The following is a 57,671-nucleotide window of genomic DNA, read 5'->3' as shown; positions in this document are numbered from 1 at the left end:
CTATTCAATCTATGGGTTCCAGAGAAAAACAAGTTTGTAATGGAACGCTCAGTGTAAGTAATCGAATTTTTTGTCAACGGCTCCAATGCACCTCCTGTACCATCTTGAGAAATAATCTGGTCAAAGAAACCTGCTGTGGATTCACCATTCTGAATATGTAATATGTTAGCTTTATACTTTGCTTTTTCAGTTTTGTACGTTAAGCCCAACATACCATTTAAAATGACATTATTAATGCCTTCTGACCCTTGAGAATCTAAGGAAGCGATAAGTTCATTTTGTGAGCGGTCTTGAGGATTAACGATATACGCTCCATCGACACGATTTTCATAAAATATAGTCTCATTCTTATAAGAAAAAGAGGTCTGGTAGCCGAGTTTATCATCACCTACATCATACTGATTTCCTAAAGTAAAGCCAAAATCATAGTTCATACCACTTACCTCTTGCTTTGCTCTTAATTCCTTTTGAAATCTATTGGTCAAAGTCGTTAAGAGTAGTCTGCCTTCTGAAGTGTCAGGAATAGGCTGATATCTATTGATAGGTCTATCTCTAGTGCCATCATCATAACCAAAGAAATCTGTTTCACTGCCTGTTGACGTTAAATAATTATCATTAAAATGCATATCAGCATTATAGCCGGCTCCCAATGATAAAGTATATTCAGCTTTTGTCGGAAAATCTTTAGTGACAATATCTACGATACCTCCAGTGAAATCCGCAGGGTATTCTGCCGAAGCTGATTTAAGTACAATAACATTGTCTAAAATATTAGTAGGGAATAAATCCATTTGAATCGTGTTTCTATCCGGATCTAATCCAGGAATATCAATACCATTTAAAATAGACTTGGTATATCTGTCTCCCAATCCACGAACATAGACATATTTTCCACCTTCAATTGAAACTCCAGGGACACTTTTTACAGCACTTGCCAGATTGCTTGCACCAGTACTTTTTATAGCTTGAGCTGAAAGCCCATCCAATACAACAACTGATTTTTTCTGAAGATTAAGTACTGCACTTTCCGTATTTCGTTTTGTGGTCGTCGTAATAATGACAGTATCTAAAGAGTTAGTTTCTAAAACAACATCAAGCGTTGTTACTTCATTATTTGTTATTACCACTTCAGAAATCTCTTTGGTAGTATAACCTACGAATGAAAAAACCAACGTATAGGTGCCCTCCTCTAATTCCAGTTCATATTTACCATCAAAATCCGATGTTGTTCCTTTTGTAGTTCCCTTAACCAAGACATTGGCAAATGCCATAGGTTCATTAAACTCACCATCAATTAATGTTCCGGCAACTGTTCCTTGCGAAAACATAATAGAAGTCATAAAAATGAAAACAAAAGTTAAAACGTTTTGTATATTTTTCATGTATATATTAATATAACCCATCACTTAAAAAAGTAAGTGATGGGCCTATGTGATAAAAAGTATTTTAGAAGCCTAATCCGCCAGCTATATTTGCGTACGTCCAGCTTAACATAGATGTATTTGCACCAACAGTTTGGTTGCCAGCAGTTACTGCAGATGCAGTAGAGCCAAAACCTGTAACCGTTACTGTTTCTGCATTGTTTTTAAAGATTGAATTAACATCTGTAACACCTTCAGGCAATACAATCTCCCATGTGCCAAACGTTAAATCACCATTGTTGTAATTAGTAGCTACACCATCATTATCTAACTCAACATCCGAAGAATCTTTAAAGCCAAAAGCATAAATGTTACTTGTTGTACCTTGGGCATTACTTCTATAATCAGCATATTCACCATTTGACGTAACTGTATTACCAATGATAGTCACATTTTGTAAAGTAAATAAGCCTGTACCAGTTCCTTCTGGACCATCAATTTCGAAAGCGTGGTCAGAAATGTCACCTAATACGACTACTGCATTATCTACAGTTCCTGAATACGCCTGATCAATATCTATAGCGTCATCTCCTTGAGACCATATTAATAAGTTTGAAGCGTTTACTGTACCTCCGAAAAACTCGATGCCATCATCAACATTGGCAACTACTTCTATGTTACTGATGGTTGTGCCCGAACCAACACCACCTAAAGTAAGGCCATTGATTTCGTTTCCTTCACCAATTAGAGCTCCGCCATGACGGATAGAGATATATTGTAAATTACCAGAACTGTCAGCAGCATCTGTTCCGCCGTAAAGACCGAATGTATCATCAGCAGGAATTCCCTCTATCTGAGCCTCAGCAATATCACCTGAGAAAGAACAAGGTGCATAACCTAAAACAATCAATCCGCCCCAGCGACCTTTGTCATTTTCATCTAGGTTTGTACCTGCGGTTTGACCAACAGTAATATTATCTTCAGTCGATGTAAATATGATTGGTTGATCAGCAGTTCCCTGTGCATTTAAAGTACCACCTCTAGCAACGATTAAAGCAGATGCTAAAGACCCAGTACCAGGAGAACCCTTAATAATTGTACCAGGGTTAATAGTTAAGGTTGCACCATCTGATACAACAACTTTTTGGTTTAGTTGATAAATTTTGTCAGATGTCCAAGTAGTGTTTCCAGTTAGTAAGCCTGTAACAGCAACAGTCTCAACGCTACCGTTACCTCCTCCATCTGGATTGTTGTTGTTAATTATTGTGGTTTCCTCAATAATGATAGGAGTGTCATCATCTTTAAAACAACCAGTAAAAACTAGTGATGAAGCTATTAATGCGATTAAAAGTAATTTTTTCATGAGTAAAAATTTAGTAAGACTATTTAAGTTTTAAATTCTGCTGCAAAGAAACATCAGAGCTAAAGTTTTTAGGTTAATTAAAAATTATTGATTGGTGATGAAAAGGTTATGCTAAGGTTAGAGAATCATTAATAGAAAAAGACGATTAGAAACGTTTTCTTAACATTGGTTGTTTCTTAATTTTTCATCTCTATTACTGCATGATTATTTCCATTGGAATCGTCACTCGTAATACCTTATATTTGTGTATGACTAAACCATTGACCATGAAATACACTTTTATTCTTCCGTTCGTATTATTCAGTTTTTTCACTTTTGCTCAAAAGAAAATATTAGACCATAAGGATTTTGAAATATGGAACTCTATAGAGAATAGCTCTATTTCTTCCAATGGGGATTATGTGATGTACAGTTTGGAGAAAGGGGAAAAAGACAGCCACTTAAAAATAAAATCTCCAAAAGGCAATCTTGTTTTTGAACACGAACGGTCAGGACAAGGCAAGTTTACTTACGACGGTAACTTTGCAGTGTTTTCAGTAAAACCATGGAAGGATAGTATTGTAGAATTAAAACGTATAAAAACAAAGAAAGAAGAACTACCTAAAGATAGCTTAGGTATTTATAACCTGAATTCTAAGTCCTTGACTAAAATACCGAATGTAAAGTCTTATAAAATTCCAGAAAAGTTGTCTTCGCATATCGCTTACACGCTAGAGGAAATAAAAGTAAAAGCAAAAAAAACAGATAGCACTTCAGGTTCCGAAAAGGATAAAAAAGATAAAAAGAAAACCAAAAAAGTAAGCAAGGATAATGGTTACCACCTTGTGATAAGAGCATTGGCATCAGGCAGGGAAGATACCATTAAGTTTGTTACTGATTACAAATTTGCAGAAGAGGGTAAAAAACTAACCTATGTTACGACTGGTATTGATACAGATACTGATGGAGGAGTTTATGTTTTAGATTTGGATTCAAACATAATAACGTCGGTGTACAATTCAAAGAAGGCAAAATATCATAACTTAAGTATCAGTGAAAGTGGAGAAAAACTGGCTTTTGTGGTCGATACAGATACGACTAAAGTTCAAATACGCCCTAACGAATTATATTTTTGGAATCAAGGTAATGCGTCTGCCAACAAGCAATTAGACAATCCTTCTGCTCCCGATGGTTATATGGTATCTTCAAACGGAAGTATTGCCTTTTCAAAGGATGAATCAAAACTTTACTTCGGTTTATCAGCAAACCCTATAATAAAGGACACCACCTTAATTGACGAAGAGATTGTTAATGTTGAGGTCTGGACCTACGACGAACCGACCTTATACACGGTGCAAGAGTTGCAATTAGAAGATGATCGAAAGAAAACCTATCTCACGGCACTTGACCTTAATTCAAATGAGCTTACCCAAGTTGGAACAACTGAATTTCCTGATGCAAGACTTGGAGACGAAGGCAATGGAAAGTACGCACTCGTCAACACCAGTTTACCTTATGAAATTGAAGTGCAGTGGGAAGGTGGTAGCCGCCAGGATTATGCGTCAGTTGATGTTAGTTCAGGAGAAATAAAGCCTCTTCTCAAAGGTTTTAGAGGAAATTTAAGATTAAGCCCAAAAGGCAAATACGCATACGGATATAACTTTAAAGACAGTACTTGGGTTACGGTAAACTTAGCAACTTCAAAGTTAACCAACCTCACTAAAGGGAAAGTGTTTTATAATGAATTAAATGATTCACCAAGAGATCCTGGATCGTATGGGTCTGCTGGCTGGACCGAAGATGATGATGCCTTAATCCTTTATGACAGATACGATTTATGGAGCTTTAATCCTGATACGGGAACATCAAAAAAACTGACTAATGGAAGGGCTTCAAAAACAGAATACCGATACATACAATTAGATGATGAAGAACGATTTTTAAATCCAGAAGGAAAATGGATGCTATCTGTATTTAATGAAGATTCAAAAGATTCTGGTTTTGCAGAATTGAATATGAAGAATGGACAATTAAAATCATTGGTTTCTGGGCCATATCGTTATGCTCGACTTCAAAAAGCTCAAGATGATGATGCTATTATTTTTACTCGCGAATCATTCACTGAATTTCCAGATATAAGATATTCAGACTTAAGTTTTAAAAATCCTACTGTGCTATCAAATGCCAATCCGCAACAAAGTGAGTACAACTGGGGGACTTCAGAATTGGTAAACTGGACATCGCTTGATGGGATTGAATTAACAGGCATGCTCATTAAGCCTGAGAATTTTGACCCTAACAAAAAGTATCCGATGATTGTAAATTTCTACGAACGTAGTTCTGATGGTTTGCACCGTCATCGCGCTCCAAACCCAGGTCGTTCTACCATTAATTACAGTTTTTATACTAGTAGAGGCTATGTAATTTTTAATCCCGATGTACAGTACCGTATTGGTTATCCTGGTGAGAGTGCTTATAATTGTGTTATCCCAGGTGTAACTTCTTTAATTGAAAAAGGCTTTATTGATAAGGATAATATCGGAGTGCAAGGACATAGTTGGGGTGGTTATCAAATCGCTTATTTGGTCACGAAGACCGATATTTTTAAAGCAGCTGAAGCAGGAGCACCTGTACCGAATATGATAAGTGCTTATGGAGGTATTCGCTGGTGGACAGGTTTAAGCAGACAGTTTCAATACGAACATACTCAAAGTAGAATTGGTGGTACGCCATGGGAATATCCTCAGCGCTATATCGAAAACTCACCAATTTTTAATATTGACAAAATAAACACACCGCTCTTAGTTATGCATAACGATGCCGATGGACACGTGCCATGGTATCAAGGCATAGAATTTTTTATGGCGCTTCGACGTCTTCAAAAACCGTCTTGGTTTTTAAACTATAACGATGAGCCACATTGGCCATTAAAATTACAGAACCGTAAAGATTTTAATATCCGAATGGCTCAGTTTTTTGACTATTATTTAAAAGGGGAACCCATGCCAGTTTGGATGAAAAGAGGTGTGCCAGCGATTGAAAAAGGGATCAATCAAGGCTATGAATTAACTTCAGGCAAACAGGATTAGAGGGTAAATTCTTAAGGATTTTCAAGCACTTATACTGACATTTTTTAGTCAGAATACCTATCTTCGTGCTTTATCAAAAACGCATGAACTGGGAGCAATTATTATCTTTAAAAAGACACGGGGATACCAATAAAAGGTTAAGAAAAGAACAGGACGAAACCCGCTTGGGTTTTGAAGTAGACTACGACCGAATTATTTTTTCGACTGAGTTTAGAAGTCTTCAAGATAAAACTCAAGTTGTACCATTATCTAAAACAGATTTTGTTCACACTCGGTTGACCCATAGCCTCGAAGTGAGTGTTGTAGGTCGTTCTTTAGGAAGGCAAGTCGGAAAACGAATTTTAGAGAAGCATCCTCACCTTAAAAATATTCACGGGTATCAAATGAACGATTTTGGGGCTATTGTTGCAGCAGCAGCTTTGGCACATGATATTGGTAATCCACCGTTTGGTCATTCTGGTGAAAAGGCGATTGGTGCTTTTTTTAAAGATGGTGACGGCAAACAATTTAAATCGCAATTAACGGATAAAGAATATCAAGACTTATGTGATTTTGAAGGCAATGCCAATGGCTTTAAAATCTTAACAGAAAGTCGGGTTGGTAGAGAAGGGGGACTGCGATTAAGTTATGCCACGCTTGGTGCATTTATGAAATACCCCAAAGAGTCTCTTCCAAAGAAACCGACAAAACACATTGTTGATAAAAAATATGGCTTTTTTCAAAGCGAAAAATCAACCTTTGATGCCATTGCCAAAGAACTTGGTCTGATGTCCCGTGATACTAATTCAGTGCGTTATTGCCGACACCCTTTAGCCTATTTAGTAGAGGCAGCTGATGATATCTGTTATACTATAATCGATTTTGAAGACGGGATAAACCTCGGTCTCATAGATGAAGATTATGCTTTAGAATATTTAATAAAATTGGTTAAAAATTCAATCAATACCAGTAAATACCATGAATTAAAAACCACTCAGGATCGTGTAAGTTATCTCAGAGCACTGGCTATAAATACACTCATCAATGAAGCCGTAGAACAGTTTATGACACATGAAGATGAGATTCTAAAAGGTGATTTTCAATATGCTTTACTAGACGTTAGCAGTTATAAAGCACAAATCAGTGATATTATTGCCATAAGTATAAAGAACGTATATCAATCCAAGGAAGTTATTCATAAAGAAATTGCTGGCTACGAAGTGCTAAATGGGTTGCTTAAAGTGATGACTAAATTGGCATCTTCAAAATATAATGGACAATTATCAAGTTATGACAAGTTGATTCTACAAACACTACCTGAAACCGTAACACTTTCAGACCAATCGCTTTATAACAATTTGTTGTCCATTTGTTTATTCATTTCAAAGTTATCTGACTCTAATGCTATGTTGCTGTTTCACAGGCTAAAAGGGAATACGATTTAGTCTAATAAATGTTAAAATAATGCATTTCATCGATTAAATTTGTTTTTTAACGATATATTGTGTTAGTTTAGCGTCCCATTAACCCCAAATCTATGGACTATGAAGAATAATATACTCGGAGCACTAGTCATTTTCTTTGCTGTTGTGGCCTGCTTATTAATTATTGACGATCTGTCTTATAAGGGACAAGCACAATTAGAATATCCTTTAGAACAGGAGATTACTAAATCGGGGACCAACGAATCTTTTGCAACAACTGACTTAGAGACTGAGGAGTAACTCGTTGAATTTGTCTTTTAAAGATTTTGAATCAATTTTACAGATGGCATGTAGTTGCTCAACTGTACCATGTTCAATAAATTCATCTTTTACTCCGCACACTTTAATCGGTTGCTGATACCCATTCTCGTTAGCAAATTCGGTAATGGCACTCCCTAACCCGCCAATAATAGTCCCATCTTCAACAGTGACTATCCCTTTATAGCTTTTAAAAATTGCATGTAATAAGTCAGTGTCCAAAGGTTTTAAAAAACCTATGTCGTAATGCGAAATCAGCTCCATATTTTCAGAGTTTAGAATTGCATCTTCTACATTATTTGCCATCGTTCCTATTGAAATGACAGCAACTTTAGACCCTTTTTTCAAACAAGTTCCTTTGCCGATTGTAATATTTTCAAAAGGTAATTTCCAATCCATAAGACGACCTCGACCACGAGGGTAACGAATCGCGATAGGAAAATCAAAACCTTTTTGCATCGTGTACATAATATTACGAAGGGCAATGGCATCCTTCGGTGCTGCAATAACCATATTAGGGATACAACGTAAATAGGCCAAATCAAAAACACCGTGGTGTGTTGGACCATCTTGTCCTACCAATCCGGCACGATCCAAACAAAAAATAACGGGTAACTTTTGTAAGGCTACATCATGTATGACCTGATCGTAAGCTCGTTGTAAAAATGTTGAATAAATATTACAGAAGGGAATTAGGCCTTGTGTGGCCATACCAGCAGCCATGGTTACAGCATGCTGTTCTGCAATACCTACATCAAAAGCACGATCTGGTATGACTTCCATCATATATTTTAAAGAGCTTCCTGTAGGCATCGCTGGAGTAATCGCCACAATCTTTTCATTGTTTTTTGCCAGCTCTACAATGGTTTCTCCAAAAACATCTTGAAATTTTGGCGGCAGCTTTATGTCTGATTTGGCAACAAGTTCACCTGTGGTTGCATTGAATTTGCCTGGTGCGTGGTATTTCACTTGATCCTTTTCAGCCTGTTTTAAGCCTTTGCCTTTTATGGTGATGACGTGTAAAAACTTTGGCCCTTGGACAGTCTTTAAGCGTTCAAGTTCTGAAATAAGCCTAGGTAAATCATGCCCATCAATTGGTCCTGAGTAGTCAAAATTTAAAGCTTCAAAAATATTATCCTGCTTTTGTGTCCCCTTTTTTACATTGGTTAAATATTGCTTTAAAGCACCGACACTTGGGTCAATGCCAATAGCATTATCATTAAGAATAATTAGAATATTGGTATCAGTGACGCCTGCATGGTTAAGACCTTCAAATGCTATTCCGCTTGCTATAGAAGCATCACCTATTACTGCGATATGTTGTCGGTTTTCACCTTTAAGTTTTGAAGCAATAGCCATACCCAATATGGCCGAAATTGAAGTTGACGAGTGGCCGACTCCAAAAGTGTCATATTCACTTTCACTGCGTTTAGGAAAACCACTGAGTCCACCAAGCTGTCTATTGGTGTCAAAATTATGTTTCCGACCAGTTAAAATTTTATGACCATAGGCTTGGTGGCCAACATCCCAAATTAACAAGTCATCTGGGGTGTTAAACACATAATGTAAGGCAATAGTTAATTCCACAACACCAAGACTCGCGCCTAAATGACCTTCTTTTGTGGCCACAATGTTGATAATAAACTCTCGTAATTCTTTGGCAAGTCGAGGTAAGTCATTTGGACTTAACTGTCTTAAATCCTTAGGGATATTTATATGTTGAAGTAACAGTTTTTTCACGTTGTAAAAGTACAAGATTAATTGGGTATTATGAACGAACAAATGAACTGTACCAAATATGATTCAACTATTAAAGATGTTAAATAAAGGATTGAATAAATTTTTATACATTCGACAAATTCAAAATTTTTGTCTAAAAAGATAGGATTAGTAATTAAATTAGACGAATTAAAAAAAACATGTGTTCTCTATGAATAATTTTAAATTTAAGATGGTATTAATTACGTTGTTATCGTCTTTCTATTGTATTGGTCAAAAACCGATCGAAGAATCTAAATTTGCAAAGGTTGTTACAGATTATTTGGAAACGAATATTCAAAACTATAACTATAAAGCTGAAGATATTCAAAGTTTATATATAACCAATGAATTTTATTCTAAAGGCTCTGGTATAAATTATTTATACCTTAATCAGGCTTACAATGGGATTTTAATATATAACGCTGTTTCTACTATTGCTATTAAAGATGATAAAGTCATTCACTTCTCAAATAGATTTTTAAGTAATATTTTTCAAAAGGCATTAACATCAAATACAAATATTACAGCAATCAGTGCCATAAATAAAGTTGCTTCTGAGCTTGGAATTGGACAGGTTAGTGACCTAATAATCCTAGAAGATACAACGCATAAAAAGCTTTTTTCTACCGGAAATATTTCAGTAAGAGAAATCCCAGTTAAAAAAGTATATTATAATGATAACGGTCTTTTAAGATTATCATGGGACATTACAATCTATACTTTAGATGGCATACACTGGTGGAATGTTAGGATAGATGCAAACACTTCAGACATTTTAGATATTAAAGATTACATACTCAATTGTAGTTTTGAAAAAGGTACTAATAGTGAAAATTCTTCACATAGCGATTATGATCATTTAAATGGAAAAGAAAACAATCTATTCTTTGGCGATGGTGCAGCTTATAATGTTTTTACTCTTCCAATAGAAAGCCCTAATCATGGAGAGAGGGAAATAGTGTCTAATCCAGCAAGTACTGTTGCTTCTCCTTTTGGATGGCACGATACAAACGGATCTAATGGGCCAGAGTTTACAATTACAAGAGGGAACAATGTTTGGGCCCAAGAGGATTCTGATGGCAACAACGGTATAGGTTTTTCGCCAGATGGAACTGCTGCCTTAAACTTTAATTTTCCGTTAGAAATCGATCAAGAGCCTTCAGCATATCAAAGTGCCGCCATAACTAATTTATTTTATATTAATAACATGATGCACGATATATGGTATCATCATGGTTTTGATGAAGAAAGTGGAAATTTTCAAGAGAACAATTACGGAAATGGGGGGCTTGGCAGTGATTTTGTTTTTGCAGACGCACAAGATGGTAGTGGTCTAAATAATGCAACTTTTGGAACTCCACCCGAAGGTAATAATCCTGTAATGACAATGTTTCTTTGGTCAGGTCCTCCAGGTGAGCGCCTTATTATAAATAACAGTTCTGTTGCTGGAAATTACATTGGTGTAGAAGCACAATTTGGACCCGAGCTAACGACTAACCCAATAACCGCTGATTTAGTTATCGTAGAAGATGCAGCAGTCGATGGGGATAGTGCTGATGCTTGTGACTCGATTGTGAATGCTACTGAAATATCAGGAAATATAGCTGTAATTAATAGAGGTTCTTGTGAGTTTGGGTTTAAAGTTTTGAGTGCTGAAAATGCTGGGGCGATTGCCGTTATTGTAATAAATAATGTTGGTGGTGAGCCATTTAGTATGGCACCAGGCTCTGATGGGGAAAATGTTTCCATTCCTTCTATTATGATTTCTCAGGCAGATGGAGAGGATATTGTTAGAGCAATAGAAAAAGGAGGTCAAAATGTAAGCGCATCCCTAGTTAATGACGGGACAGGTCCGTTTGAAATTGATAGTGATTTTGACAATGGGATAATAGCACATGAATACGGTCATGGCATATCTACAAGACTAACAGGAGGATCCAATAATTCAGGATGCTTGCAAAATGACGAGCAGATGGGCGAAGGATGGTCCGACTGGTTTGGGTTGATGGTGACAATGAATGCCTTTGATATATCTACTGAAGGAAGAGGAATTGGAACATATTCGGCAAATCAAAACAGCGATGGTCCAGGAATTAGACCAGCACGATATAGTACCGACTTTGCTGTTAATCCATTTACTTATGCTGACACCAACAATGAAAGTTTAAGTCAACCTCATGGCGTTGGTTTTGTATGGGCAACAACACTTTGGGATTTGACGTGGGCATATATAGATAAATACGGTTTTGATTCAGATCTATATGAAGGTAATGGAGGCAATAATAAGGTGATGAAAATTGTCATAGAGGCTCTAAAGCTTCAGCCTTGTAGTCCAGGATTTGTAGATGGTAGAGACGCAATATTGGCAGCTGATATGATTATGACTGGTGGTGAAGATCAATGTATGATATGGGAAATATTTTCAAATCGAGGATTAGGGTTTAATGCTGACCAAGGTCTTAGTTCTAGTAGGACTGATCAAACTCAAGATTTTTCAATGCCTCCTCCAGATGATGCATCATTAGTTAATTGTACCACATTAAGTGATGTAGGTTTTGAATCTACATTTGCAAACATTTATCCAAATCCAACAAACGGAATTGTATACATTAAATTAAAAGAGCCATTAAATAATGTAACTTTAACTTTAGTTGACTTAAATGGAAGAGAAATTTTTAAATCAAAACAAGATATGGGTGTTAACACTGAGATTAGTCTACAATCTTTGCAAGATGGAGTTTATATTTTAAAGATTGAAAGCGGTACCATTGAATTTAATACCAAAATTGTAAAACATTAAGAATATTAATAAGTTGATCCCATTCGACGACAGCTATTTTATGAAAAAAGCCCTTCAAGAAGCAGAACTTGCTTTTGAAAAAGGTGAAATTCCGATAGGTGCCGTTATTGTTGTTAACGATAAGATTATTGCCAGGTCCCATAATTTAACAGAACTCCTTAATGATGTAACAGCTCATGCAGAAATGCAAGCCATAACAGCAGCCGCTAATTTTATTGGAGGAAAATATTTACACAATTGTACGCTGTATGTCACTTTAGAACCATGTCAAATGTGTGCAGGAGCACTATTTTGGAGCCAGATTTCTAAAATTGTTTACGCCGCAAGGGATGAGCATCGAGGGTATAAAACTAAAGGGACTCAGTTACACCCTAAAACGAAGGTCATTGGGGGTATTTTAGAAAACGAAGCTTCACAACTGTTAAAGCGATTTTTTGTTGAAAAGCGAAATCTAAATTAGTGCAAAAAAAAACGCCCAACCAGTGGTTGAGCGTTGAAACCTTTGTAAAATATATACTTACAATACCTGCACATTTGCAGCTACCATACCTTTTCTACCTTCTTCTTCTGTGTACTCTACTTGATCTCCTTCACGTAATTCTACACCATTAAGGTTTGATACGTGCACAAAGATGTCTTTTCCTGTTTCTTCGTTGGTAATGAATCCAAATCCTTTTGAATCATTAAAAAATTTAACTGTTCCAGTCATTATAAAATAAATAAAAATTAAAAAAACAAAGGTAAAATAAAATTAATGAACAGTGTTAAGAAATTGTTTTTTTTCAAAAGATTGATAATCAATAGGTTTTATTTTCTTGGTTTTTTTTCATTTTATCAAGATTTTCTTGTGTTAACATATAGTCCTTAACATTCTTTCCCTTCCAGCGATAATAAATGAAAAGTGGAAAAACAAATAAAAATAGACCAATAACCCCGAAACCTATGAGCTTTTCAGAATATGAAACTTCAAGAATAAAACCACTGATTATGCTTGCAAAAGAAGCAATAAAGCCTATAAACGTTAGGGTTTTTATTAGTTTCATTTTCTTTGTTTAAAGTGTTTTTGTTTACGAAGTAAAATTAATTAATTCCTTGCGGTAAGCTGTCAATAATTTAGATTTGGACACAAAACCATGGTATTTATTGTCCTTAATAACGGGTAAATTCCATGCCCCTGAGTCTTGAAATTTTTGCATCACCTTCTCCATAGAATCCTTATCATAGAATATGTATTCAGGGGGTTTGTGCATAAAAGTCTCTACTGTTGTTGATTCATATAACGATTGATCGAACATTACGCTTCTAATGTCATCTAGTAAAATAATACCAATGAAAGTACCATCTTCTTCAGTCACCGGAAACAGATTTCTGCTCGATTTTGAAACACCATCCCTGAGCATTTCTCCTAAGGACTGGTCAGGATGTAAAGCGATAAAATCATTTTCAATCACGGAGTCTAACCGCATCAATGTCAATACACTTTTATCCTTATCTTGGGTAATCAATTCCCCTTTTTCAAGCAATTCTTTGGTATAGATGGTATGGTCTAAGCCATTTTTATTAATCATAAATGAAATTGAAGCCGTAATCATTAATGGAACAAATAGTTGATAACCGCCAGTTATTTCAGCAATAAGAAATATAGCCGTGAGTGGGGCATGAAGCACACCAGCAATCAAACCAGCCATGCCGATTAAGGTGAAATTAGCTTCAGACACCTGAAAATTAAGTCCAAGATTATTAATACACTTTGCAATAACATTTCCTAAAGAGCTTCCCATAACCATCGTTGGGATAATTATACCCCCTGTCCCGCCAGCAGCAAAAGTAGTGGTCATGGCAATGGCCTTAAAGATAGTTATCCCAAAAAGCAGTGCAATCACTACCCAGATATTATCGGTGTAGGCATCAAAAGGAGTTTTTCCTAGAGCCTTTAAATCATTACCTAACATTAAATCGTTTATAAATCCAAGGCCTTCACCATATAGGGGAGGAATAAAATAGAGCATAAGTCCTATAGCCAGCCCTCCAATAATAAGTTTATGTTTTGAGGATTTTAATCGATTGAATATTGAAGTCACACCAAAGTATATTTTGGAGAAAAATATAGAGGCAAAACCTGTAAAAACGCCAAGAACAATAAAGAATACTGTGTCGCTTATTTCAAACTTATTATAAACATTAAAATTGAAAAGAACTTCATCCCCAAGAAAAAAATATGAGGTCAACACAGAAGATACAGAAGCTATTAGTAGGGGCAATAAAGAGGCGAAGGTGAGGTCTAAGCTAAAAATTTCTATTGCAAAAATTATAGCCGCAATAGGGGATTTAAAAATTGAAGCTATAGCACCTGCCGCTGCACAGCCTATTAAAAGACTTCTTGTTTTTCTATCGATATGAAGTAATCGTCCAAGGTTTGAGCTCACAGCAGAAGCAGAAGCAATTGCAGGACCTAAGAGACCAACAGACCCACCAAAACCAACCGTTAGTGGAGCAGTAATAAGAGGGAGCACCATATTACGACGATGTATTAGCCCATCTTTTTTAGAAAGTGCATAAAGTATAGATGGAATGGCATGTTTGCTTGGCTTTTTGGAAACATACTTTACAAAAAGATAAACCAACCAAAGCCCAAAAATGGGCAAAATAAAGTATAGCGATTTATTTGTAAAGCTTAAGCCACTCTCCAAAATTGACTCGATACCGAAGGTGATATTCTTTAAAGTAACAGAAACAACCCCAGCTAATAAACCAATAACAATACTTAGTAAATACAGGAAGTTTTTTTCAGAAATATGCTTATACCTCCAAATGAGTAATTGTTTAAAAAATGCTGATTTAGTTGGCATATTATAGACCTGTTTGGTTTTTTGTGGTTAAGCTTGTTGAAGTCAAAACCAGACAGGTCTTAAAGTTAAGATTTTAAATCAAGTTTTAAGCTGAGTTCAGTGAGTTGTTCTTTATCTATTGGAGCTGGTGCATCAATCATTACATCTCTTCCTGAATTGTTTTTTGGAAAAGCAATAAAATCTCGAATCGTTTCTTGTCCACCCAAAATTGCAACCAGTCTATCTAAACCAAATGCGATTCCCCCATGTGGTGGAGCTCCATATTCAAAAGCATCCATTAAAAATCCAAATTGAGCTCTGGCTTCTTCCTCAGAAAACCCTAAGTGTTTGAGCATAATAGCTTGTATAGCCTTGTCGTGAATTCTGATAGAACCTCCACCAATTTCATTGCCGTTTAACACCAAATCGTAGGCATTGGCTTTAACTTCCCCAGGCTTACTGTCTAATAATTCTAGCTGACCAGGTTTTGGTGATGTAAATGGGTGGTGCATGGCATGGTAGCGTTCTGTAGCCTCGTCCCATTCTAATAATGGAAAATCCATGACCCAAAGCGGAGCAAACTCGTCTGCTTTTCTCAATCCTAATCGTTCGGCCATTTCCATACGTAAGGCACTTAATTGTGCTCTTACCTTATCGGTTTTTCCAGATAATACACAAATTAAATCGCCAGGTTTTGCACCTGTCACATCAGCCCATTTTGCCAAGTCGTCTTGGTCATAAAATTTATCGACTGAAGATTTATAAGTACCATCGTCATTACAACGGCAATAGACCATTCCTAAAGCACCAACTTGAGGGCGTTTTACCCAATCAATGAGCTTGTCAATGTCTTTTCTTGTATAGCTATTTCCTCCTGGTACAGCTATGCCAACTACCAATTCGGCGGAATTGAACACATTAAAATCTTTATGCTGAGCAACCTCATTTAGCTCACCGAACTCCATTCCAAAACGAATGTCTGGTTTGTCATTGCCGTATAAACGCATAGCATCATCGTAGAGTAGTCGAGGAAATTTCTCAACCTCTACACCTTTAATCTCTTTTAGTAAATGACGAGTTAAACCTTCAAAAGTGTTAAGAATATCTTCTTGTTCAACAAAGGCCATTTCACAATCTATCTGAGTGAATTCTGGCTGACGGTCAGCACGTAAATCCTCATCCCTAAAACATTTTACAATCTGAAAATACTTATCCATACCACCAACCATAAGTAGCTGCTTAAAGGTCTGAGGAGATTGGGGGAGCGCATAGAATTGACCCTCGTTCATTCGAGAAGGCACAACAAAGTCTCTAGCACCTTCAGGAGTTGACTTTATTAAATATGGGGTTTCAACCTCTACGAATCCATCACTAGACAGATAATTTCGAACAGCCTGAGTTACCTTATGTCTAAAAACGAGATTGTTCTTGACAGGGTTGCGACGAATGTCTAAGTAACGATATTTCATACGTAAATCATCACCACCATCTGTTTTATCCTCTATAGTGAAAGGAGGTACCAACGCTTTATTCAAAATCATTAGTTCTGAAACTAATAGTTCAATATCACCAGTAGCGATATTTGGGTTTTTGGATGATCGCTCAACAACTTTCCCCTTAACTTGGATAACAAATTCTCGCCCTAATTTTTGAGCCTTATTAAATAGATCTTCTGAGGTTTGTTCTTCATCAAAATATAACTGAGTAATGCCGTAACGATCTCTTAAATCCACATAGATCATAAAGCCCTTGTCTCTAACCCCTTGTACCCATCCAGAAAGTGTTACTTCTGTATTAACATTTTCGATGCTTAACTCTCCGCAAGTATGACTTCTATACATTATAAATTATTGACATTTAATAGTTGGCAAAATTAACATTTCTATAGAAATTAAAACCTATAATATTGGATATACTTTTATAATGAATGAAAAAGATAAGGTTATTAAATCGATGAATAAATCATTAAATTATTACTAAATATTAATAATTATTCAGATATTTGGGTGAATTAATCAATTAATAATAAAATAATGGAGAAAACATTACTTTCAAAATGGTGTTTGTATTTACTCTTTCTATTTCCTTTGGGTCTTTTGGCTCAGGAAGTTAAGGGTACAATTACAGACGAAGCAACTGGTATTCCGATAGCGGGTGCTACAGTATTAGAAAAAGGAACTTCAAATGGGACGACAACAAATTTCGATGGGGAATATTCACTTAATGTGAATTCTTTTCCAGCGGTATTGGTCGTTTCGTACCTTGGGTATGAAACCAAAGAAGTTTCTGTGAATTCTGCCTCTACTGTAAATGTACAAATGGCAGAATCTGCTACCGCATTGGATGAAATTGTTGTGACTGGTTTGGCCTCATCAACCAAGCGGTCTAATGCTGCTAACGCAGTGGCATCGGTTTCGGCAGAAGAACTAACTGGTGTGACAGTTCAATCTGGACTGGACGGCGCACTTTACGGAAAATTTAATGGTGCAGAAATTAAAGCAAACTCAGGGGCACCTGGTGGTGGTATTTCTATGCGACTTAGAGGTGTAACTTCTATTTTCGGAGATCAACAACCTTTATTTATAGTGGATGGGGTTTATGTTGACAATTCCTCAATTGGATTAGGTAATAATGTAGTAAGTCAAGCTGCAGGTGGAGGTAACGCATCGACAAATCAAGATGATGCCTCTAACCGTATTGCAGATATTGATCCAGCTGATATTGAAAATGTAGAAATACTTAAAGGAGCTTCTGCGGCGGCTATTTATGGTTCTAGAGCAGCTGGGGGTGTGGTTATTATAACTACAAAACGTGGTAAACTAGGAAAGCCACAAACTTCTTTTTCTCAAGTTTTTGGGTTTAGAAGCCCAACACAGTTATTAGGTTTAAGAGATTATACGCAAGCTCAAATTACAGCTTTAGGTGGTCCTAATAACCCGACACTAAGAGATTATGAAGCAGAGCTTTTTGATAATACGGTAGTGTCTTCCACTACACGCTTTTCAACATCAGGCGCTAATGAAAATTCCGATTACTTTTTTGGCGCTACACACAGAGATGAACCTGGATTAGTAGATAATACAGGATATAGAAAAAGTTCTGTTCGACTTAATATTGGACAACGATTCAATGATTGGCTAGATTTATATGTAACAACCAATTATATCAATTCTCAATCAGATAGAGGGTTTTTTAATAATGGTAATGCTAACAGAACAGTTGGTTATGCATTAGCGTTTACGTATCCATGGGAAGATTTGTCACCAGTTGATGGTGTTTATCCTCAAGGTGGTGCTGGATCAAATGTCCTAGAAACAGTTGCATTAACTACAAATAGGGAGGAAGTTAACCGATTTATAGGTAGTGCTAAAACTAATGTTAAGTTACTAACAAGAGATAACCAAAGGTTAAAATTAGTTTTAGAAGGTGGTTTTGATCAATATACTTTAAGAACCACAAGTATTTTCCCTAGCGGGTTGACTTATTTTAGAGATCCATCTTCTCTAGGAGGCGTATCTATTTCAGGAACTACAGTAAACACAAATTATAACCTTTCTGCCTTTTTGGTACACAACTTAGATTTAGATAATGGTTTATCGTTTACAACTCAAGTAGGTAGCTTCCTTCAAGACTTTGATAGAAATACGGTCATTACCATTGCAACCGGTTTAAATGGTTCCCAAACTAATTTGGGACAATCAACAAACGTTTCAACGCAGCAAACTATAAGACCACAAAGAGATAAAGGATTTTTTGCTCAAGAGGAAATCAATTATAATGATCAACTTATAGCAACTCTTGGTATTAGAGCGGACAAATCGACAAATAATGGTGATGCAAATGAATTTAATTATTATCCGAAAGCAAATTTAGCTGTGAATTTACATAAGTTTGATTTTTGGTCAGTCGATGAAATTAGTTCATTAAAACCTAGAATAGCCTATGGGGAAGCAGGACGTTTTCCAAATTTTAATGATCGATTCTCATTAATGAATGCACAATTTATTGGAGGAACATCAGGATTGAGTCCAGGTAACTTAAGAGGTAATCCTGATATTGGTCCAGAAAGACAGACGGAGTTAGAATTCGGTCTAGATATTGGTCTCTTAAACAATAGGTTTACTTTAGAAGCTTCTTTTTATAACAAGACCATTAAAGATTTATTAATCCAATCACAGTTTCCTACATCTTCTGGATTCACCACAGAAGTTGTTAATGGAGGAGAGCTTGAAAATAAAGGAGTTGAATTAGGTCTAAACGCTAACATTCTTCAAAAGGATGATTTTTCATGGAATGCAAGTTTTAAGTGGTGGAAAAATAAATCAGAAGTAACTAGCTTAGATGTGCCTTCATTTACAAATGGTGGGTTTGCAGCTTCTTTAGGAACTTTTTTAATCCAAGAAGGAAAAAGTGCAACACAAATTGTGGGAACATATAATCCTGCAGACTTTACGGCAGAAGAGATCGCTAGAAGAGACCCCGAAGGTGATGGTTTCTTTGTATATGGTAATGCAGAACCAGATTTCCAGATGTCTTGGTTTAATGAAATCAGCTACAAGGCTTTCGATTTTACATTTTTGTGGCATTGGAAAAAAGGAGGTGATAACATCAACTTAACTACTTTATTATATGATTTAGCTGGGACCACTTGGGATTATAATGATACTGGTTTAGATCCTAGTGGACAGTTGTCTAATGGAGATTATAGAGCAAGCCAGGCATTTGTAAACCCTGATCCAGTTATAGAGGATGCGGGCTATTTAAAATTAAGAGAAATTGGAGTGTTCTATACTCTACCTGATGGGTTGATTCCATATACTGAAAAAGTTAAGATAGGTCTTTCAGGGAGAAATCTAATAAACATTTTCGATTATAATAGTTATGATCCTGAAGTGTCAAATTTTGGAAATAATGTATTGGCTAACAATGTGGAGGTAACTCCATATCCAGTTTCTAAATTTGTTAATTTCCATTTAAATGTTAACTTCTAAAAGAAAAGAAATTATGAAAAAAGTTATAATAAAATCCGTCTTTGTTTTCGTAGCTCTTATTTTTTCGAGTTGCGAATTAGATGAAATTGAAAATCCCAATGCACCTACTGTAGGTAGTTTTGCAGAGGGTGCCAGTGCGGCAGACATCCAATTATTAGCTACAGGATTAGAAGCCGTAATGAGAAACGATTTAGCCTTCCATTATGATACAGTGAGTATATTAGGTAGGGAATATTACGACCTCACAGGCGTTGATCCTCGTTATACGGGTGAAATTCTTAAAGGTCCTTTAGATAATAATGGATTTTTAACTACTCGAGCTTATGCAGCTTGGTATAAAGTTGTTCAATCGGCTAATATTTTGATTGAAGCAGTTGAAAATTCTGTTGCTGGTTTCTCAGACCAGGATAAGAATGCTTATTATGGATACGCTAAAACTTTAAAGGCTTATGCGCTTTTAATGGTTGCAAACCGTCAATATACCAATGGAATTCGTTTGGATGTTGCCGATCCTGATAATCTGGGACCAAATGTGGGTTATGATGATGCACTAACTGGAATTATGAGTTTATTAAACGAAGCTAATACCGACTTGTCTAATGCGACGTCCGATTTTATTTCCGTTAGTGATGGTTTTGCTGGTTTTGATACAGCAGCAACTTTTGCTGAATTTAATAGAGCACTCGCAGCACGTGTGGCATTGTACCAAGGTAATAATGGTATGGCACTTACGTTGTTAAATGACTCTTTCTTTGATATTAGTGGTGATTTATACAATGGACCAGCACATATATTTGGACTCACAGGTAACGATATATCAAATGCTCAATTCCATGTTCCTTTACAATCAGGTCAAGAGTTTATGGTACATGATTCTTGGATTGCTGATGCTGAAGCTGGTGATACTCGTGTTGCAGAAAAAGCAATAGAACTTCCTGGCGGGACAATGTTTGATGGATTATCTGCAGACTATCAAATTGCAGTTTATGACAGCAATGTAGATCCTGTATATTTAATTAGAAATGAAGAGTTGATTTTAATCTATGCTGAGGCAAATATTGGAACTAACAATGCAGAAACTATAGTGGCAATAAATACAGTTAGAAATGCTGCTGGGCTACCAGATTATGTAGGTCCAATTGACAATGCGGGCTTATTAGCTGAAGTCTTAAATCAAAGACGTTACTCATTATTGGCTGAAGGTCACCGTTGGGTAGATCTAAGGAGATTAGGTCTTTTAAACGCATCCAATATTCCGTTAGATAGAGCAGGAGATAATGTTATAGATGCATTCCCTACTCCATTTACAGAGCAATTGAATTAGTAATAGCTCTTTTATAGATAAGTAGAAGCCCTAACAAAATTTGTTAGGGCTTTTTAATTTTTATGAAGCTGTTTCGAGAGTTTCTAATTTAGAGTCTTGAAGCTTCGTTTTAGAACGCAACCACATTTTCAACTTCATACTTAAGAAGAATAAAATAGGTACAATAACTAGGGTTAAAAAAGTAGCAATCAATAAACCATAGATTACTGTCCAAGCCAAAGGACCCCAAAATACGACGTTATCACCACCCATATAAATGTTAGGGTTGAATTCTGAGAATAACGTAAAGAAATTGATGTTTAAACCAATGGCTAAAGGAATTAACCCCAATATTGTTGTAATTGCTGTTAGTATTACTGGTCTTAAACGTGCCTTACCAGCTTTTACTATGCAGTGAAAAAGATCTTCAGTTGAAAGATACTCGTCGTTATCTAAACCTAATTCATTCTTCTTTCTGTCAATTATAAGTTGTGCATAATCTAAAAGGACCACACCGTTGTTTACTACAATTCCAGCAAGAGAAATAATACCTACCATGGTCATCATTATCACAAAGGCACTCCCTGTAATAACGATACCACCGAACACACCAATTAAACTCAATAAAATAGCGAGCATGATGATGGTTGGTTTTGAAATGGAATTAAATTGGAATATCAATATGAAGAATATCAATCCTAAGCCTGTAAAAAATGCTCCCATTAAAAATGCCATTTGTTTGTTCTGTTCTTCAATTTGGCCTGTATAATCTATTTTTATATCGGACGGTAGCCCTTCAAAACTTTTCATTTCATTTTGAATTTGAGTAACTATCGCTCCTGCATCTGTGTAGCCGGGAGCTAATGCAGAATATACCGTTACCACACGTTTAGTGTCCTTGTGCTTAATAGCGCTAAATCCTGAATTGTTTTTCTGACTGGCTACTGCAGACAAAGGAATTTCCTTTATCTGACCTGTGTTGTCCCTAAAGGTGATGTTTTGGTTAAACAATGCGCTTGTGTTATACCTTAGGTCTTCATCAAACCTTACATAAATATCAAAGTCGTCGCCATCTTCTTTATAAATACCTGCCTTAGACCCAAAAATTGAATTTCGTAATTGATCCCCGATTTGTTTAGCAGAAACACCTAGTTCACCAGCTTTTTCTCTATCAATTTCCACTTGCATCGTTGGTTTATCCTTATTCACATCAATTTTAAGCTCATCAATACCTGCAATATTTCTGGAGTTGATAAAATTACGCATCTGCTCAGCTGTTGCGATGAGTTCGTTGTAATCCTTACCTTCAATTTCGATATTTATTGGTGCACCAGCGGGTGGTCCGTCTGCATTTTTTTCAACAGAAATTAGCACACCTGGATAAATCCCAACTAAAGCTTCCTGTACTTTTTGGCGTAGTAACTCACTGTCTTCACCACGACGGTATTTAAATTCGCGCATTGAGGCCGTGATTTTTGCTTTGTGAGGCATCTCAGCTGCTGAGCCAGCATCAGTTTGTGGATTTCCGGCACCTTCCCCAACTTGGGACACTGCACTTTCAACTAAAAAGTTCCGACCATCATCCATATACTGATCTTGGTTGATGACGTCATAAACCCGCTCTTCAATCTGCTTGGTAATAGCATTGGTTTTTTCAATGGCCGTACCTTCAGGGTATTCTATGTAAACAATAATCTGATTGGGTTTGTTGTCTGGGAAAAATTCAATTTTTGTACGTTGCTGGCTTACTGAAATTCCGAAAGCCATAAACGCAGCAATTAAAAGAAAAAACACTCCTGCTGTTAGAAAGTACGGGCGCCTTTTTGAAAGCGCACCAGTTAACATCCGCTCGTACCAATTTTCAAGTTTTACCAAAGATTTATTCTGAAAATTATTGGCCCACTTTCTAATGAAAAATCGATAGGCCCATAACATAATGGCTGTAAAAACCATAACCGTACCTAAGCCTCGATAAGCGCCACCAAAAATGAGCATCAACAAACCAATACTTGCAACGATAATAGTAGTCCTTATAATTTGTTTTAAGGGCATATCCTTGTCTTCAATCCTCATAAATCGGGATACCAAAACTGAATTAAAGAAAATTGCAACAAATAAAGAAGAACCTAAAACTACAGAAAGTGTAATAGGGAGTATCTTCATAAATTCACCCATAATACCTGGCCAAAATGCCAATGGCACAAAAGCAGCAACTGTCGTCATTGTTGATATTATAATAGGAAATGCAATTTCCCCAATTCCTCTTTTTGCAGCTTCTATCCTTTTCATTCCTTCATCTTCCATCAGTCGGTAAACGTTTTCTACAACCACAATTCCGTTGTCTACTAACATTCCTAGTCCCATAACTAACCCGAAAAGCACCATGGTATTTAAGCTATAGCCAATAATGTTTAAAATCATAAGAGACATAAACATGGACATGGGTATGGCAAATCCAACAAAAAGCGCATTCTTAAAACCTAAGAAGAACATTAATACCGTAACGACGAGAATAACACCAAAGATGATGTTGTTGACCAGGTCATCTACTTGTCCTATAGTAACAGAAGATTGATCATTGGTAATTGAAACTTCCAAATCTTGTGGAAATTCACTTTCAATGGCCTCTTGTACAATCCCCTGAATTTTCTCAGCAGCAGCCACCATGTTTTTCCCGGCACGCTTCTTTACATCGAGCATTACAACGGGCTTTCCAGATTTTCTAGCAAACGTAGTTTTATCTTCTTCATGGAAAGAAACATCGGCAACATCCTTTAAGTAAATTGCATTTCCGTTTTCGGATTTTACAACGAAGTTTTCGAGCTCGGAAGGTTTTTCAATTTCTCCAATGACCCTAATGGTCCTTCTTTGTCCGCTAGCTTTAATGTTTCCTGCAGATTGGGTTAAATTTCCTTGACTGATTGCTCCTAAAATATCATTAAAGGTTACTTTGGCAGCCATCATTTTATAGATGTCCACTTCCACTTCAACTTCTTTATCTTGGGCACCACGGATATCTGCTTTTTTTATTTCTGGTAAATCTTCTATTTCATCTTGAAGATATTCAGCGTACTCTTTTAGTTTTTCAACAGGGTAATCTCCAGAGATATTTATGTTTAGGATTGGCATTTCCTCAGACAAGCTTAACTCAAACACATCTGGTTCTACTTTTGCACCATTAAACGTTGGCCAATCCTCTCCAGAAGTTTCAGAGTCAATTTCATCCTTCACTTTTTGTTTTGCTTGTTCTACAGTAATATTTTCATCAAACTCAACAATCAGCATAGAATAATCCTCTTGGGATGTCGATGTAATTTCTACGACATTACTAACCGTTTTTAGTTGGTCTTCTAAAGGATCGGTCACAAGCTTTTCAATATCTTCGGCAGTATTACCAGGAAACACAGTGCTTACATAAATCTTCGTTTCATTTACCTCCGGGAAATTTTCTCGGGGCATGCTAAAGAAAGCTGAAACACCCAAAAAGAAGAATACAGCAATGAGAACATACATTGTGGTTTTGTTGTTGATTGCCCACGATGATAAGCCAAATTCCTTTTCGGTATTTTTTTTGTTTTTAGTCATTTGTCTATAGTTTTAGACGTTAGTTAGAAGTCGTTAGTCTTGAGTTTTTAGACGTTAGACTTGTTTAAGTATTTTTGAAGACCAGATGTCATTTTAGATAATTCCTCTAATTTTTGTCGGTTATTTTGGTCAATTTCTTCACTAATGTAATTGAGTCTTTTTGCAATAGTTGAGCAAACCACACACTCTTTTATTGAGCCTTTGGAAATGTTCAGAAATCTATTGAATTGTGAATTTGTATCTCCAGAACCTTCAGCAATATTCAAAGCAATTGAAACAGAGGCTCTTTGGAATTGTGAACTTAATCCAAACATTTCTTTCTTCGGAAAATTGTTTGTAGTTCTATAGGTGCTATCTACGAAATCTAAGGCGCTTTGATAAACTTTTAAATCTTCAAAACTGAATTTAATGTCTTTCATATCTGTAATTTTTTAGTTTCTAACGACTCTCTACTAATGACTCTCTACTAATGACTCTCATCTATTTTCAAAACTTCGACTGACTGTCCATCACGTACACTTCTCGCTCCTTCTTTAATAATTTCAGCACCCTCTTCAAGACCACTTAAAATTTCGATGACATCTCCTTGTTGGCGACCAGTCTCAACAATCACACGAGTTGCTTTTCCAATGCCATCAGACCCTTTATTACTGACCACATATACATATTGCTCCCCTTCTGCATTTTCTGAAATGACACTTTGTGGAATTAGCAAAGCGTTTTCGTTGGTGTAGTCATTAATTTTTAGCCGAGCTGTGAGGTTTGGCTTTATAGTTTTGTTGTTATTAGGAATTCCAATTTCAACCTTGAAAGTTCGGTTTGCAGGATTTATAAAATCACTGGTCTGACGTATCTTGGCATCTATAGTTTCTCCTAATACAGGAAGGTTTACTCTAACGCTTTTCCCTGTTACGACATCTGACACATAGCGTTCAGGGACGTCGGTCTCTATATACATATTGTCTAAGTTTACAATACGCATCAGAGGCGATTGCCCAGCAGCAACAACATTTCCTTGCTCTGTTATTACATCGTCAATAGTACCAGCAAAAGGGGCATTGACCCTAGTCTTAGCAATTTGTTGTTTTAATTGGTTTACGGCTTCTTGTTGTGATTCGTAAGTAGATTTAGCTTGTAAATATTGAATTTCACTACCAATATTTTGATCCCAAAGTCGTTTTTGACGTTCAAAAGTCGTTTTTGCCAACTCTGCCTGAATCTGTAATTGTGCAACTTGTTGACTCAATCCGCCATCATCAATTTTAGCCAATAACTGTCCTTTACTTACTTTCTGACCCTCCTTTACATAGACATTGGTTAATATGCCGTTATACTCTGGTGTAATGGTCAATAAATTTTTTGTAGTTACGCTCCCTTGCAATTCTATAACGTGATTAAAAACTTCAGGACTGACCTTAAATGTAGTGATTAATGGTGCATTTTTAATGGTATCCATTGTTTTGATCTTATCATCTAAAAGCTTTATTTGATCATTGAGTGACTGTTGCTCGCTAACAAGAGCACCTCTTTTTTCTCTAAGTGTTTTAAGGTCCCCTGTTTCGAGAACACTTTCTATAGAATTTTTTTTATTTCCTGAACAGGAAACAAGAATTAATGTGGTTATGAGTATTAGACTTAACTGTTTCATTGTCTTTAAGTTTGTTGCGGGTTAATTATTGTTTGGTAGATTTAATGCTGTTTCTAATTCAGTTTTGGTATTGATAACATTGAGCATTGCCTCTAGGTAAGCGTTTTGTGCGGAGTACAATTGGTTTTGCGCTTGTCTCAACTCAAAACTCGAAGCAATACCTTCAAAGAATTTGGTTTGATTTTTAGCTTCAATACGTTCAGCAAGTTGCAGGTTGTCTTTCTTTATGTTATAATCTTCTATGGCAAATTGGTAATTGCTCTTGGCAGTTTCAATTTGAAGATTAATTTGCTGTTCTAATTCTGTAAGATTTTCTTCAGCGATATCTAAATTGATTTCAGCACGTTGTGTTTTTGCTTTTCTTCCAAACGAACTAAATATGGGGATGTTTAAGTTTAGTCCGAAGGATGAAAACCCAGACCAATTCTGGTCACTATCAAAAAACGTAAAGTCATCACTAAATCCTAAATACCCGCCATTTAAGTAACCCGTAAGTCGCGGTAGTGCTTTACTTTTTTCGAGCTTAACCATGAGTTCTTTTGAGCGAACATCGTTCTGTGCTATCTTAAAATCTATAGTGTTTTCAACTGAGGAATCTTCTGTTAATAATGCCAATGACACGTTTTTGGCAGCAAGGTTCTCTAAGGAATCCGTTAAGGAAATATCTGTATTGATATTTATTCCAAGGGTAATGTTAAGAAGCTGTTGGCTTATGTTTTTAAGTCTTGTGGCATTTTTTAATGCACTCTCTATTTCAGCCAGTGTAATACGCAATTGTTCTACACTTTCTTCTTCTTCAAGGCCATTTTCATAGATTTTTTGGGTCTCATCTAAGTTTTCGGCAAGAATGGTTTTATTTTTTTCAAGAATTGCTTCACTTTCTTGAGAGATGAGTACGTTGCCATATGCATTGATGACCATTTTTCGGACTTCGAGGTCTGTTTTTTCTTTAGCATTTTTCGAAATTTCTAAAAATACTTTTGAGGCTTGAAGCCCCACCAAATAAGAACCATCAAAGATCAATTGATTTAGGGTCGCTGTAGCGTTGACATTCTGTTTTGTACCAAATACAACTTCTGCAAACTCCCCTTCTTGTCCACCAAAAAATTCTGCAGGAACCAAAGACACTTGTTGTTTTAAATTATTCTGATAACTGGCACTAGCATCAATTTGTGGTAAACCTGTGGCAATAGTCTCCCATTGTTGCTCTTTTGCGGCTTCAATATCGCGCTGAGCATTTTTTGAAGTTCTGTTGTTTTCTAATGCAAAAGCTATGGCTTCTTCCAATGTAAAACTATTGGGGACTTCTTGAGTAAAACTAATAACTGGGACAAGAAATATTAGTAGGGTTATGAGTGGTTTTCTCATGATTTATGATTGATTTTTCTTAATAAATTGGTTTAAAATAGTTAAGCCCTTATCTGTAACAATGGCTCGTAAGTGGTACTCTAAATAGCTTTCCATTAAATATTCCATATTAAACTGTTCCTGAGGGAAAATAGAATCATCTTTAATACCTGTCATACCATTAAAATACATCCGGGAGATAAAATCAATGTCGATATCTTTTCTAAATAATTGCGTGTCCACACCTTTTTGTAAACTTTCTCCAACAGATTCATGCATTTTTTCAAACTGCTTTAAACGCAATGTTTCAAAAATCTGAGGGTAGTATTTTTTAAGCTGATGCTGAGGAGATGTCTTTTCATTCTTAAGGTGTTGCATCACAAACATCTTTATGGCATATAATTCCTCAATAGGGTTGTTAGATGTTTCGCAGATACAATCAATACCATCACAAATGGTCTCAAAAAGTGTAAATGTTACAGTTTCAACTAACTTGGTTTTATTCGGGAAGTGAACGTAAATTGTTTTTTTCGATATGCCCATTTCATTGGCAATATCGTCCATGGTAACACTCTTAAAACCAAGGTTTAAGAATAAGTCAACCGATTTATGTATAATTTTATCTTTCATGTAAGAGTGCAAATATAGGTTAGGAAACTTTAAAAACGAAAAAAGTTTCCAAAGTTTTAATGATTATTTAACATTGTTAACCTTAGTTTCAATTAGAAATAAATAGCTATGATTAGAAAGGCAATTCCATTATTTTTGCTTTATGGAGTATATTGAAAAGTATCAACTGGCCTTTACATCTTATCTCGAAAAATTCACAGTTAATAAAGAGCCGAGAACCTTATATGAACCCATAAACTATATTCTTCAATTAGGAGGAAAGCGTTTACGTCCAGTATTAACCTTAATGACTTCCGAAATCTTTGGGTCAGACTATAACAAGGCCCTAGATGCTGCACTCTCAGTTGAAGTATTTCATAATTTTTCATTAATCCATGATGATATTATGGACGATGCTCCTCTACGTCGCGGTCAACAAACCGTACACGAAAAATGGGATTTGAACACGGGTATTCTATCGGGTGACGCCATGCTGATCTTGGCTTACAAATTGTTTGAAAACTACAATTCTGAAACGTTTAGGGCTTTAGCAAAACTGTTCAGTAAAACCGCTTTAGAAGTTTGTGAGGGGCAACAATATGATATCGATTTTGAAACACAAAACAATGTTACCATCTCCGAATATTTAAAAATGATTGAATACAAAACCGCAGTTTTGGTTGGTGCTGCCATGAAAATGGGGGCGATTGTAGCTAAGGCGTCGGATAAAGATCAAGAATCTATTTACGATTTTGGCCGCTATTTGGGTATCGCTTTTCAGTTACAAGATGATTACTTGGATGCTTTTGGTAAACCAGAAACCTTTGGTAAGCAAGTTGGTGGGGACATCATTGAGAATAAAAAAACCTATTTGTACTTAAAAACGATGGAGTTAGGCTCTATAAAGGAACAAGAAGAATTAATTCATGTTACAGCAGACGAGAAAATATCCTCCGAAGAAAAAGTAAAGAGGGTTAAGGCATTATATGTTAATTCGGGGGCAGAAAAAGCAACATTAAATGCGGTTACAGATTATACAAAAAAAGCATTTACAGTTCTTGAGACACTCCATATAGATCAGTCCAAAAAAGAATTACTGAAACGATTTGGAAATGAATTGATGACCAGAACCATTTAATGACACTGCCAGAAAATTTTGAATCCTTAATTAAGGAAGCTACTGAATTAAAGCTATACAAAAGGTTGATTGTACAGCTCAATAAGGACTTGTTGTATGCCAATGTCGATCTAGAATTTAATAAAGCCACACTCCCCTTGAGTTTAAAACTGACCTTGCAAGAAGAAGTCTTTCATCTTATTCAGAATAAATTCGCAGATTATTTGAATCTACTTTACATCGTAGATGTTTCAGAAGCTAAGGTTAGGAATTTAGACGGAATAGATACTTTAAAACTCTCGGAAGACGTTACTTTTCTCATCTTGCAACGTGAGTGGCAAAAAGTGTGGTTTAAAAATCATTATTCTTAGGGGAATCAGTAGTTGAGACTTTCAAAATATGGTGACTGAGCTTGTCGAAGTCAGAACCAAAACCTCACAAAAGGCATCCACGCATTATTGTAAATACTCTTATCTGAGTCATACAAAATATCATAGCGCACACCAATAGTTACATTGTAGGTGCTATAACCAATGCCCATAAATAATGCCGGGTACCAATAAGAATCTTCTCCTGTCGCTGAAAAAAAGCCTTCTTCATAATCTCGATTTACATAAAGTTCTTCAAATTCTGCAGACACTTGTAATTCTGGAATCGGGTTAACCAAAGTGATTAAGCTTCCTCCAAAAACAGTAGATGAGAAGACATTTTTTTGTCTGCTATAGCTGGCATTAAGACCTATGCCCGTTGCAACAGTCGGATTAAACCTGTAAAGCGCACTTGGTGCTAATGTGCCGCTAAAAAAGCCATCCCCAAAACCAAGACCGATACCTCCTCCAAACTGTACATTGTTCCAAAAGGTAGTTCTGTTTTGCGAAAAAGAGCATTGGTTTGAACATAAATATAGCAACAAGCATAAAAGGAGTAGGTGGGGTGGTTTGGATTTCAGAATTTCCATGCTAAAATTTTGAACTTGCAGTTGTTATAAATATAATAAAATGGATACTGTTTTTTTCAAAAGTTGTACTTTTGTTTAAAATTTACTGAAACGTAAACGTCTTACAGACAACAATGGATAAATTTTCCTTTTTAAACGCAGCGCATACTGCATACTTCGCTGAATTATACGACCAATATTTAGAAAACCCTGATAGTGTTGAACCTAGTTGGAGAGCCTTCTTTCAAGGCTACGATTTTGGCTCAGAAAATTATGGTCTAGATGGTGAGATCATAGAGGGTGTTAGCACACAGATTCCTGAACATGTTCAAAAGGAATTTCAGGTGGTTAAACTTATTGAAGGCTATAGAAACAGAGGGCATTTATTTACAAAAACTAACCCTGTAAGAGCACGAAGAAAGTATGCCCCGACATTGGCTATAGAAAATTTTGGGCTGTCCGAAAGTGATTTGGACACTACTTTTTCTGCTGGTGAGATTCTTGGGTTGAGTTCTATGACCCTTAGAAATATCATCAAACATTTAGAAAGTATTTATTGCGATTCTATTGGGATAGAATATATGTATATCCGTAAGCCCGAAGAAATTCAATGGATACAAAATAAGCTGAACATTAATGATAACCAGCCTAAGTTTTCAAACGAAGAAAAGAAGACCATTTTAAAAAAGCTTAACGAGGCAGTGTCTTTTGAGAACTTCCTTCATACCAAATATGTCGGTCAAAAACGGTTTTCCCTCGAAGGGAATGAATCGCTCATTCCGGCACTAGATGCTATGATTGAAAAAGCAGCTGATTATGGTGTCAAAGAGTTTGTAATGGGGATGGCACATAGAGGCCGTTTGAGTACCTTGACCAATATTTTTGGAAAATCGGCCAAAGACATTTTTAGTGAATTTGACGGTAAAGATTATGAAGAAGAGGTTTTTGATGGTGATGTAAAGTACCATTTAGGATGGACTAGTGATCGAGAAACCAACTCTGGCAAAAGAATAAATTTAAGTATTGCACCAAACCCTTCACATTTAGAGACTGTTGGTGCAGTCGTAGAAGGGATTACTAGGGCAAAGCAAGAAAAGAAAGAGATTGAAGATGCCTCGCAGGTGTTGCCAATTGTAGTTCATGGAGATGCAGCCATTGCCGGACAAGGTTTAGTATATGAGGTTGTACAAATGGCTCAGCTAGATGGTTATAAAACCAATGGTACGGTTCATATAGTGGTCAATAACCAAATTGGTTTTACCACAAATTACTTAGACGGAAGGTCTAGTACTTACTGTACCGACGTTGGTAAAGTAACGTTGTCTCCTGTACTTCATGTTAACGCTGATGATGCAGAAGCAGTAGTACACGCCATTTTATTTGCATTAGACTTTAGGATGGAGTTTAAAAGAGATGTCTTTATTGACTTATTGGGTTATAGAAAATATGGACATAACGAAGGTGACGAACCAAAGTTTACACAACCCTTGTTATATAAGGCTATTTCTAAGCATAGTAATCCAAGGGATATTTATGCCGAAAAATTGTTGTCTGAAAATGTGATTGATAAAGATCACGTTAAAAAGATTGAAAAAGAATATAAAGATAAGCTCGAAGAAAATCTAGAAGACTCTAGAAAAGAAGATAAAACAGTCATCACTGCTTTTATGGAGGAGCAGTGGAAAGATTATAAGAGTGTTGATGAAAAGGAAATGTTGAAAACTATTGATACAACAGTTTCAAAATCAACCTTAAAGGATATTACTAAAACCATTTCTACATTACCAGAGAACAAGAAGTTTATTCGTAAAATTCAACGTTTAGTTGAGTCTCGTCAAACCATGTTCGATGAAGATCGCTTAGACTGGGCAATGGCTGAGCACTTGGCTTACGGAACCCTTTTAAAAGAAGGTTTCGGCGTACGGATTTCTGGTCAAGATGTAGAGCGAGGAACGTTTAGCCATAGACATGCTGTTGTAAAAGTAGAGGATAGTGAAGAAGAGATAGTTTTACTTAAAAATGTTGCAGAAGAACAAGGACCATTTAGCATTTATAATTCCTTATTGTCAGAATATGGTGTTGTTGGCTTCGATTATGGATATGCCATGGCGAGCCCAAAAACCTTAACTATTTGGGAAGCACAATTTGGGGATTTTAGTAATGGTGCTCAGATAATGATTGACCAATATATTTCCTCTGGCGAGGACAAATGGAAAACCCAAAACGGTCTTGTAATGCTTCTGCCTCATGGCTACGAAGGACAAGGAGCTGAGCATTCATCAGGTAGAATGGAGCGTTATTTACAATTGTGTGCTAAGGATAATATGTATGTGGCTGATTGTACAACGCCAGCAAATATGTTCCATTTGTTGAGACGGCAAATGTTGACTAATTTTAGAAAGCCTTTGATCGTTTTCACTCCAAAAAGTTTATTGCGTCACCCTAAGGTAGTTTCAACTGTAGAGGAATTTGCAACAGGAAGTTTCCAAATGTTGATTGATGATGAACAGGTAAAAGCGAATAAAGCGAAAACACTGGTTTTTGTAACAGGAAAGTTCTATTATGATTTGGATGAAGAGCGGGAAAACTTGAAGCGAGAGGATGTTGCTTTGGTACGGATTGAACAACTTTTTCCATTACCAACCGAACAAATGAATGAGGTATTAAAAAAATATAAGAATGCCGATGATATTGTTTGGGCACAAGAAGAACCTCGAAACATGGGTGCTTATGGTCATATTCTCATGAATTTTGAAGGCGCTAAACATTTTAGAATTGCTAGCAGAAGGCCTTACGGATCTCCTGCGGCAGGTAGTTCGGTGCGTTCTAAAATGAGGCATAAAGAAGTTATAGATTACGTTTTTGATAAAAGCAAAAACAACCAGAGATAATTAGTAAAAACATAAATCAGAGCTAAATAAAATAGATTACGATGATTTTAGAAATGAAAGTGCCTTCGCCGGGCGAATCGATTACCGAAGTTGAAATAGCAGAATGGTTAGTCCAAGATGGTGACTATGTAGAAAAAGACCAAGCCATTGCTGAGGTAGATAGCGACAAGGCAACATTAGAATTGCCAGCTGAGGCTAGCGGTACAATTACTCTTAAAGCAGAAGAGGGAGATGCAGTGGCAGTTGGTGCTGTTGTGTGTTTAATAGATACCGATGCTGAAGCCCCTGCATCCGAGACCTACAAAGGAGGTGACGAGGGTGGAGATGATAAAAAGGTTGAAGAGCAGATAGAGAAAGAGAATAAGGCAACTTCAGACTCTAAAGATTCTGAAAAAGCGCCAAGCCCTAAAGAGAAATCTTATGCCTCTGGTACAGCGAGCCCGGCAGCTAAAAAAATATTAGCAGAGAAAGGGGTAGATGCTAAAGATGTTTCTGGCTCAGGAAGAGACGGACGAATTACAAAAGACGATGCCGTTAATGCAGTACCATCTATGGGAACACCAACAGGTGGAAATAGAGGAACATCTCGAAGCAAGATGTCCATGTTAAGACGAAAAGTAGCTGAGCGATTGGTTGAAGCCAAGAATACAACAGCAATGTTGACGACGTTTAACGAAGTCGACATGTCTCCAATTTTTGAATTGCGTAAACAATACAAAGAGGACTTTAAGGCAAAACACCGTGTAAGTCTCGGGTTTATGAGCTTCTTTACTTTAGCTGTTGTAAGAGCGTTGAAAATGTATCCTGCAGTCAATTCAATGATTGACGGTAAGGAAATGCTGTCTTACGATTTCTGTGATATTAGCATCGCGGTATCAGGACCTAAAGGCTTAATGGTACCAGTAATTCGAAATGCTGAGAACTTATCATTTAGAGGTGTAGAATCAGAAGTTAAACGACTAGCACTTCGTGCACGTGATGGTAAAATCACAGTTGATGAGATGACCGGTGGAACGTTTACAATATCCAACGGTGGGGTTTTTGGTAGTATGTTATCGACTCCAATAATTAATCCTCCTCAAAGTGGCATCTTAGGAATGCACAATATTGTAGAAAGGCCAGTTGCTGTAGATGGAAAAGTTGAAATACGACCAATTATGTATGTAGCCTTGTCTTACGACCATAGAATTATTGACGGAAAAGAATCTGTTGGATTCTTGGTGGCAGTAAAAGAAGCTTTAGAAAACCCAACAGAATTATTGATGGATAATGAGGTTAAAAAGGCTCTTGAGTTGTAATTTAATCTCATAAAAAACTAAAAAAGCGCAATTTGACCAAATTGCGCTTTTTTTCTCCCGAACGGGAACTAACTAACTAAATTAACTAATAAATCAATTGAAGAAATTGACTATAACATTTGCTGTTATTATTGTTACAGAACTTACTACTATAAGGATAAAAAATATACGTTCATTTTTTCTCATATTCTTCATTATTTAGGGGACTTAATTATTTAAAAAGGGCCTTAGATGCGGTTAAAATCCAAAGCCCTTTACCTTTTATTGGGGCATGATTAATAGCATTATAAAATTCAGAAAAGTATTTGAGCCAATCAATACGTAGAACTACGTATTTTTTTAGTGTTTTCTTAATTTTTGTGTAAGAAAAATCTTCAATCGCTGATTCTGGTCATTTTTTAAAACAAAAAAGGCCTTGAAAACAAATTCAAGGCCCAAAAATCCTAAAAGGACTTATTAATAGCTGTTATTTCACCCTATATAATTAAAATAACATTGTAAAATTGAAGTAATTTTCAACACGAAACTATACGTAGAACTACGTATTTTATATGCACGCATAACAAAAAAAGCCCTGAGGTTATCAGGGCTTTCAATCCTTAAGCCTAATAAGCAAATATTAAGCTACAATTAATAGCTATATAAAGGTCTGTATTATTTTTTAAATGTATATACGTAGTTCTACGTATTTTGTATGCACGCACAGTTAAATTAAATCTCTAATAAGTATTTTAAATTCTCCTTTGCAAAAGCAAATAAGCTGGTGGCTTTAGAATCTAACTCTAACCTGTTTCTAATATTGGTTTTATGCTTCTCCACTGTACGGGAAGAAATGTTGAGGTCTTCAGCAATCTCTTTAGCTGTTTTTTCTTCAGCAATAAATCTCAAAATCCGCTTTTCTCTAGCAGTCAATTTGGAAATGTTTTTAGGAGCCTCAGGTTGAGCTTCAATAGAATCGGTGAGCTCTGGGCTAAAATAAGATTTGCCGTTATTGATGGCCGCAATACAATGTTCAATTTCATCGAGTGCAAACTCTTTTAGAATGTAGCCAAAAACATTCAGCTCTAATGCTTTGTTATAGTACTGCTCTTCTTTTTCAAGGGTTATTAAAACAATTTTTGTAGGTAGGTTTTCTTGTTTAGATAGTTCTGCAATTTCAAGGCCAGTATAAAAGGGCATCTGAATGTCTAAAATCGCAATATCAGGTTTTAAAGCCCTTATTAAAGCCAATGCCTCTTTTCCGTTTTTTGCACTAGCTACAACATTAAATTTTTGCTCTTCTAAGTAATCCTTCAATCCTTTTAAAATAAGAGGGTGGTCATCTGCAATGAGTATGGATAGATTCATAAGGGTGATTTATAGCTATACTTAAATCTAACTATAATAAGTGAATTCTCACAAATTTTAGTATTATAATTTTAAATAGAGGTATTTTTTCTCATAATCAATAATAGCATTAGCATATTTTAAAATATCTGCTCCGATAATACCATCAACCGGATCAGCACCATGACTTATCAACCCATTTTTCACATGGTCTAAGTTAAAAATAACCAAGGGTAATTTGTCAGCTCTCCACTTTCCGATTTTAAAACTATTGGCTTTAGACATTTTGGTATCCATATTAGATGCACCCGCACCAACCGCCTTTATTTCAGAATCTTCAACTTCTAGAGAAAATAGGTCTATGGCTTCGTTGCCGACACAGCTGTTGGATGCACCAGTGTCTAAAATAAACCTTCCTTTTTTACCGTTGATTCTAACGCGTACTTCAAAATGATTGGTTTTAGTGAACTTTAATTTGGTTTTGGAATACCCTTTGGCCAAAAGGAAATCCTTTAGTAATTCCATAGTTTCGTTTTTGTAAATATAAGATTATAAACATTTACTTTTGCAGTATGATTATTACGGACACACATACACATTTATATAGCGAAGCTTTTGATGAAGACAGAGATGCGGTCGTACAAAATGCGATTGAAAAAGATGTAAAACGGTTCTTTATTCCGGCAATTGATTCAGACTATACTGAAGCCATGTTTTCTTTAGAAAAAAAATACCCTGAGAACATATTTTTGATGACCGGATTGCATCCAACCCATGTAAAACCAGAATCTTTTGATAAAGAAATACAACATGTTGAAGATTTATTAAAACAGCGGCCTTTCTATGCTATTGGAGAAATTGGTATTGATTTATATTGGGACACTTCGACATTAGATCTTCAGATTAAAGCTTTTAAACACCAGATTAAACTGGCAAAGCAATACCGATTGCCAATTGTGATTCATTGTCGTGAAGCATTCGATGAAATCTTTGATGTTTTAGAATCTGAAACGTCAGATGATTTGTATGGTATTTTTCATTGCTTTACAGGAACCAAGGAACAAGCCGAAAGAGCCATAAACTTTAATATGAAGCTTGGCATTGGTGGTGTTGTTACTTTTAAAAATGGAAAAATAGACCAGTTCTTAAGCGAAATAGATTTAGAACATATAGTGCTTGAAACAGATTCGCCATATTTAGCCCCTAAACCATACAGGGGAAAGCGAAATGAAAGTTCTTATATTATTAAGGTATTAGAAAAATTATCAGAACTTTATGGTTTAAGTCCTGAAGCCATAGCAAAACAAACCACAGAAAACTCAAAAGCCATATTCGGTGTTTAATGATGAAAAAGCCTAACATACTATTAATATATACTGGTGGCACCATCGGTATGGTAAAGGATGCCGATACAGGAAGCCTAAAAGCTTTTGACTTTAGAAATATATTGAAACGTATCCCTGAGTTGCGATTGTTAGATTGTAATATTAAATCAATAGCCTTTAAAGAACCAATAGATTCATCCAATATGCAGCCTAAATATTGGATTACAATAGCAGAAATTATAGAATCAAACTATTCTAAATGTGATGGTTTTGTGGTCTTGCATGGCAGTGATACCATGAGCTATTCAGCTTCAGCCCTGAGTTTTATTTTAGAAGACTTAGCAAAACCTGTTATATTCACTGGGTCACAATTACCTATTGGAGACTTAAGGACAGATGCAAAGGAAAATTTAATTACTTCCATACAGATGGCATCACAACACGAAAATGGTAGTCCTGTCATTCGCGAAGTAGGCTTATATTTTGAATACAAATTATATCGAGGCAACAGAACGACAAAAATAAATTCCGAACATTTTGAAGCGTTTGAGTCTCCTAATTATCCAGATTTGGCAGAATCAGGCGTTCACCTTAATATTAACACATCTTTTTTAAACCGTCCAAGTCCTTCTTTACATTTAAAGGTAAATAAAAAATTAAATACCAATGTCGGTGTCCTTAAACTATTTCCAGGAATTTCTAGACCAATTGTTGAAGCCATATTAAATACTAAAGACCTTAAAGGACTTGTTGTCGAAACCTATGGATCTGGTAATGCTAGTACTGAGCAATGGTTTATAGGGTTGTTGAAACAAGCAATATCAAATGGAATACATATTGTTAATGTCACGCAATGTGTAAGAGGTAAAGTTATTATGGGGCAATATGAAACGAGCAGCGACTTAAAATCCATTGGGGTAATTTCAGGAAAGGATCTGACCACTGAAGCGGCCATTACCAAGCTGATGTACTTATTAGGTCATACTGAGGAAATTACCGATTTTAAAGGTGTTTTTGAAACATCACTAAGAGGGGAAATGTCTTAAAATTAACGTTCCAAATTTCAGCGTTTAAAGTTTTTTTTGTTATTTGGCGATCTGTAATTTTTTTTGAAATACAGAGAGGTGGCCGAGTGGTCGAAGGCGCACGCCTGGAAAGTGTGTATACCTCAAAAGGGTATCGAGGGTTCGAATCCCTTCCTCTCTGCTTATATTTTCAGTAATAGTTACATTTTTTTTTTATCTTTAACACTTTAACTAATAAAATTAAGATTTAGAACAATGAAAAGATTATTTTCTATCCTAGCGATTACTTGCTTAATGGCTATTGGCACTGTTAATGCCAACGCAACAACAGTAGCAGCAACAACACCTGTTGCCACAATAACTCAAGATGACGCGGCAGAGCAGCCAGCAGAAGAATTGGGTTTTCATCAAGAATTGAAAAAGCGTTTTATTGAAGGTGGCCCTGGCTTTATGGGTATTGTATTATTATGTTTAATTCTTGGACTGGCGATCGCTATTGAGAGAATTATCTTTTTAAACCTTTCAACTACAAACACTAAAAAATTAACCCAAAACGTTGAAGACGCACTGCAATCTGGTGGTATCGAAGCAGCTAAGGAAGTATGTAGAAATACAAAAGGACCTGTTGCCTCTATATTCTATCAAGGTTTAGACCGAGCAGATGAGGACATCGATGCAGCCGAAAAAGCAGTCGTTGCATATGGCGGTGTACAAATGGGACAATTAGAAAAGAATGTCTCTTGGATTTCATTATTTATCGCCTTGGCACCAATGCTTGGTTTCATGGGTACGGTAATTGGTATGATTCAAGCCTTTGATAAAATTGAAGCAGCTGGTGATATGCAACCTTCTTTAGTAGCAGGTGGTATTAAAGTAGCACTTTTAACAACAGTATTTGGTCTTATTGTGGCTATCATTCTTCAAATATTCTACAATTATATCATCGCTAAGATTGATAGTATTGTAAATGATATGGAAGATGCGTCTATTACTTTAATGGACATGTTAGTGAGATACAAAAAGAAATAAACCAAAAAACATAATAATATTATGCATAAAATATTAAAAATAGTAGCAGCTTTACTTGGTGTTCTAGGAATTGTATTCTTAGTAAGAATCATCTCAAAAGGAGATGATGCCATCAAGGCCGCTGCCGAGGCAGGAGATTCTGTCATAGTAGATCCAATGGCTTACGTAGCTTATGCGATGCTGTTTTTGGTGCTGTTATTTGTTGTGATTTTTGTTGTTAAAAATCTATTTTCAAATACTGCATCACTAAAAAGTACGTTAATAGGAGTAGGAGCCTTTGTTGCAATATTGATAATTTCTTATGTTTTGTCAGACACTGAGAATCCTATAATGGCAAATGGCAAACACCTTTTTAGGTATGGAGATAAGGTAGCAACAAGTAATGAAATTCAGATGTCTGGAGCTGGCTTAGTAGCATTTTATATCTTATTAGGTTTTGCAGCTATTGTAATGATAGGCTCAGGAGCTAAAAAAATAATCAGTAAATAATAGAGTATGGCAAAGAGATCAGCACCAGAAGTTAATGCAGGGTCAATGGCTGACATTGCTTTCTTACTATTAATCTTCTTCCTTGTAACAACAACAATTGAAAAAGATAAAGGTATATTAAGAAGTTTGCCTCCTATTGATGATTCAGAAGTAGAGCCTCCAATTATTAAGCAGAAAAACTTGTTTACAGTTCTTTTAAACAGGCACGATCAACTTCTTGTAGAAGATGAAGAAATGCAAGTTAAAGACTTACGACAAGCTGCGATTGAGTATTTGGATAATGGAGGAGGAGTTAATGCAGAAGGACAAAGCTGTGATTATTGTAAAGGGGATAGAGATCCATCATCATCGGATCACCCTGATAAGGCAATTGTCTCTTTAAAGCACGATAGGGAAACCACTTATGGAAAGTATATCGAAGTACAGAACGAACTTGTTGCTGCTTACAACTTTTTAAGAGAAAGAGAAGCACAACGTTTGTACAATCGTTCATTTGCAGATATGCTTGCAGAGAAAGAAAAGAATCAGTTTAATAAGGATGAGAAGCTAAATGAACGCATCGAAACGATTAAAAAATTGTTTCCGATGAAGTTATCTGAAGCTGAACCTACCGAAAATTAAAAAGTAACAACACTATGTCAAAATTCAAAAAAGGTAAATCGGGTGAAACACCTGGGATTTCAACAGCATCCCTTCCTGATATTGTATTTATGTTGCTTTTCTTTTTCATGGTAGCAACAGTAATGCGAGACAATTCATTAAAAATAAAGAATGAACTTCCTGTAGCAAATCAAGTTGAAAAACTTGAAAAAGATAGAACCATGTTCATTTATGCTGGGAAACCTAGTGAAGCTTATAAGAATATGGGAACTGAAGCCCGTATTCAAATCAACGATTCTTTTGCAAACTTAGAAGATGTACAACCTGCAGTTTACGAATTTATTGCTGGGACTCGTGAAGAGTTAAAAGATAAAATCGTTGTTGGTTTTAAAGTCGATAAAAACACCAATGCTGGTTTAGTTTCTGATATTAAGCAAGAGCTTAGGGAAGCCAACGCATTAAAGGTGATGTACGTCACAGGAGTCAAAAAAGATGAATAATAAAAAATCTTAATTTATTTAAAGCGCTATGATTTTCATAGCGCTTTTTTTATGAAAGACTGTGACTTAATTTGTAGATTTATAGTATGGGAAAAAAGTGCACTATAGTTTTATTGTTTGTTTACACATTCTGTAATTCACAAGACATCACACAAGACTCTTTAGATACTAAGTACCGTGAAGATCAATTTTATGCTTCTATCTCCTATAACATTTTAAACAAGGATCCAGATGGGTTCTCGCAAAGCGGCATTTCAACAGGGTTTAATATTGGTTTTATTAGAGATATGCCAATCAATACAAGAAGAAACTGGGCCATTGGCCTTGGACTAGGACTATCGTCCAACTCATATAATCAAAATTTAAGAATTTCTGAAACTAATGGCGACTATGATTATTCCATTATAGATGAAAGCACTATAAATGTCTCAAAGAATAAATTTACCCGATATTTTATTGAAGCACCGTTAGAAATACGTTGGCGGACATCAACACCATCAGACTATAAATTTTGGCGTATTTATACAGGCTTAAAAGTAGGCTACTTAATATACAACACTGCTAAATTTAGAAGTAATATAGGCGATGAAAACGTATCTAACATTGATGACTTCCACGAACTGCAATATGGATTAACTTTAAGCGCAGGTTATAACACATGGAACTTTCAACTGTACTATGGACTTAACCCCCTCTTTAAGAATGACGCTCAAATTGATGGCAAACCTATAGATTTAAAAGCCATTAAAATCGGAATAATCTTTTATATCCTATAACCAAAACTTAAGCAGAATAAGCTGAGGGAATAGCCCAATGAAACTTCCGATAACGAGTTCTGCATTGGTATGGGCTTCTAGATGTAACCTAGAGGTTGCTATAGCTCCCAAAATAATCATCATAATAGCTAAAGTGCCGTTGACATTAATCTTAAAATGCACGCTCAAGGCTACTATAAACATAAAAAAACCACATGCTGCTAACATATGTATGCTCGCTTTCACTTTTAAAAAAGCCAGAAACAAACATGCTATTGTAGAGCAGAGAATACCAACAAAAAAATAGTAAAGTTCAATTACTTCGTTATGAGGGAATATCCTCGTGATAATTAGTGCGATGATAAAAATATTAACTGCAAGTGGGACGACGCGTTCCTGTGTCGATTTTAAGTGAATGCTGTCTATCTTTTTTATCGTTTTCAGCAAAAAATACATCAATATTGGTAATATGATGGTAAGTATAAAAACTGAAAATAGTTTTGCCTTAATAATGATATCTGGTATAAATCTTGGGGTTTTAGAAAAATAGAAAACCACACCAAGGAGGGGCATTATCAATGGGTGAAAAATATATGAGATACTTTTTAGGATATGATTTTTCATATTAAAATGTCATATCTTTTTACGTAATCTTGCCACAGGAAAGTCCAATTGTTCTCTATATTTAGCGACCGTACGTCTTGCAATGGGGTAGCCTTTTTCTTTAAGGATACCAGCTAATTTTTCATCGGTTAATGGCTTACGTTTATCTTCTTCTTCAATGACGGTTTCTAGTATTTTTTTAATTTCTCGAGTAGAGACTTCCTCTCCTTGATCATTGGTCATGGATTCTGAAAAGAACTCTTTAATGAGCTTAGTGCCATAAGGAGTATCGACATATTTGCTGTTAGCCACTCGAGATACGGTAGAGACATCCATTTCAATTTCATCAGCAATGTCCTTTAAAATCATTGGCTTTAGTTGGCGTTCGTCCCCAGTTAAAAAGTAATCCTTTTGGTAATTCATAATTGAACTCATAGTTACAAAAAGGGTCTGTTGACGTTGACGAACCGCCTCAATAAACCACTTAGCAGCATCTAATTTTTGCTTTATAAAAAGGACTGCATCTTTTTGGGCCTTAGATTTTTCTTTCGATTCCTTATAGCCTTTAAGCATATTATTATACTCTCTAGATACATGCAACTCTGGTGCATTACGACCATTTAGGGTTAGGTCTAATTCGCCATCTACAATTTTAATGGCAAAGTCAGGTACTACATGTTCCACTATCCGATTATTGCCAGAGTAACTTCCCCCAGGCTTTGGGTTAAGGCGTTCAACTTCCTCAATGGCAGCTTTAAGCTGATCTTCCGTTATACTAAACTTTTGAAGTAGTTTTTTGTAGTGTTTTTTTGTGAATTGTTCAAAAGCGTTATCTATAATGTTTGTTGCCAGTTCTACATCTGGATGCTGCTCTTTACGATGCAATTGAATACTTAAACACTCTTGTAGGCCTCTAGCACCAACCCCAGCAGGGTCTAGTTGGTGTACAATATCTAATACTTTTTCGACTTCCTCAGGCGTGGTATAGACATTTTGAGTGAAGGCTAAATCATCTGTAATATCCGATAAATCTCTACGTATATAACCACTTTCATCAACACTACCTACCAAAAAGACAGCAATCTCATATTCTTGGTCACTTAATCTAAAGGTATTTAGTTGGTTGATTAAATGCTGTGTAAAAGATGTGCCTGCAGCATAAGGGACAGATTTTTCTTCATCGTCAGCACTATAATTATTGACGTTGGTTCTATAATCTGGAATTTCATCATCACTTAGATAGTCGTCAACATTAATATCTTCCGCTTCTATGGTTTCATTGTCATTATAATCATCCTCTGTATTATCAAATTCGTCGAAGGAATCCTCTTCTGCATCTTTTTCTTTACCAGTATCCAATGCGGGGTTTTCCTCTAACTCCTGTTTTAAACGTTGCTCAAAAGCTTGCGTAGGCAATTGAATCAGCTTCATCAGCTGAATTTGCTGAGGAGATAGCTTTTGTGAAAGTTTAAATTGTAAATACTGCTTTAATGCCATGTACGAAATTTGCTTACACTATAAAAGTACTAAAAACTTTGGCGGATTATTGCCTTATTTAACTTGAAATATAGCTTTAGAACTCTGCATTTTGAGGAGTACGTGGATATGGGATGACATCTCTAATATTGGTCATACCTGTAGCAAACATCACTAAACGTTCAAAACCAAGACCAAAGCCTGAGTGAACAGCAGTTCCATACTTTCTTAAATCGAGATACCACCACAATTCTTCTTCAGGGATATCGAGTGCCGCCATTTTTTCTTTTAAAACGTCTAGACGCTCTTCACGCTGAGAACCACCTACGATTTCACCGATTCCGGGAAACAAAATATCCATGGCTCTTACCGTTTTTCCGTCTTCATTAAGCCTCATATAAAATGCCTTTATATTTGCTGGATAATCGAATAAAATAACAGGACATTTAAAATGCTTTTCAACTAAAAAGCGTTCATGCTCAGATTGCAAATCAGCTCCCCATTCGTTGATGATATAGTTGAATTTTTTCTTTTTATTAGGTTTTGAGTTACGCAGAATATCAATAGCTTCAGTATAACTGACACGTTTAAAGTTATTCTCGGTGATGAATTTTAACTTTTCTATTAAGCGCATTGGGCTCCGTTCAGCCTGTGGTTTTGTTTTTTCTTCATCAAATAAACGTTGGTCTAAAAATTCTAAATCAGAGGCGTTGTGTTCCAAAACGTAGCCAACCACTGATTTCATAAAATCTTCAGCCAAATCCATATTGCCGTCCAAGTCCATAAAAGCGACTTCGGGCTCAATCATCCAAAACTCTGCTAAGTGTCTCGATGTATTAGAGTTTTCAGCTCTAAATGTTGGGCCAAAAGTGTACACTTTTCCTAACGACATGGCATAGGTTTCTGCTTCTAATTGACCAGAAACGGTGAGGTTAGTCTCTTTTCCAAAAAAGTCCTCTTTATAGTTTACTGAATCATCTTCATTTAGAGGGGGATTCTTTGGATCTAAAGTACTTACCCTAAACATTTCGCCAGCACCTTCTGCATCACTGCCAGTTACAATCGGGGTGTGCATGTAATAAAATCCATTTTCATTAAAATACTTGTGAATAGCAAAAGATAGTGATGAGCGCAAACGCATCACCGCACTAAAGGTATTTGTGCGCGTGCGCAAATGCGCATTTTCTCTTAAAAATTCAAAAGAGTGTTTTTTAGGTTGAATAGGATACGTTTCGGGATCAGAATCTCCCAAAACCTCTAATGTTTCTACAACGATTTCTACCTTTTGCCCTTTTCCTTGGCTTTCAACCAATTCACCAGTTATGTCTAAGGCAGCACCAGTTGTAATGCGTTTTAAAAGCGCCTCATCAAAATTTTCAAAATCGACAACGCACTGAATGTTATTTAGAGTAGAACCATCGTTAAGTGCAATAAATCGATTAGCCCTAAAAGTTCTTACCCATCCTTTTATAGTTACTTGTTGTAAAGTAATATCATCTGATAATAATTCTGCAACAGTTTTTGGTTTCATATTAGAAATTTAAATGCAAAGATAATTGTTATTGTTGTATTTCTTCTGATTCTATATCATCACCCTCGCCATCATCAGGAATAATATTTATCGAAGGCTCCCTTAATACATTTTGGTTTGCAATGCTTCGCTCTAATGACAATAGTAGCGATGGCAATAACAAAAGGTTAGAAAGCATTGCGAATAGCAGTGTTGCGGAAACCAAAGCTCCGAGCGCTACAGTGCCTCCAAAGCTAGAAATTGTAAATACCGAGAAGCCAAAAAACAGAACAATAGACGTATAAAACATACTTACACCAGTTTCTCGTAATGCGGCATACACTGATTTTCGGATTTTCCAATGATTGGCTTGTAACTCTTGCCTGTACTTTGCCAAGAAGTGGATGGTATCATCAACAGAAATACCAAATGCAATACTGAACACCAATATGGTTGAAGGCTTAATTGGCACTCCTAAATATCCCATTAAGCCTGCAGTGACCAGTAATGGCAATAGATTTGGTATTAGTGAAACGACAATCATTCTAAACGAACGGAACATATAGGCCATAAACAGTGATATCAACACAATCGCTAATGTCAATGAAATGACTAAGTTTCTTACCAAATATTTTGTCCCTTTTTGAAACACTAAAGCCTTGCCCGTCATAGTTACTTCATAGCGTTCCTCTGGAAAGAGTTTGTTTATTTTTGTTTGAAGATCCTCCTCAATACGTTCCATTTTATCTGTACCAATATCCTTCATAAAAGTTGTGATACGCGCATACTGTCCGGTGCTATCGACAAAATTTTTCAAAAGATCTACATCAGAATTTGAATTCTTGGCATACGACAGAATAAAACTATTTTCTTGGCTCGTTGGTAATTGGTAATATTTAGGATTGCCATTATAGTACGCCTGCTTTGAATATTTCACCAAACTCACCACTGAGATTGGGCGAGATAGTTCTGGGGTTTCTATGATTAACTCTTCAAGCTCGTTCATACGCTTGAGTGTTGCTAACTTCATCACCCCTTTTTTACGTTTGGTGTCGATCAAAATTTCTAAAGGCATAATGCCATTGAATTCAGATTCAAAAAACCGGATGTCCTCAAAAAACTCAGTTTTTTTAGGCATGTCTTCAATAAGACTTCCAGAAATTTTAATAGTATTTATACCCAACAGGCTTGTAATAAGCAGTATTAAGGACACCACATAAATAGTGATGCGTTTATGCTTTACCATAGACTCCATCCAATCTACAAAGCCGTTAATCCAACGTTTATTAAGGTGTTCTAAATGTCGTGGTTTTGGGTAGGGCAAAAAGGTGTATAAAATCGGAATAATAAAGAGGCATAGCATAAATATAGCCAAAATGGATAGGGAAGCTACAATACCGAATTCCTTTAGCAGTTTGCTTTCTGTGAGAATAAACGTCGCAAAACCAGAAGCTGTTGTAACGTTGGTCATCAATGTAGCATTCCCCACTTTGGTAATAACTCGTTGTAATGAGCGTACTTTATTGCCATGAAGACGAACTTCGTGCTGATATTTATTAATAAGAAATATACAGTTGGGTATCCCAATCACTATAATTAGTGGAGGAATTAAGGCGGTTAATACAGTTATTTCGTAATTAAGTAATCCGATGATGCCTAGTGTCCACATTACTCCAATACAAACTACGATTAAGGAAATTAACGTTGCTCTAAAAGACCTAAAGAATAGGAAAAATATGAGCGAGGTTACAAATAAAGCTGCAGCAATAAACAACCCGATTTCATCAACTATATTTTGCGAATTTAAGGTACGTATATACGGCATACCCGAAATTCTAACATCTAAATCAGTGTCTACTTCAAACTCCTCAATTTTTTGTTGAAGCGTTTCCATGATGAAGGCTTTCCTAGCGGGAGTATTGACAATCTCTTTTTTGAGATAGATTGCTGTTCTTAATGTTTTGGTATCCTTGTTAAAGAGAAAATTGTCATAAAAAGGGTACTTTTTAAACAAGGCATCTTGAAGTGTATCTAGTTGTTTCGAAGAGACAATAGAATCCTTAATAAAAGGCTTTAAATCAAAACGCTCTTCATCATTGTTCTTTACTAGTTTTTGAAGGTCCTTAATGGCAATAACGGTTTCAACTTCTTCAAATGATTTAAAATCTTCAGCGAGTTGATTCCATTTGTTAAAATTTTCAACAGTATAAACAGAGGAGTCTTTAACACCAAGAACAATAAGGTTCCCTTCTTCTCCAAAGATGGATAAAAAATTATTGTAAACTAAGTTAACTTCATGATCGTCTGGCAGTAGATTCGCTTCAGTATATGTAAAACGCATATGCTTCCATTGCATAGCAAAGAAAATGGTGTATAGAATTACGGTAATAAGAATTGCGATTTTATTACGTAAAATAAGCCTTGCCAGTACTTCCCAGAAACCTGCTGTAAATGGTTTGATCATAAAACTTTAATCAGCGGCAAAGGTAGAAAAAAGCTTAGGACTATCTAGCGAATTAACAGTATAAAAGAGCTATTTAAAGCGAAATATTAAAGGTGAATTTAAATGCGATATTGTCCTCTAACTCAGGGAGGTGATAACCGCCATATCGGTAGGCAAAACTAAGCCCAAATCCGAATAGTAGTTTGTTGATCTCAAACCCTGATTCTGAATAGAGTTGGTCGAGAGTGCCGAAAGGTATTCCGATATGTCTATCCCTACTGCGCATATTGCCCAGGGCGTGCCTCGATATAAGTACCAATTGCGGTTTAAACCATTCTGAAAACTTAAATGGACGCAGAAAATGTTTCATTTGAAAAGTCATAAACCGATCGCTAAAAAACTCATTAAAGTACATGGTTTCGAAACTATTGAGCCCAGCTACAGAGAAACGTTGTAGCACAGTATCTTTAGTAATATTGTTGGGGTAGGCATGGTAAAGATGGGTCAGTGGCACTTCGCCATCAGCTAAACCAGCAACAAGTGTAAAACTGGTTTTTGAAGCGTTACCATAATCAAAAACTTGGACGGTTCTAAAATCGAGTTTACCAAAATTAAAATCACTTTTAAAAATATCGCTAAAACCTTTGGTGTACTGAAATGTAAATTTAGGATAGCCATTGATGACTTCGTCAACACGTTTTTCTATCACCTCAAACTTTGAAAAAGGACTCCATTGCAAACTAATACGGGCTGTGCTTAAATCGAATGTGTTGTAAGCAACCCCATTTAGCAGAAAACTATACGTATACGTTGGATTTATTTTACTGAGTGAAAATTCAGTTTCAGATAATAAATGATTTGTGATTTTATGCTCTAGTGAAATTGATTTTGTAATATGCCTGTGGAAAAGATCTATGTTTAATAAGCGAGGTTCAAAAAAAGTAAAAAAACGTTTGTCGGTTAAAAATGTAGAGCTTCCTGTTTCTTGTAGGTCATCTGTATAAGAGGCATTTATCCATGTGCTTCGTTCTTCATTTATTCGTACACCTCCACCAATACTATACTTAAAGCGGTCATCCTTAAATCCATAGACTAGGTAGCCATTTACCCTGAAGGATTCAGAAAAGTTGTCGTTGGTAACACCCCCTAAACCGGTTCTAAAACCTTCATACTGGTTAAATTTAATGAGATAGCGTAAATCGAAGTTAAAATATTTGGTCGGCAAATAACCAACTCCAATATTTTTGATGAACTCCGTTTTCCGTATAGAATCGTTTTTAGCCTTAGCAATGGAGTCTTGCTGGGCTAGGTCAATTTGAGCATTTGCTATTGTTGAAAAACAAAGAATGATAACAATAACAAACTTGACCATGTAATATTTTCGATTGAAATGATAAAAAAAATGACAGTGATTAGACCGTCATAATTTCCTTTTCCTTGACATCTAAAATGCTTTCAATACGCTTAACGTATTTATCAGTCATTTCTTGTACGTCTATTTCGGCATTCTTTTGAAGGTCTTCAGATACATCTGTATTTTTTATATCGTTGTTAGCTTCTTTACGGGCATTTCTAACTCCAACTTTTGCATCTTCAGCTTCAGCCTTTGCCTGTTTTGCCAAATCTCTACGTCGCTCCTCAGTTAAAGGTGGCACATTAATAATAATCATGTCACCATTATTCATTGGATTGAATCCTAGATTGGCCAACATAATTCCACGTTCAATTTCTTGAAGCATGCTTTTTTCCCATGGTTGAACACTAATGGTCCTTCCGTCTGGTGTATTGACGTTTGCTACTTGATTTAATGGAGTTTGAGAGCCATAATAATCAACCATAACACTTCCAAGCATAGAAGGGCTTGCTTTACCAGCTCTAATATTTACCAGTTGCTTTTCGAGATGTTTTAAAGCTGCTGACATAGCTTCATCAGCGGTGTCTAATATAAATTTAATGTCTTCGTTCATAATTTTGAATTTAACATACGGGTATCAAATTGTAAGCCAAAAATACTATTTTATAAATTGACGTGGGTGCCTATTTTTTCACCAGATATCAATTTTAATAAATTTCCTTTTTTATTCATATCAAAAACAATAATAGGCAACTCATTTTCTTGACTAAGTGTAAAAGCAGTTGTGTCCATTACTTTTAGGCCTTTTCTAAGCACATCGTCAAAAGAAATAAAATCAAATTTTGTTGCCGATGTATCCTTTTCTGGATCGGCTGTATAAATACCATCAACGCGTGTTCCTTTTAAAATAACATCAGCTTCAATTTCGATAGCTCTCAAAACTGCTGCAGAATCCGTAGTAAAGTAAGGATTCCCTGTTCCGCCTCCAAAAATAACGACTCTCCCTTTTTCTAAATGCCGCAATGCTTTTCTTCTGATAAAGGGTTCTGCAACCTCATTGATTTTAATTGCTGATTGCAGTCGCGTTGGTACTCCTGCGTCTTCTAAAGCAGATTGCAAAGCAAGTCCGTTAATCACAGTTGCCAACATACCCATGTGGTCACCTTGTACACGGTCCATACCATTACTTGCACCTGCTACTCCTCTAAATATGTTTCCACCTCCGATGACAATAGCGACTTCAACCCCAAGATCAATGATGCTTTTAATGTCTTGTGCATATTCTGAAAGACGCTCTGGATCAATGCCATACTGTCGATTTCCCATTAAGGCTTCGCCTGAAAGTTTTAGGAGGACGCGTTTAAATTTCATTAAGAATGATTATTGAGTTATGCCAATTTAGTGATTTTTGGCTAAGCAAAGCTACATAAATATTATGGTGTTTAAAAGTGAAAAATTATACAGAACTGTTGATTGTGCCTTAAACAAGAAATGAAGTATAGAAATAAAAAAAAGCCACTCATTGAGTGGCTTTTAACAGTTTAATACTTTTGGTTTTATCCTAAAGTAACACGTTGAAATCCTGTTACCTCTACGTCACCATAGGTTTTAACATAGTTAGCAACCGTTAATTTTTCATCTTTAATAAAGTTTTGGTCTAATAGACACTGCTCTTTATCTAAAGTGGTATTATCTGAGATAAAACGATCCATTTTACCAGGTAAAATACGATCCCAGATTTGCTCAGGCTTACCTTCAGCTTTTAATTCAGCTTTTGCATCCTCTTCAGCTTGTGCTATTACGTCTTCTGTTAATTGAGACATAGAAATATATTGAGGTACATTCTTAAGAGTCTTACCTAATCTTACCAATTCTTCATTTTCTTTTTCGATAGCGGCAATACGTGCTTCAGTTTCTGATGCTACGTATGCAGGGTCAAAATCCTTGTAAGACAACGTCGTTGCTCCCATTGAAGCTACCTGCATTGCTAAATCTTTAGCTAAAGTTTCAACATTATCAACGGCATTAGATAAACCTACAATAGCAGCAATCTTATTGATGTGAACATAAGCTCCAACATAAGCAGCCTCTAAAGTTTCAAATGCGTTGATGTCTAATTTTTCACCAATCACACCAGTCTGCTCAACTAATTTTTCAGCAACAGTCATTCCGCCGAAATCAGCAGCCAAAAATTCTTCTTTAGTGTTATAGTTGATGGCAATATCACCGAAGTCGCTAGCTAATTGTAAAAAGTTTTCGTTTTTACCAACAAAGTCAGTTTCACAACCTAATACAATCACTACACCTTTAGTGTTGTCATCATTAATTTTAGCGACTGCAGCTCCTTCAGAAGATTCTCTATCTGCTCTTTTAGCAGCTACTTTTTGTCCTTTTTTACGTAATACGTCAATGGCTTTGTCAAAATCACCTTCAGCTTCAACCAAGGCTTTTTTACAATCCATCATTCCTGCACCAGTAGCTTTTCTTAGTTTGTTAACTTCTGCTGCTGTAATTTTTACAGTATTTTCCATAGTTTCTAAATTTAAAAAGTCATTCAATTAATTTTCAAACCTGAAAAGAACTAAATGACTTTTAATATTTTTATAAATGTTATTTATTCTTCTTCTTCCGATGCTGCTACAGCTTTCTTCTTAGCAGCTTTTGGTTTAGCTTCAGTCTTTGCCTTTGCTTTTGGCTCTTCTTTTTTAGCTTTTTTAGCCTCTTTTTCAGATTTTTCAGCCTTTCTTTCATTTAACCCATCTTCAATTGCTGAAGTCACGATAGATAAAATCTTATCGATAGATTTTGATGCATCATCATTAGACGGTATTAAATAGTCAACCTGACGTGGGTCAGAGTTAGTATCAACCATGGCAAAGATTGGTATATTCAGTTTTTGCGCTTCTTTAATGGCAATGTGCTCACGCATAATATCAACCACAAATAAAGCTCCAGGTAAACGCGTCATATCAGATATAGAACCTAAGTTCTTTTCTAGTTTTGCACGTTGACGATTAACTTGTAAACGTTCTTTCTTTGATAAAGAGTCAAACGTTCCGTCTTTTTTCATTCTATCGATAGAAGCCATTTTTTTAACAGCTTTTCTAATAGTGATGAAGTTAGTTAGCATACCACCTGGCCATCTTTCAGTAATGTATGGCTGGTTTACCGCAGCAGCTTTTTCAGCAACGATATCTTTGGCTTGCTTTTTTGTAGCTACGAAAAGAATCTTCTTTCCTGAAGCAGCAATCTTGCTCAATGCTTCAGATGTTTCTTTAATCTTAGCTGCAGTTTTGTAAAGGTTGATGATATGGATGCCGTTACGCTCCATATAAATGTAAGGGGCCATGTTTGGATTCCACTTACGTGTTAGGTGACCGAAGTGTACACCTGCTTCTAGTAGTTCTTTTACTTCTACTTTTTCCATTTTGTAATAGTTTACGTTCTGTTGAATTAGCAATGATTAAGTGGTCGCATTTGCTTGCCTTAACCATTTAGATGCTAAACTAAACTCTCACGTCTTACCGTGATGAGCAACAATAACTGGTTTTAATGAACTGAAATTATTTCAGTTTCGATTTTCAATAAAATTGCCAACTCGTGGCGGGTAATTTAAAGTAATTCAGAATCTGAGTATTCAGATTCTGAATTAAGTGATTTTGGATATTAACGTTTAGAGAACTGGAATTTCTTACGCGCTTTCTTCTGTCCGAATTTCTTACGCTCTACCATTCTAGGATCTCTAGTCAATAGACCTTCTGGCTTTAATATTGCTCTGTTTTCAGGATCTAACTCGCACATTGCACGAGATAATCCTAAACGTATTGCTTCCGCCTGGCCGGTGATACCACCTCCATATACGTTAACAGTAATATCAAAGTTGCCATCATTGTTAGTCATGGTAATAGGTTGGTTTACTTTGTACTGAAGTGTTCCAGTAGTAAAGTATTCCGCCATGTCTTTTTTGTTCACCGTAATGTTACCTTTTCCTTTAGCAACGTATACACGGGCAACAGCCGTCTTTCTACGGCCGATTTTGTGAATTACTTCCATTAGTTAATGTCGTTTAATTTAATTGTTTTAGGCTTTTGAGCTTCGTGAGCATGCTCAGAACCTGCCACAACTGTTAGATTACGGAAAAGTACTGATCCCAATTTGTTTTTTGGAAGCATTCCTTTTACCGACTTTTCTACCAGTCTGGTTGGATCTTTTTCAAACATCTCAGTAGCACTTAAACTTCTTTGTCCACCTGGGTAACCTGTGTGACGGATATAACTTTTATCTGTCCATTTGTTACCTGTTAAGTTGATTTTTTCTGCATTGATAACAATAACGTTATCGCCGCAATCAACGTGTGGTGTAAAATTAGTTTTGTGCTTTCCTCTAAGAAGTATTGCTACTCTAGAAGCTAGACGACCTAAAGTTTGTCCTTCAGCATCTACTAAAACCCACTCCTTATTAACGGTAGCTTTGTTTGCAGAAACTGTTTTGTAGCTTAATGTGTCCACACTAATTTATTTATTAATCACGCTATTTAGCGCAATAGGTTATACATTCCTCTTCCGAAAAAGAGTTTGCAAATTTACGATAACTTATTGGAATGACAAACCTTGACTAAGGTTTTTTTAAAGCTCAGGATAAGTCCCAAATAAAAAATATTGCAATAAGCTAGAATAGCTGATGGAACAGATTTAAAACATCCAAAAGCTTAAAATACTCTGTAAATATTTTGAGGAATATTTTTTAACCCCAAAGATGTAATTCAAGTTTACCTGTGGCGACCTGAGCGTAGCGAACAAATGAATACCTATTTAATGAAATTGAAATTGGCGGATAATTCATTCCATCGGTTTTGTTTAAGATTAGTTGCGGGGGTTAGCGCTTAACTTAGCAAGTACGCACCAAGCTGAAAATCCGAAAGGATTTTCAGAAGTAGGCGAGAACAAGCAGTTACTTATAGCCATTGTTGTGGGCAGTTATTTTTGTCTAAAGTTCGTTAATTTTAATATGAAAAATAGGTTTGTTATAGTCGTCATCCACACATATACTTTCCCAATCTCCCATTTCAAATTCGTACTCACAATATTCTAAATAACAAACATCAGCATCAAAAATATTCATCATTGAAACTACAGCTAAGGGGTAAATATCCATATCATCTAAAGCATAAGCATATTTGATTACATCTCCTACATCATTGTAACTTTCTGAGAAAATTTGAAATTGCCTCCAAGACCTTTCTTTGGATTTATCCAAATGATTAGTTTTACCAACTTCTTTTTTTATTCTTTTGTAGAGATTATCCCAGTATTCCTCCCATAGATTATGCATAACAGGAATAAAATAAGCTTTTTCAATTCCTGCGTCCAAGTATATTTCACTCCAAATATTTTCATTTGTCATTGTGTAAATCTCGGAATAGGCTCTTTTCTCTATTAAGTATTTTAGTTCTTCTATTTTACCTTCATAGGTATTTATTATGTATTCTACACCTCCAGTTCTAAAATATATTACTTCCCCAACTGTTTGTAATACATATAACTCTCCACCTTTACCTTCTGATTCAAGAAAGTATTCAAAAGCTTCAACAAAATTTGAATATTTAGGAACATCATTATCCCTATTATTCCAATCAAAAAGAAATTCAGCTAATTTACTTATTCCTCCAGTTTTGATTTGAAGTTCAATTTGATTTATTGCTTTTTCAGAATCCTCGTTATTATTGTTAAATCCTAATACATACTTTTTAATATCGTCAATTACGTAATGATAAGGATTGTTCCATTTTAGTTCCCCTTTATTATTGTCCCATTCATCTTTTTCTGGTTTATAGTTAAGGTTGATAATCTTAGGTTTATTCTCAAGTTTGAATTTTATTTGAAGTCCAAATTTTGAATGATTTCTTATATCGATAAGTGGCTTTGATACTCTGTTTTTATTTAATAAATATGAGTAGTCTTCTGCATATGATGACGAAGCCTTATGTGAGGTTGAAACATTCTCAATTTCTATTTTAGATGTGTTTATTAACTCATTTGAAAAGGGAAGTATTATTTTCCAATGCTTCGTTGTTTTTTTTATTGTTTTCTTGGTAATTCCACCCCAATATAACTTATCGTTTAGTGGGTCTTGGATAATTATAAAAACAGGAAAAGTATTACCAACCTCAAACCAGTATTGTTTATGAGTCTCGTCAAAGTAAAATGTCAATCCATTTTTACCCTTGTGAAAATTAGATTTTCCACCTTTTATCTGTAACGCGATAAAATTTCCAGAAGGTCTATCATTTTTTCCGATTTCAACGAAAGCATCTATTCCAAAATCAAGAATGGGTTGTTCTCTAAAAAACCAACCTATTTCAGTAAAATAATTGGCTGTTGAATGTATTGCCTTTCTTTCTGTTCTGGAATTTAACATTTTTCATTTTCTAATTGCCCACAACTCAGGGTTAAACGCAGTTCTGGGTTGAGAATGAAAAGATAATAAATTCTTCATCAATAATTTGAGAAATGGTCTTCGATATAATCTTAAATTATTGATTGTCAATTAGGCCCGCAAAGCGGGGTGTATATTGTAGAATTTATTAGGTTGAGAATTCGATGCGCAAATCCAAATTACTTTTAACCAACGATGGTGTGATGTTTTGGCTCGACGCCCGTCCATGGCGATTTATTAATTATAGGGCTGTAGTAGTAATTTGGTTTAACCCTGAGATGGAATACATGAACCAAAAGGGTGGGAACAACGCAGTTGTGGAACCATTTTGGTCAGCTTTTTCGCTGAATGTATTCCATCGGTTTTGTGTATGGTTAGTTGCGTGTTTCAGCAACTAATTTAGTAAACAAAAACGAACGCGAGAAAATTCCGAAGGAATTTTCCAAATAAGCAACGACCAAAGCAATTAATTATACACGGTGTTGTACGCTGGCTTTTATATTATTATAATTAATTTCTTTCCGTTTATTTCTAATTCGACAAGTTGCAAATTATTACTCCTTTTAAAAACAAATCTGTTATTTCCTTTTTTCAATTCGGTATTAACAAAGAGTGTTGTGCTATGTCCTTTTAGTAAATGGTTTAATTCAAATTTAATGTCGTCCTCAATTTCAGATTCCAATTTGATAATTATTTTTCCTTTTCGCCTTTTTATCCGAATGTTTTTGAGTTCAGTTATTTCGTTAAGTACTGGTTTTTTAGGACGATTTATAAGAACAAATCCAAGATTACATTTTTCAGGATAAATTCCCTCGGATTCACATAGAGATTGCGTAATTTCAATGCTTTCAGCTGGAATTAATTTCAATTTTTCAAATTGTTCATTTGCAATGTCATTGGCTGTTGAAAAAATTCCACCATCTATAATTATTGTAAGCGAAAAGTCAATTTCGCTTTGTTCCGATTCTTGCTCACATTTAATTCTGTTGAAGATTTTGTTTTTACGCTCTTCAAGATTTAACTGTTTGATTTCCTTAATCCACTTTTGAGATTCCTCGTAATTTTTAAAATCTCCGCATTTATTTTGTCCAAATGAAACTTGGCTAAATAATATAAATAGAATGAAGATTTTAATGGCTCTCATAGGTTTTCACAGCTTGAGTACAACGTGTTTGTGTATGGTTAGTTGCGTGTTTAAGCAACTAATTTAGCAAACAAATTACGGATAGAAAATTCCAGCGGAATTTTCGTAAGTCGGTAGTTAACTAGTAATTAATTATACACGGTGTTGGCAACTGCTTTATTTTAAAATTTCCATTTCCCCCTCAAAGTATTCACTTCCATATTCTTGCTTGTAGACAAACTTATAGGCACTATCTGTGTATTCATAAATTGTCACAATGAATGGTTTAATATCTGTGTAGTCTCCATCTTCTTGATAATTCCAAACTTTGTATTGGCAATCGTTCATCCATTCTACTTTCATTTTATATAAACTTCCGTTTACTTTTTCTTCTTGAATACCGTCTTGTCGATTTACAATTATCTCATTGTTCTGGGTGTCAAAATATCTAAATTTTCCATTCTTTAATAAAGAACAGTCCTTTGTTGGTAAATTGAATTTATCGGCAAGTGGTTGATTGAAATTCTGCTGTATTTTTTCAAACATTTTTTGTCCCCAAACTGTACCTGCTTGAATAGATTCAGCTGATATGAGGGGGAATTTTTGAATCATAGATTGTCCGATTGGACTACTGTAGAATTCTGTAATTGTCTCAATTTCTTCAATAGTGAAGTGTTTTTTATAAATGGGAATTAACATCTGAAGAAATTCGTTGTAATCAATTTGCTCTTTTTTAAAAGTTTGCCAATATTCAGAATCTATTAATTCAGGATTTTCATTCTCTTGTGTTTTTATCATATTGTCCACAACGGCTTTCATTCTATCAGTCGAGCCTAAAACCTCCATCATTTTCATAATTTTTACGTCTGTCGAGTCAGTTTGAGAAAAAGATAAATTGCAAAAAAGCAATAATATTAAAATAAGTATTCTGTTCATTTATAGTTATTTAAGTTGTTGCCAACTACCTGCTAAACGCAGTTCGGCCTTGAGAACGAAGATACAAAAAGAGGAAGATAATGAACTTCGGTTTCGCGCGGCCACGCGGAACTG

The 57,671-nt window shown here is 35.7% G+C and carries 47 protein-coding genes and 1 tRNA gene (1 of these 48 running past the window's edge); 19 read left to right on the top strand and 29 right to left on the bottom strand.

Translation table 11 applies throughout. From position 1 onward, the window contains the following. On the bottom strand, positions 1 to 1,382 hold the start of the coding sequence (locus ACFEMA_RS00240; RefSeq protein ID WP_411765944.1) for a TonB-dependent receptor domain-containing protein. 1,453 nt of this gene lie to the left of the window's left edge; 1,382 of the gene's 2,835 nt are visible here — the first part of the coding sequence; it begins with the start codon at positions 1,380 to 1,382; the stop codon falls past the left edge of the window. A 64-nt stretch (positions 1,383 to 1,446) separates the two neighbouring features. After that, positions 1,447 to 2,724, bottom strand: a complete 1,278-nt coding sequence (locus ACFEMA_RS00235; protein WP_411765943.1) for a hypothetical protein — start codon at positions 2,722 to 2,724, stop codon at positions 1,447 to 1,449. A 266-nt stretch (positions 2,725 to 2,990) separates the two neighbouring features. Between ACFEMA_RS00235 and ACFEMA_RS00230 the strand changes: the two genes are divergently transcribed. From ACFEMA_RS00230 to ACFEMA_RS00220, 3 genes are all read left to right on the top strand, one after another. Further along, entirely contained in the window at positions 2,991 to 5,792 is a 2,802-nt protein-coding gene (locus tag ACFEMA_RS00230) for a prolyl oligopeptidase family serine peptidase (protein WP_411765942.1), read from the top strand. Between the two features lie 83 nt (positions 5,793 to 5,875). Then, positions 5,876 to 7,216, top strand: a complete 1,341-nt coding sequence (locus ACFEMA_RS00225; protein ID WP_411765941.1) for a deoxyguanosinetriphosphate triphosphohydrolase — start codon at positions 5,876 to 5,878, stop codon at positions 7,214 to 7,216. A gap of 99 nt (positions 7,217 to 7,315) precedes the next feature. Next, positions 7,316 to 7,495, top strand: coding sequence for a hypothetical protein (locus ACFEMA_RS00220; RefSeq protein WP_411765940.1), 180 nt, complete (start codon positions 7,316 to 7,318; stop codon positions 7,493 to 7,495). Here the strand turns inward: ACFEMA_RS00220 and ACFEMA_RS00215 are convergent. Continuing rightward, positions 7,478 to 9,253, bottom strand: coding sequence for a 1-deoxy-D-xylulose-5-phosphate synthase (locus ACFEMA_RS00215; protein WP_411765939.1), 1,776 nt, complete (start codon positions 9,251 to 9,253; stop codon positions 7,478 to 7,480). The genes ACFEMA_RS00220 and ACFEMA_RS00215 overlap by 18 nt on opposite strands. A 190-nt stretch (positions 9,254 to 9,443) precedes the next feature. Between ACFEMA_RS00215 and ACFEMA_RS00210 the strand changes: the two genes are divergently transcribed. Both ACFEMA_RS00210 and ACFEMA_RS00205 read left to right on the top strand, forming a co-directional pair. Next, complete coding sequence (locus ACFEMA_RS00210; RefSeq protein ID WP_411765938.1) at positions 9,444 to 12,074, top strand: T9SS-dependent M36 family metallopeptidase; 2,631 nt, start codon at positions 9,444 to 9,446, stop codon at positions 12,072 to 12,074. A 13-nt stretch (positions 12,075 to 12,087) separates the two neighbouring features. Beyond that, positions 12,088 to 12,534, top strand: a complete 447-nt coding sequence (locus ACFEMA_RS00205; protein ID WP_411765937.1) for a nucleoside deaminase — start codon at positions 12,088 to 12,090, stop codon at positions 12,532 to 12,534. Positions 12,535 to 12,591: 57 nt separating this feature from the next. Here the strand turns inward: ACFEMA_RS00205 and ACFEMA_RS00200 are convergent, their stop codons facing one another. The 4 genes from ACFEMA_RS00200 to aspS form a co-directional block, all read right to left on the bottom strand. After that, complete coding sequence (locus ACFEMA_RS00200; RefSeq protein ID WP_155088814.1) at positions 12,592 to 12,783, bottom strand: cold-shock protein; 192 nt, start codon at positions 12,781 to 12,783, stop codon at positions 12,592 to 12,594. 88 nt (positions 12,784 to 12,871) lie between these two features. Continuing rightward, positions 12,872 to 13,117 (bottom strand): hypothetical protein, encoded by a 246-nt coding sequence (locus ACFEMA_RS00195; RefSeq protein WP_411765936.1) that lies wholly within the window; start codon positions 13,115 to 13,117, stop codon positions 12,872 to 12,874. 24 nt (positions 13,118 to 13,141) lie between these two features. Continuing rightward, positions 13,142 to 14,923 carry a chloride channel protein gene (locus ACFEMA_RS00190; RefSeq protein WP_411765935.1) on the bottom strand — a complete coding sequence of 594 codons (1,782 nt, stop codon included), beginning with the start codon at positions 14,921 to 14,923 and terminating at the stop codon, positions 13,142 to 13,144. Between the two features lie 65 nt (positions 14,924 to 14,988). Further along, on the bottom strand, positions 14,989 to 16,743 hold the full coding sequence (gene aspS, locus ACFEMA_RS00185) for an aspartate--tRNA ligase (protein ID WP_411765933.1): 1,755 nt from the start codon (positions 16,741 to 16,743) through the stop codon (positions 14,989 to 14,991). Positions 16,744 to 16,935: 192 nt separating this feature from the next. Here aspS and ACFEMA_RS00180 point away from each other — a divergent pair, with 192 nt between their 5' ends. Both ACFEMA_RS00180 and ACFEMA_RS00175 read left to right on the top strand, forming a co-directional pair. Then, positions 16,936 to 19,893: a SusC/RagA family TonB-linked outer membrane protein gene (locus ACFEMA_RS00180; protein ID WP_411765932.1), complete on the top strand. Its 2,958-nt coding sequence runs from the start codon at positions 16,936 to 16,938 to the stop codon at positions 19,891 to 19,893. A gap of 13 nt (positions 19,894 to 19,906) precedes the next feature. Beyond that, a complete protein-coding gene (locus ACFEMA_RS00175) occupies positions 19,907 to 21,217 on the top strand; it encodes a RagB/SusD family nutrient uptake outer membrane protein (protein ID WP_411765931.1) in 1,311 nt (436 codons plus the stop codon). Positions 21,218 to 21,277: 60 nt separating this feature from the next. On the opposite strand, the gene ACFEMA_RS00170 is transcribed toward ACFEMA_RS00175, so the two are convergent. The 5 genes from ACFEMA_RS00170 to ACFEMA_RS00150 are packed head-to-tail and all read right to left on the bottom strand — an operon-like array spanning position 21,278 to position 28,406. Further along, positions 21,278 to 24,781 (bottom strand): efflux RND transporter permease subunit, encoded by a 3,504-nt coding sequence (locus tag ACFEMA_RS00170; RefSeq protein ID WP_411765930.1) that lies wholly within the window; start codon positions 24,779 to 24,781, stop codon positions 21,278 to 21,280. 47 nt (positions 24,782 to 24,828) lie between these two features. Further along, positions 24,829 to 25,200: a four helix bundle protein gene (locus tag ACFEMA_RS00165; protein ID WP_411765928.1), complete on the bottom strand. Its 372-nt coding sequence runs from the start codon at positions 25,198 to 25,200 to the stop codon at positions 24,829 to 24,831. A gap of 47 nt (positions 25,201 to 25,247) precedes the next feature. Beyond that, complete coding sequence (locus ACFEMA_RS00160) at positions 25,248 to 26,429, bottom strand: efflux RND transporter periplasmic adaptor subunit (RefSeq protein ID WP_411765927.1); 1,182 nt, start codon at positions 26,427 to 26,429, stop codon at positions 25,248 to 25,250. A 21-nt stretch (positions 26,430 to 26,450) separates the two neighbouring features. Continuing rightward, a complete protein-coding gene (locus ACFEMA_RS00155; RefSeq protein WP_411765926.1) occupies positions 26,451 to 27,797 on the bottom strand; it encodes a TolC family protein in 1,347 nt (448 codons plus the stop codon). A 3-nt stretch (positions 27,798 to 27,800) separates the two neighbouring features. Then, positions 27,801 to 28,406, bottom strand: a complete 606-nt coding sequence (locus ACFEMA_RS00150) for a TetR/AcrR family transcriptional regulator (protein WP_411765925.1) — start codon at positions 28,404 to 28,406, stop codon at positions 27,801 to 27,803. 142 nt (positions 28,407 to 28,548) lie between these two features. Here ACFEMA_RS00150 and ACFEMA_RS00145 point away from each other — a divergent pair, with 142 nt between their 5' ends. Further along, the gene (locus tag ACFEMA_RS00145) at positions 28,549 to 29,523 is read left to right on the top strand and encodes a polyprenyl synthetase family protein (protein ID WP_411765924.1); all 975 of its coding nucleotides are present in this window, start codon (positions 28,549 to 28,551) and stop codon (positions 29,521 to 29,523) included. After that, a complete protein-coding gene (locus tag ACFEMA_RS00140) occupies positions 29,523 to 29,873 on the top strand; it encodes a hypothetical protein (protein WP_411765923.1) in 351 nt (116 codons plus the stop codon). Before ACFEMA_RS00145 ends, ACFEMA_RS00140 begins: the two co-directional genes overlap by 1 nt. Before the next feature lie 50 nt (positions 29,874 to 29,923). Here ACFEMA_RS00140 and ACFEMA_RS00135 read toward each other — a convergent pair whose 3' ends face one another. Further along, positions 29,924 to 30,460: an alpha-ketoglutarate decarboxylase gene (locus ACFEMA_RS00135; RefSeq protein ID WP_411765922.1), complete on the bottom strand. Its 537-nt coding sequence runs from the start codon at positions 30,458 to 30,460 to the stop codon at positions 29,924 to 29,926. Positions 30,461 to 30,573: 113 nt separating this feature from the next. Between ACFEMA_RS00135 and ACFEMA_RS00130 the strand changes: the two genes are divergently transcribed. Together ACFEMA_RS00130 and odhB are read left to right on the top strand one after the other, a co-directional pair. Then, positions 30,574 to 33,330, top strand: coding sequence for a 2-oxoglutarate dehydrogenase E1 component (locus ACFEMA_RS00130; RefSeq protein ID WP_411765921.1), 2,757 nt, complete (start codon positions 30,574 to 30,576; stop codon positions 33,328 to 33,330). A 41-nt stretch (positions 33,331 to 33,371) separates the two neighbouring features. After that, positions 33,372 to 34,628 carry a 2-oxoglutarate dehydrogenase complex dihydrolipoyllysine-residue succinyltransferase gene (gene odhB, locus ACFEMA_RS00125; RefSeq protein WP_411765920.1) on the top strand — a complete coding sequence of 419 codons (1,257 nt, stop codon included), beginning with the start codon at positions 33,372 to 33,374 and terminating at the stop codon, positions 34,626 to 34,628. A gap of 711 nt (positions 34,629 to 35,339) precedes the next feature. Here the strand turns inward: odhB and ACFEMA_RS00120 are convergent. Together ACFEMA_RS00120 and ACFEMA_RS00115 are read right to left on the bottom strand one after the other, a co-directional pair. Continuing rightward, positions 35,340 to 35,975, bottom strand: coding sequence for a response regulator (locus ACFEMA_RS00120; protein ID WP_411765919.1), 636 nt, complete (start codon positions 35,973 to 35,975; stop codon positions 35,340 to 35,342). Between the two features lie 63 nt (positions 35,976 to 36,038). Further along, a complete protein-coding gene (locus ACFEMA_RS00115) occupies positions 36,039 to 36,479 on the bottom strand; it encodes a retropepsin-like aspartic protease (RefSeq protein WP_411765918.1) in 441 nt (146 codons plus the stop codon). Positions 36,480 to 36,526: 47 nt separating this feature from the next. On the opposite strand from ACFEMA_RS00115, the gene ACFEMA_RS00110 reads away from it, so the two are divergent. From ACFEMA_RS00110 to ACFEMA_RS00075, 8 genes are all read left to right on the top strand, one after another. Beyond that, on the top strand, positions 36,527 to 37,297 hold the full coding sequence (locus ACFEMA_RS00110; RefSeq protein ID WP_411765917.1) for a TatD family hydrolase: 771 nt from the start codon (positions 36,527 to 36,529) through the stop codon (positions 37,295 to 37,297). Further along, a complete protein-coding gene (locus tag ACFEMA_RS00105; protein WP_411765915.1) occupies positions 37,297 to 38,325 on the top strand; it encodes an asparaginase in 1,029 nt (342 codons plus the stop codon). Before ACFEMA_RS00110 ends, ACFEMA_RS00105 begins: the two co-directional genes overlap by 1 nt. Before the next feature lie 72 nt (positions 38,326 to 38,397). Further along, a tRNA-Ser gene (locus tag ACFEMA_RS00100) sits at positions 38,398 to 38,485 on the top strand. A gap of 74 nt (positions 38,486 to 38,559) precedes the next feature. Then, positions 38,560 to 39,333, top strand: coding sequence for a MotA/TolQ/ExbB proton channel family protein (locus ACFEMA_RS00095; RefSeq protein ID WP_411765914.1), 774 nt, complete (start codon positions 38,560 to 38,562; stop codon positions 39,331 to 39,333). A 21-nt stretch (positions 39,334 to 39,354) separates the two neighbouring features. Then, positions 39,355 to 39,822, top strand: coding sequence for a hypothetical protein (locus ACFEMA_RS00090; protein WP_411765913.1), 468 nt, complete (start codon positions 39,355 to 39,357; stop codon positions 39,820 to 39,822). Positions 39,823 to 39,828: 6 nt separating this feature from the next. Continuing rightward, complete coding sequence (locus ACFEMA_RS00085; RefSeq protein WP_411765912.1) at positions 39,829 to 40,443, top strand: ExbD/TolR family protein; 615 nt, start codon at positions 39,829 to 39,831, stop codon at positions 40,441 to 40,443. Positions 40,444 to 40,457: 14 nt separating this feature from the next. Beyond that, a complete protein-coding gene (locus tag ACFEMA_RS00080; protein WP_411765911.1) occupies positions 40,458 to 40,922 on the top strand; it encodes an ExbD/TolR family protein in 465 nt (154 codons plus the stop codon). An 86-nt stretch (positions 40,923 to 41,008) separates the two neighbouring features. After that, positions 41,009 to 41,698, top strand: a complete 690-nt coding sequence (locus tag ACFEMA_RS00075; RefSeq protein ID WP_411765910.1) for a porin family protein — start codon at positions 41,009 to 41,011, stop codon at positions 41,696 to 41,698. On the opposite strand, the gene ACFEMA_RS00070 is transcribed toward ACFEMA_RS00075, so the two are convergent. From ACFEMA_RS00070 to ACFEMA_RS00005, 14 genes are all read right to left on the bottom strand, one after another. Beyond that, entirely contained in the window at positions 41,693 to 42,301 is a 609-nt protein-coding gene (locus ACFEMA_RS00070) for a hypothetical protein (RefSeq protein WP_411765909.1), read from the bottom strand. The two genes, ACFEMA_RS00075 and ACFEMA_RS00070, sit on opposite strands and share 6 nt — an antisense overlap. A gap of 9 nt (positions 42,302 to 42,310) precedes the next feature. After that, the gene (gene rpoN / locus ACFEMA_RS00065) at positions 42,311 to 43,777 is read right to left on the bottom strand and encodes an RNA polymerase factor sigma-54 (protein WP_411765908.1); all 1,467 of its coding nucleotides are present in this window, start codon (positions 43,775 to 43,777) and stop codon (positions 42,311 to 42,313) included. A 76-nt stretch (positions 43,778 to 43,853) separates the two neighbouring features. Next, the gene (gene asnS, locus ACFEMA_RS00060) at positions 43,854 to 45,287 is read right to left on the bottom strand and encodes an asparagine--tRNA ligase (protein ID WP_411765907.1); all 1,434 of its coding nucleotides are present in this window, start codon (positions 45,285 to 45,287) and stop codon (positions 43,854 to 43,856) included. A 28-nt stretch (positions 45,288 to 45,315) separates the two neighbouring features. Continuing rightward, the gene (locus tag ACFEMA_RS00055) at positions 45,316 to 47,730 is read right to left on the bottom strand and encodes an efflux RND transporter permease subunit (protein ID WP_411765906.1); all 2,415 of its coding nucleotides are present in this window, start codon (positions 47,728 to 47,730) and stop codon (positions 45,316 to 45,318) included. Positions 47,731 to 47,803: 73 nt separating this feature from the next. Next, positions 47,804 to 49,081 (bottom strand): DUF5686 family protein, encoded by a 1,278-nt coding sequence (locus ACFEMA_RS00050; RefSeq protein ID WP_411765905.1) that lies wholly within the window; start codon positions 49,079 to 49,081, stop codon positions 47,804 to 47,806. Positions 49,082 to 49,121: 40 nt separating this feature from the next. Beyond that, positions 49,122 to 49,676: a ribosome recycling factor gene (gene frr, locus ACFEMA_RS00045; protein WP_411765904.1), complete on the bottom strand. Its 555-nt coding sequence runs from the start codon at positions 49,674 to 49,676 to the stop codon at positions 49,122 to 49,124. A 50-nt stretch (positions 49,677 to 49,726) separates the two neighbouring features. Then, the gene (gene pyrH / locus ACFEMA_RS00040) at positions 49,727 to 50,434 is read right to left on the bottom strand and encodes a UMP kinase (protein ID WP_411765903.1); all 708 of its coding nucleotides are present in this window, start codon (positions 50,432 to 50,434) and stop codon (positions 49,727 to 49,729) included. 185 nt (positions 50,435 to 50,619) lie between these two features. Next, a complete protein-coding gene (tsf, locus tag ACFEMA_RS00035; protein WP_411765902.1) occupies positions 50,620 to 51,594 on the bottom strand; it encodes a translation elongation factor Ts in 975 nt (324 codons plus the stop codon). An 83-nt stretch (positions 51,595 to 51,677) separates the two neighbouring features. Continuing rightward, on the bottom strand, positions 51,678 to 52,490 hold the full coding sequence (rpsB, locus tag ACFEMA_RS00030; RefSeq protein WP_411765901.1) for a 30S ribosomal protein S2: 813 nt from the start codon (positions 52,488 to 52,490) through the stop codon (positions 51,678 to 51,680). 239 nt (positions 52,491 to 52,729) lie between these two features. After that, positions 52,730 to 53,116, bottom strand: a complete 387-nt coding sequence (gene rpsI, locus ACFEMA_RS00025; RefSeq protein WP_155088759.1) for a 30S ribosomal protein S9 — start codon at positions 53,114 to 53,116, stop codon at positions 52,730 to 52,732. Further along, positions 53,116 to 53,571 (bottom strand): 50S ribosomal protein L13, encoded by a 456-nt coding sequence (rplM, locus tag ACFEMA_RS00020; RefSeq protein WP_411765900.1) that lies wholly within the window; start codon positions 53,569 to 53,571, stop codon positions 53,116 to 53,118. The genes rpsI and rplM overlap by 1 nt, the downstream gene beginning before the upstream one ends. Before the next feature lie 478 nt (positions 53,572 to 54,049). Beyond that, positions 54,050 to 55,480 carry a DUF4365 domain-containing protein gene (locus ACFEMA_RS00015; RefSeq protein WP_411765899.1) on the bottom strand — a complete coding sequence of 477 codons (1,431 nt, stop codon included), beginning with the start codon at positions 55,478 to 55,480 and terminating at the stop codon, positions 54,050 to 54,052. 514 nt (positions 55,481 to 55,994) lie between these two features. After that, a complete protein-coding gene (locus ACFEMA_RS00010) occupies positions 55,995 to 56,642 on the bottom strand; it encodes a hypothetical protein (RefSeq protein WP_411765898.1) in 648 nt (215 codons plus the stop codon). A 156-nt stretch (positions 56,643 to 56,798) separates the two neighbouring features. Continuing rightward, positions 56,799 to 57,470 carry a DUF2059 domain-containing protein gene (locus ACFEMA_RS00005; RefSeq protein ID WP_411765897.1) on the bottom strand — a complete coding sequence of 224 codons (672 nt, stop codon included), beginning with the start codon at positions 57,468 to 57,470 and terminating at the stop codon, positions 56,799 to 56,801. Positions 57,471 to 57,671 lie beyond the last annotated feature (201 nt).

It is taken from the genome of Winogradskyella sp. A3E31, from assembly GCF_046720935.1.
Classification (GTDB): Bacteria; Bacteroidota; Bacteroidia; order Flavobacteriales; family Flavobacteriaceae; genus Winogradskyella.
The sequence above is the reverse complement of the archived record's forward strand: the minus strand, read 5'-3'. Positions and strand labels throughout refer to the sequence as shown.

Bases quoted from the DNA above. Each gene is read 5' to 3' on its own strand.
- ACFEMA_RS00175 (WP_411765931.1), top strand. From the start codon at position 19,907: ATGAAAAAAGTTATAATAAAATCCGTCTTTGTTTTCGTAGCTCTTATT.
- asnS (WP_411765907.1), bottom strand. From the start codon at position 45,287: ATGAAACCAAAAACTGTTGCAGAATTATTATCAGATGATATTACTTTA.
- ACFEMA_RS00095 (WP_411765914.1), top strand. From the start codon at position 38,560: ATGAAAAGATTATTTTCTATCCTAGCGATTACTTGCTTAATGGCTATT.
- ACFEMA_RS00110 (WP_411765917.1), top strand. From the start codon at position 36,527: ATGATTATTACGGACACACATACACATTTATATAGCGAAGCTTTTGAT.
- ACFEMA_RS00230 (WP_411765942.1), top strand. From the start codon at position 2,991: ATGAAATACACTTTTATTCTTCCGTTCGTATTATTCAGTTTTTTCACT.
- ACFEMA_RS00170 (WP_411765930.1), bottom strand. From the start codon at position 24,781: ATGACTAAAAACAAAAAAAATACCGAAAAGGAATTTGGCTTATCATCG.
- frr (WP_411765904.1), bottom strand. From the start codon at position 49,676: ATGAACGAAGACATTAAATTTATATTAGACACCGCTGATGAAGCTATG.
- ACFEMA_RS00235 (WP_411765943.1), bottom strand. From the start codon at position 2,724: ATGAAAAAATTACTTTTAATCGCATTAATAGCTTCATCACTAGTTTTT.
- ACFEMA_RS00130 (WP_411765921.1), top strand. From the start codon at position 30,574: ATGGATAAATTTTCCTTTTTAAACGCAGCGCATACTGCATACTTCGCT.
- ACFEMA_RS00200 (WP_155088814.1), bottom strand. From the start codon at position 12,783: ATGACTGGAACAGTTAAATTTTTTAATGATTCAAAAGGATTTGGATTC.
- rpoN (WP_411765908.1), bottom strand. From the start codon at position 43,777: ATGGCATTAAAGCAGTATTTACAATTTAAACTTTCACAAAAGCTATCT.
- ACFEMA_RS00015 (WP_411765899.1), bottom strand. From the start codon at position 55,480: ATGTTAAATTCCAGAACAGAAAGAAAGGCAATACATTCAACAGCCAAT.
- rpsB (WP_411765901.1), bottom strand. From the start codon at position 52,490: ATGGAAAAAGTAGAAGTAAAAGAACTACTAGAAGCAGGTGTACACTTC.
- ACFEMA_RS00195 (WP_411765936.1), bottom strand. From the start codon at position 13,117: ATGAAACTAATAAAAACCCTAACGTTTATAGGCTTTATTGCTTCTTTT.
- ACFEMA_RS00005 (WP_411765897.1), bottom strand. From the start codon at position 57,470: ATGATGGAGGTTTTAGGCTCGACTGATAGAATGAAAGCCGTTGTGGAC.
- ACFEMA_RS00190 (WP_411765935.1), bottom strand. From the start codon at position 14,923: ATGCCAACTAAATCAGCATTTTTTAAACAATTACTCATTTGGAGGTAT.
- ACFEMA_RS00165 (WP_411765928.1), bottom strand. From the start codon at position 25,200: ATGAAAGACATTAAATTCAGTTTTGAAGATTTAAAAGTTTATCAAAGC.
- rpsI (WP_155088759.1), bottom strand. From the start codon at position 53,116: ATGGAAGTAATTCACAAAATCGGCCGTAGAAAGACGGCTGTTGCCCGT.
- ACFEMA_RS00050 (WP_411765905.1), bottom strand. From the start codon at position 49,081: ATGGTCAAGTTTGTTATTGTTATCATTCTTTGTTTTTCAACAATAGCA.
- ACFEMA_RS00115 (WP_411765918.1), bottom strand. From the start codon at position 36,479: ATGGAATTACTAAAGGATTTCCTTTTGGCCAAAGGGTATTCCAAAACC.
- ACFEMA_RS00075 (WP_411765910.1), top strand. From the start codon at position 41,009: ATGGGAAAAAAGTGCACTATAGTTTTATTGTTTGTTTACACATTCTGT.
- tsf (WP_411765902.1), bottom strand. From the start codon at position 51,594: ATGGAAAATACTGTAAAAATTACAGCAGCAGAAGTTAACAAACTAAGA.
- ACFEMA_RS00210 (WP_411765938.1), top strand. From the start codon at position 9,444: ATGAATAATTTTAAATTTAAGATGGTATTAATTACGTTGTTATCGTCT.
- ACFEMA_RS00090 (WP_411765913.1), top strand. From the start codon at position 39,355: ATGCATAAAATATTAAAAATAGTAGCAGCTTTACTTGGTGTTCTAGGA.
- pyrH (WP_411765903.1), bottom strand. From the start codon at position 50,434: ATGAAATTTAAACGCGTCCTCCTAAAACTTTCAGGCGAAGCCTTAATG.
- ACFEMA_RS00145 (WP_411765924.1), top strand. From the start codon at position 28,549: ATGGAGTATATTGAAAAGTATCAACTGGCCTTTACATCTTATCTCGAA.
- ACFEMA_RS00080 (WP_411765911.1), top strand. From the start codon at position 40,458: ATGTCAAAATTCAAAAAAGGTAAATCGGGTGAAACACCTGGGATTTCA.
- aspS (WP_411765933.1), bottom strand. From the start codon at position 16,743: ATGTATAGAAGTCATACTTGCGGAGAGTTAAGCATCGAAAATGTTAAT.
- ACFEMA_RS00225 (WP_411765941.1), top strand. From the start codon at position 5,876: ATGAACTGGGAGCAATTATTATCTTTAAAAAGACACGGGGATACCAAT.
- odhB (WP_411765920.1), top strand. From the start codon at position 33,372: ATGATTTTAGAAATGAAAGTGCCTTCGCCGGGCGAATCGATTACCGAA.
- ACFEMA_RS00085 (WP_411765912.1), top strand. From the start codon at position 39,829: ATGGCAAAGAGATCAGCACCAGAAGTTAATGCAGGGTCAATGGCTGAC.
- ACFEMA_RS00120 (WP_411765919.1), bottom strand. From the start codon at position 35,975: ATGAATCTATCCATACTCATTGCAGATGACCACCCTCTTATTTTAAAA.
- ACFEMA_RS00160 (WP_411765927.1), bottom strand. From the start codon at position 26,429: ATGAAACAGTTAAGTCTAATACTCATAACCACATTAATTCTTGTTTCC.
- ACFEMA_RS00140 (WP_411765923.1), top strand. From the start codon at position 29,523: ATGACACTGCCAGAAAATTTTGAATCCTTAATTAAGGAAGCTACTGAA.
- ACFEMA_RS00135 (WP_411765922.1), bottom strand. From the start codon at position 30,460: ATGGAAATTCTGAAATCCAAACCACCCCACCTACTCCTTTTATGCTTG.
- ACFEMA_RS00010 (WP_411765898.1), bottom strand. From the start codon at position 56,642: ATGAGAGCCATTAAAATCTTCATTCTATTTATATTATTTAGCCAAGTT.
- ACFEMA_RS00055 (WP_411765906.1), bottom strand. From the start codon at position 47,730: ATGATCAAACCATTTACAGCAGGTTTCTGGGAAGTACTGGCAAGGCTT.
- ACFEMA_RS00070 (WP_411765909.1), bottom strand. From the start codon at position 42,301: ATGAAAAATCATATCCTAAAAAGTATCTCATATATTTTTCACCCATTG.
- ACFEMA_RS00220 (WP_411765940.1), top strand. From the start codon at position 7,316: ATGAAGAATAATATACTCGGAGCACTAGTCATTTTCTTTGCTGTTGTG.
- ACFEMA_RS00105 (WP_411765915.1), top strand. From the start codon at position 37,297: ATGATGAAAAAGCCTAACATACTATTAATATATACTGGTGGCACCATC.
- ACFEMA_RS00180 (WP_411765932.1), top strand. From the start codon at position 16,936: ATGGAGAAAACATTACTTTCAAAATGGTGTTTGTATTTACTCTTTCTA.
- ACFEMA_RS00150 (WP_411765925.1), bottom strand. From the start codon at position 28,406: ATGAAAGATAAAATTATACATAAATCGGTTGACTTATTCTTAAACCTT.
- ACFEMA_RS00155 (WP_411765926.1), bottom strand. From the start codon at position 27,797: ATGAGAAAACCACTCATAACCCTACTAATATTTCTTGTCCCAGTTATT.